Here is a 57671-nt window from a genome sequence, read left to right as displayed (position 1 = left end):
TCATCCCGCTCGCCGAGAGCACCGGGCAGATCGTGCCGCTCGGGCGCTGGGTGCTGGAGCAGGCCGTCCGGCAGGCCCAGGAGTGGCGGCAGGACCTGCACTGCCCGGGGCCGCCGCCCCGGATCAACGTCAACCTCTCGCCCGTGCAGCTCGGCCACCGCGGCCTGGTCTCCGACGTCGCCGCGGTCCTCGGCGAGAGCGGCCTGGAGCCGAGCGCGCTGTGCCTCGAAGTGACCGAGAGCGCCCTGATCGGCGCCGACAAGGACGCCCTCGAACCGCTGCGGCGGATCGCCGACCTCGGGGTCGCCATAGCGCTGGACGACTTCGGCACCGGCTACTCCAACCTCGCCTCGCTGCGCTGGCTCCCGGTCAGCGTGCTCAAGCTCGACCGCGCCTTCACCCGCGGCATGCGGTGCAAGCCGGCCGACCCGATGGAGTTCAAGATCGTCGAGTGTGTCGTCACCCTCGCGCACGCCCTCGGCCTCACCGTCACCGTCGAGGGCGTCGAGACCCGCGTCCAGGCCGACCACCTGCGCGCGCTGGGCTGCGACACCGCCCAGGGCTGGTACTACGGCAAGGCCGGACCCGCCGACCGGCTGCACAAGCTCACCCTCGCCGACGCCGGCTGACGCGCCTGACGCGGCACCGGCTCGCGGCACGGCGGCGCTGTCCGGGCACCGCCCCCGGCTGTGATGAAATCCCCTGGTACGCCGTCATCCGCACCAGGGAGTTCCGCTGAGCACCGCAGCCGCAGAGACGCTGTCCGTGGCCGCGCTGCTGCTCGTCCTGGGCTTCGCCGTGCTGCGCCCGCACGGCTGGCCGGAAGCCGCCGCCGCGGTGCCCGCCGCGGTGCTGCTGACCGCCGTCGGGGCCGTGCCGCTCTCCGCAGCCTGGCACCAGATCCGCGAACTGGCACCCGTCGTCGGCTTCCTCGCCGCGGTGCTCGTGCTCGCCGAGCTGTGCGCCGACGACGGGCTCTTCACCGCCGCGGGCGACGCCATCTCGCAGGCCTGCCACGGGCGCCCGCAGCGGCTGCTCGCGGGCGTCTTCGCCGTCGCCGCCGTGGTGACCGCGGTGCTCAGCCTGGACGCCACGGTCGTGCTCCTCACCCCCGTCGTCATCGCGACCGCCGCACGGGCCGGGGCGCGCGCCCGCCCGCACGTCTACGCGTGCGCGCACCTGGCCAACTCCGGCTCCCTGCTGCTGCCGGTGTCCAACCTGACCAACCTGCTGGCCTTCACCGCCGCGGGCATCACCTTCACCCGCTTCGCGCTGCTCATGGCGGTGCCCTGGCTGCTGGCCGTCGGCATCGAGTACGCCGTCTTCCGCCGTTTCTTCGCCGCCGACCTCGCGGTCGTCGAGCACCCGCCGGAGCGCGGCGAGCCGCCCGCCGTCCCCGTCGTCACCCTCGTGGTGCTCGGCCTGACGCTGGCAGGCTTCGCCGTCACCTCGCTCGCCGGGATCAACCCGGCCTGGGCCGCGCTGGGCGGCGCGCTGGTGCTGGGGGTGCGCGCCCTGTACCGCGGGCGGGCCACCGTGCCCGGCCTGGTCAAGGCGGCCGGGCCGCTGTTCTGCCTGTTCGTGCTGGCGCTCGGCGTCGTCGTCGAGGCGGTCGTGCGCAATGGGCTGTCCGACGCGGCCGACGCGGTGCTGCCGAACGGCGACAGCCTGCCCGCGCTGCTCGGGGTCGCCGCGTTCTCCGCCGTGCTGGCCAACCTGATCAACAACCTGCCGGCCACCCTCGCGCTGCTGCCGCTCGCCGAGTCCGGCGGCGCGGGGCCGGTGCTCGCCGTGCTCATCGGCGTCAACCTCGGGCCCAACCTCAGCTACGCCGGGTCGCTCGCCACCCTGCTGTGGCGCCGCGTGCTGCACGACCACGGGGCGGACGCGAAGCTCGGCACCTTCACCCGGCTGGGGCTGCTCACCGTGCCGCCCACCCTGGTCGCCGCGACCGCCGCGCTGTGGGCGGGACTGCGGCTCACCGGCACCTGACAGGCGCCCCGCTCAGCTCGTCCTCCGCAGGACGGTCGGCGACCCGGGGGCCGTGGAGCCGGGCGCCAGCTGCAGGTGCGTGGCATCGGTCATGGACAGCGTGTAGACGCGGCCGTCGGCGCAGTGCAGATCGGAATCGCGGTCGGTGGGCACGCTGGTGACCGCCTCGAAGGTCATCATGTCGCCCTGCACACCGGTGAGCCGCAGGTCCTCGGTGCAGCCGTTGTCCACACCGGAGTCGGGTACGGGGATGTTGCTGACCTGCTTGCCGACGGTGCTGCCGCGGCTGCCGCCCCGCAGGGTGAGCGTGACCTTGACCGAGCTGCTGCCCTGCGAGTAGCTCCCCGGACCCTCGCCGTACCAGGTGCCGACCCACGCCGCCGGCAGCCGGTCACCGGAGGTGGCCGCGGACGCCCCGGACGACGTGCTGCCCGTGCCCTTGCCGCCCGTGTCGCCGCCCGAGCCACCGTCGCCGCCCGATCCGGTGCCCAGGTTCTGGCTGAGCACCACGGCCAGCACCGCCACGACCGCCACCGCGCCGCCGGCCGCCGCGAGCAGCGGGCCGTTCGCGCGCAGCCGCCCCGGCGTGGCGGGGGAGGCGGGCGCGCCGCCGTAGGGGTGCCCCGCCGTCGGGGCCGCGACCGTGGGCCGGACCGGCTGCGGGTGCGGGGCAGTGTGCGGGGCGGGCCCGGTCGGGTACGCCGTGGTGCCCGGACCGTACGGCGAGGGGCCGAGGTCCGCGGCGGGCGCCGCGCCCAGCGCCGCCCGGGTCTGCGCCTCCCGGGCCGCCAGGTCCGCCGCCAGCTCCGAAGCGGCCGCGGACCACCCGCCGGTGGCACCGCCGCCGGGCAGCAGCTCGGCGGCGGTCCGGGCGTCGGGGCGCTCCGCCGGGCTCTTGGCCAGGCACGCGCGGAGCATCGGCAGCAGCTCGGCGGGCACACCGTCCAGGTCCGGGTCCTCGTGCACCACCCGGTAGAGCAGCGCCGGCGCGGAGACCTCCTCGCCGGGGTGCTGGAAGGGCCCGTGCCCGGTGGCCGCGTACACCAGCACCGCGGCCAGCGCGAAGAGGTCGCCCGGCTCGGCCGCCGAGCCCGCCGTGGCCTGCTCGGGCGCCATGTAGCCGGGGGAGCCGATCATCCCGCCGGTGCTGGTGTGCCGGGTGTCCTCCGCCGCGCGGGCGATGCCGAAGTCGATGAGCAGCGGGCGCCGCCCGGCCAGCAGCACGTTGGACGGCTTGACGTCGCGGTGCGCGAGCCCCGCCTCGTGGACGGTCCGCAGCGCCCCGCACAGCTCGGCGGCCAGCGCGGTCACCGCCCGCGCGGGCAGCGGGCCGTGGGCGGCGACCCGGTCGGAGAGCGACGGCGCCGGGACGTACTCGGTCGCCAGCCACTGCGGGCCGCTGCCGGGCGGGCTGAAGTCGACCACCGCGACCGTCCACGGCGAGCGCACCCGGTCGGCGTTGCGGATCTCCTGGGCGAACCGGGCGCCGAAGCCGGGGTCGAGCGCGAACTCCGGCCGAACGGTCTTCAGCGCCAGAGCCCGGCCCGCCGGGGTCCGGGCGAGGAACACCTGCCCCATCCCGCCCGCCCCGAGCCGCGCGAACAAGGGATATCCGCCGATCGACCGCGGGTCTCCGGCTTGCAGCCTCTCCATGGGCCGAGCGTACGACGGCGCGCCCCGCCCGGCCCCGCCGTTCCGGAAACCCGCGGATCTTCACCCGGGCCCGCGTCCGGCGTCGGCGCACCGGTGACGTGCGCCGCCGCGTCCGGCATACTCCAACGCGCCGGTCTCGTCGATCAGCCCGTGCCGTGATCCGGTACGGGAGGGCGGCAGCCGGGTATGCCCATCGGACGGAACCGCCCACCCACGGCGGCCCGCCCCGTAGCCCCCGACCGGGAGGAGTGCGCCGCCATGCAGAAGTACGGCCCGCAGCCGGTGTCCCGCCAACTGCCCACCGAGGAGGCGCGCGACCTGCTCGCGCTCACCCGGGAACTGGCCCAGCGCGAGATCGCCCCCGCCGCGGCGGCGCAGGAGGAGGCGGGCCGCTTCCCGCGCGAGGTCTTCACCCTGATCGGCGAGTCCGGACTGCTCGGCCTGCCCTACCCGGAGGAGTACGGCGGCGGGGGCCAGCCCTACGAGGTCTACCTCCAGGTGCTGGAGGAGCTCGCGGCCGCGCGGCTGACCGTCGGCATGGGCGTCAGCGTCCACACCCTGTCCTGCCACGCCCTCGCGCACTACGGCACCAAGGAGCAGCGCGCCGAGCACCTGCCCGCGATGCTCGGCGGCGGCCTGCTGGGCGCCTACTGCCTGTCCGAGCCCACCTCCGGCTCCGACGCCGCGGCCCTGCGCACCCGCGCGGCCCGGGACGGCGACGACTGGGTCCTCGACGGCACCAAGGCCTGGATCACCCACGGCGGGGTCGCCGACTTCTACACCGTGCTGGCCCGCAGCGGCGGCGAGGGCGCGCACGGCATCTCGGCGTACCTCGTACCCGCCGACACCGCGGGGCTGTCCGCGGCCCCGCCCGAGCGGAAGATGGGCCTGAAGGGCTCGCCGACCGCGCAGCTGCACCTCGACGGGGTACGCGTCCCCGACGCCCGCCGGATCGGCGACCTCGGCCAGGGCTTCGCCATCGCCCTCGGCGCCCTGGACTCCGGACGGCTCGGCATCGCCGCGTGCGCGATCGGCGTCGCCCAGGCCGCGCTGGACGCGGCACTCGGCTACGTCCTGGAGCGGCAGCAGTTCGGCAGGCCGGTCGCCGACTTCCAGGGACTGCGCTTCATGCTCGCCGACATGGCGACCGGAGTGGAGGCCGGCCGCGCCCTCTACCTGTCGGCCGCGCGGCTGCGGGACGCCGGGGAGCCCTTCTCCGCGCAGGCCGCGATGGCCAAGCTCTTCTGCACCGACACCGCGATGCGGGTGACCACCGACGCCGTCCAGCTGCTCGGCGGATACGGCTACACCGCCGACTTCCCGCTGGAGCGCTACCTGCGGGAGGCGAAGGTGCTGCAGATCCTGGAGGGCACCAACCAGATCCAGCGGATGGTCGTCGCCCGCCACCTGGCGGGACCGGAATCCCGCCGCTGAGCCGCGGCGCGGCGATGGGAGCGGGGGCCGGCGTCGGAGGCGCCGGCCCGACCGCGGGCCTTAGGCCGCGAGCCCCTGCGGGGGCAGGTGGACGGGGCGCGACTCGGGGCCGCCGACGTGCGAGAAGGGCTGGGTGCGCCAGTCCAGCCCGGCGGGCAGGGTGAGCAGCACGGCCAGGTCCGGCCGGCGGTCCGCGGCGCCGACGGCGACCGGGCCGGCCTCGGCGACCGCGCGGCCGGAACCGTCGCACACCGTCAGGCCGAACGGATTCCACGGCGTCGGGCACAGCGCGTGCTGCGGGAGGCGGTCCTCGTCCGCGAGGACCGCGATGGGCCGCCCGCAGCCGGGGCAGGACAGCCGGACGACGTCCGCGGTGTCCTCGTCGAGGACGTCCTCGACGCCGGCTTCAGCCTCGGCGGCGAAGATGTCCATCAGGTCGTCGGACGCGTCGGCGTCCGTAAGGCCGGCGGCCGGGGTCGGGCCGCGTTCGTGGCCCTCCTCGAACGCGGGAGCGGTCCGCTCGCTGCGACTGCGGCGCACGTGATGACGCATGGTGCGTGTCCCCCTCGGGTGAGTGCCCCTCCAACGGGTCGGCCGGGCGTCACGCCTCAGGCCATAGCGAGCACTTCCCGCCGCGCTACGCGGGTAACCACGCCATAGCGGGCGGACCGGTCCATCCGGTGTGTGCTTCGTCACATTCCCGCGGTTGGCCGGTTCATGCGCCCCCGGCGTGCGCCCGCGCACCCCCGTGAGCCCCCGCGCGGCGCCTTGCCAACCGGCCGGATACAGTGCCAACAGGCGAGGCCAGGACGGGTCCCGCGGGATCGGAAGCGTGACGTGATGCGAACCAACTGGGCGGGGAACCTGACCTTCTCGGCGGCCGAAGTACGACGCCCGGCCACCGTGGCGGAACTGCGGTCCGCCGTCGCCGGCAGCCGCCGGGCCAAGGCGCTCGGCAGCGCCCACTCCTTCAGCGACATCGCGGACACCGACGGCACCCTCATCGACACCTCCGCGCTGCCGCCCGAGATCGACATCGACACCGCCGCCCGCACCGTGCGGGTCGCCGCCGGTGTGCGCTACGCCGACCTCGCCGCGCACCTGCACGCCCACGGCTGGGCGCTGCCCAACATGGCCTCGCTGCCGCACATCTCCGTCGCCGGCTCCGTCGCGACCGGCACCCACGGCTCCGGCGACCGCAACGGCTCGCTGGCCACCGCGGTCTCCGGCCTCGACCTCGTCACCTCCGACGGCACCATCCACACCATGAGCCGCGCCGCCGACCCCGACACCTTCGACGGCGCCGTCGTCGCCCTCGGCGCGCTCGGCGTCGTCACCCACCTCACCCTCGACCTGCGGCCCGACTTCGCCGTACGGCAGCAGGTCCGCACCGGCCTCGACCTCGCCGACGCCGTCGAGCACTTCGACGCGATCACCTCGGCCGCGTACAGCGTCAGCCTCTTCACCGACTGGCGCGGCCCGCGCTTCACCCAGGTCTGGCTCAAGCAGCTCGCCGACGCCCCCGACGCCGACTTCCCGTGGGCCGAGCCCGCGCCGACCAAGCTGCACCCGGTGCCCGGCGTCGACCCGGTGCACTGCACCGAGCAGTTCGACGTCCCCGGGCCCTGGCACGAGCGGCTGCCGCACTTCCGGCCCGGCTTCACGCCCAGCAACGGCGAGGAGATCCAGTCCGAGTACCTCGTGCCGCGCGCGCACGCCACCGCCGCGCTCGCCGCGCTCGACGCGATGCGCGACACCATCGCGCCCGCGCTGCAGATCTGCGAGATCCGCACCATCGCCGCCGACCGGCTGTGGCTCAGCCCCGCGTACGGCCGCGACACCGTCGGACTGCACTTCACCTGGGTCAAGGACACCGCCGCCGTCCTGGCCGTGCTCGCCCCGCTGGAGGCCGCGCTCGCGCCCTACGCGGCCCGGCCGCACTGGGGCAAGCTCTTCACCACCGACCCCGCCGAGGTCCGCGCCCGCTACCCGAGGATGGACGACTTCGCCGCGCGCGTCGCCGCGACCGACCCCGCGGGCACCTTCTCCAACGCCTTCCTCGACCGTATGCTCCGCGGATGACCGAAATCCCCGGCGGAACGGTAAGGTCGTCGGCTGTGGAAGAGCTGGACCGGCAGATCGTGGAACTGCTCATGGCCGACGGGCGCATGAGCTACACCGACCTCGGCAAGGCGACCGGTCTGTCCACGTCGGCGGTCCACCAGCGGGTCCGCCGGCTGGAGCAGCGCGGGGTGATCCGCGGGTACGCCGCGATCGTCGACGCGGAGGCCGTCGGGCTGCCGCTGACCGCCTTCATCTCCGTCAAGCCGTTCGACCCCAGCGCGCCGGACGACATCCCCGAACGGCTCGCCGACGTCGCGGAGATCGAGGCGTGCCACTCCGTGGCGGGTGACGAGAACTACATACTCAAGGTGCGGGTGGGCACGCCGAGCGAGCTCGAACACCTCCTCGCGCGGATCCGCACCCTCGCGGGCGTCTCGACCCGCACGACGGTCGTCCTCTCCACCCCGTACGAGTCGCGCCCTCCGCGGATGTAGGGGGGCGCCCCGGGGTGCCTCTTGCGGTGGCCCGCGCGACCGTCTGCCGGTGGGGGAGAACTGCGCGCTCAGCCCACCACCGGCAGAGGATCGCGAACGCCACCGCAAGGGGCAGCCCGGGGCGTACCCCGCGGCCGGGGCGGACGCCGGGACGGGGGAGACTGGGGGGATGCGCCCCAGCTCCACCACCCAGCCCCAGCCCCAGCCCCAGACCCAGGACCAGCCCAGCGGCATGCGGACCCTCATGCTGCGCGGCGGCTTCGTCTACAGCCCCGCGGACCCGTTCGCGACCGCGATGGTCGTCGAGGGCGACACCGTCGCCTGGGTCGGCGGCGAATGCGCGGCCGACTCCTTCGCCGACGGCGTGGACGAGATCGTCCACCTCGACGGCGCCCTCGTCACCCCCGCGTTCACCGACGCGCACGTGCACGTCACGTCCACCGGCCTGGCCCTGACGGGGCTGGACCTCACGGGCTGCGGCAGCCTGCGGGAGGCGCTGGAGCGGGTCGCCGCGCACGCCGCCGCGCACCCGGCGGACCGGGTGCTGCTCGGGCACGGCTGGGACGAGACGGCGTGGCCGGAGCGCCGGCCGCCGACCCGCGCGGAGCTGGACGCGGCGGCGGGCGGCCGCCCCCTGTACCTGTCCCGCACGGACGTGCACTCCGCGGCCGTCACGAGCGCGCTCGCCGCCCTCGTACCGGACCTCGCGGGACGCGCGGGCCACGACCCGCAGGCGCCGCTGACGCGCGACGCGCACCACGCCGTGCGCGGGGCCGCGTACGCCGCCGTGACGCCCGCGCAGCGCGACGCGGCGCAGCGGGCGGCGCTGCGGCACGCGGCGGCGCAGGGCATCGGCGCCGTCCACGAGTGCGCGGGCCCGGAGATCTCCTCGCAGGACGACCTGACGGCCCTGCTCGCGCTCGCCGCGCGGGGCGGGGGCCCGCGGGTGCTCGGCTACTGGGCCGAGCCGGTGAGCGGCCCCGCGGACCTGGAGCGGCTGCGCGACCTCGGTGCGGCCGGCGCCGCGGGCGACCTGTTCGTCGACGGCTCCTTCGGCTCGCACACCGCGCATCTGCACGCCCCGTACGCGGACGCGCCGGGCAGCACGGGCGTGGCGTACCTGGACGCCGAGACCGTCGCCCGGCACCTGCTGCTGTGCACCCGGGCGGGGGTGCAGGCGGGCTTCCACGCGATCGGCGACGCCGCCGTGGACACCGTCGTGGCGGGCGTACGGGCCGCCGCGGCGGACGCGGGCCTGGACCGGGTGCGGGCGCTGCGGCACCGCGTGGAGCACGCCGAGCTGCTCTCGCCGGACGCGATCGCCGGCTTCGCCGAGTTCGGCCTCGTCGCGTCCGTGCAGCCCGCCTTCGACGCCACCTGGGGCGGCCCGGACGGCATGTACGCGCAGCGCCTGGGCGCCGAGCGCGCCGCGGCCCTCAACCCGCTGGCCGCGCTGAGCCGCGCGGGCGTACCGCTCGCGCTGGGCTCGGACAGCCCCGTCACCCCGCTGGACCCGTGGGGCGCGGTGCGGGCCGCGGCCTTCCACCGCACCGCCGCGCACCGCATCTCCGCCCGCGGCGCCTTCACCGCCCACACCCGCGGCGGCTGGCGTGCGGCGGGGCGGGACGACGCGGGCGTGCTGGTGCCGGGCGCGCCCGCCGACTACGCCGTGTGGAGCGTCGGCGACCTGGTCGTCCAGGCGCCCGACGAGCGGGTCGCCAACTGGTCCACGGACCCGCGCTCGGGCGTGCCCGGTCTGCCGGACCTGACCCCGGGCGGCGCGCTGCCGGTGGCGCTGCGCACGGTCGTCGGCGGCCGTACGGTCCACGAGCGGCCGAACGGGTGACCGCGGGCGCCGCCGGATGCGGCCGAACGGTGTGCCCTGGCCGGTCAGCGGCGTGTCGCAGCGCCCCGGGCCGGTCCGCACTGACCTGCTGATTTGGTGAAACTCCGCAGGTCAAAGGGCTGTTGACAGTTGCCCGTCGAGGGCGAGTAGGTTCGGCGAAGTCCACCACAGGACGCCGGACCGGGGGTACTCGCGAGGGCGTCGACCGCCGCTGGGCCGTGGGGCGTCGCGCCGCACGTGCACGCCGCCACTGGCAGCCAGGTCCAGCGCGCTCGACGCGGAACGCGGCTCGCCAGTGGCCCTCTCCGCCCGTGAGGGTACGGAGGGTGAGCACCGCCCGATCGGCAGGTGGGACCCGGGAAGGGCCCGGACGCCCAGTAGACAACGGCCTCGGCGGACGCGCAGCCAGCGCGCCCCGGGTCGGCCCGAAGGGTGTCCGGGCCCGTTCCGCAGCGGCGCGCTCCGCGCGGGCGCGGCTTTGGGCCTGACAGGTTGAGGTGGGAAGCTTTGCCCACGTGCGGCCCACCCGGGTGCCATCCCGGGGTACGGTCGCCTTCACCCCGTCTCCACCTGCAGGAAGGCCGCGATCGTGCGCCTGCGCCCCGAAGCCGCGAGCGCGGCGCCCCCGGCGGAGTCCGGCGTGCCGGAACCCTCCGACTCCGCCGCCGCGCCGGCGCGCCCCCCGGCTTCCGCCGTGGACGGCGGGCCCGTCGCGGATCCGGGCCCGGCCCCGGCCTCGCGCCCCACCCGCCGGCAGCGGTTCGCCGCGCTCGTCCGCCGGATGTGGCGCGACAGTGCCGTCGCCGCTGCGGCGGGTCTCGCGCTGGCCGCCGCCTTCCCGCCGTACGACGTGTGGCCGCTGTCGCTCGTCGCCGTCGCCGCCTTCACGCTGCTGATGCGCGGCCGGACGGTGCGTCAGGGGGCGTGGCTGGGCTTCGCCTTCGGGCTGCCGTTCTTCATCTGGCTGCTCCAGTGGCTGCACACCGTCGGCTGGGACGCCGTGGTCGGGCTCGCGGTCATCGAGGCGTGCTTCCTCGCCGCGCTGGGCGCGTTCACGGTGCCCGTGACGCGGCTGCCGGGCTGGCCGGTGTGGGCGGCGTGCCTGTGGGTGACCGAGGAGCTGGCCCGCGACCGGCTGCCCTTCGGCGGCTTCCCCTGGGGGCGGCTGGCGTTCGCCAACACCGGCTCGCCCTTCACCCCGCTGGCCGCGCTCGGCGGCGCCCCGCTGGTGTCCTTCGCGGTGGCCCTGAGCGGCACGCTGCTGGCCGCGACGGCCCTCGCGCTGGTCCGGCTGCGTCCGCAGCCGCGCGACGCCCGTACCGCGCTGTCCGCGGCCGGTGCGCTCGCGCTGTCGGCCGCGGTGCTGCTGGCCGGGCTGCTGGTGCCCGTGCCGACCGATGCCCAGGACCACGTCCGGATCGCGGTGGTGCAGGGCAACGTGCAGCAGCCGGGCATGCACTTCCTGGGCCGTCCGATGATGATCCTGGACAACCACGTCAAGGCCACCCTCAAGCTCGCCGCCGACATCAAGGCGGGCAAGGTGCCCAAGCCGGACCTGGTGCTGTGGCCGGAGAACTCCTCCGACCTCGACCCCTTCAGCCACCCGGCCGCGTACGACAAGATCACCGAGGCGGTGCGGGCGGTCGGCGTCCCCGTCCTGGTCGGGGTGCTCGTGGACGGGCCGGACGCCGACCACGTGCAGAACGAGGGCATCGTCTGGGACCCGGTGAAGGGCCCCGGCGCGCACTACACCAAGCAGCACCCGGTGCCGTTCGGCGAGTACGTGCCCTTCCGCAAGGAGCTGACCAAGGTCATCAGCCGGCTCGACGAGATCCCGCGCGACTTCTACCCCGGCAGGACGACGGGTGTGCTGCAGATCGGCCCGGCCCGGCTCGGCGACGTGATCTGCTTCGAGGTCGCCTACGACAGCATCGTGCGCGACACCGTGAACGCCGGCGCCCGCGCCATCGTCGTCCAGACCAACAACGCCACCTACGGCGAGACCGGGCAGCCCGAGCAGCAGCTCGCGATGTCCCGGCTGCGCGCGATCGAGCACGGCCGGGCCATCGTCACCGCCGCGACCAGCGGAATCAGCGCGATCGTCGCTCCTGATGGCAAGATCGAGCAGCGCAGCAAGGAATTCACGCAGACGGTGCTCGACGCCGACATCCCGCTGCGCGACGGCACGACGACGGCCGATCGCGTCGGTGCGGCACCCGAGTGGACTCTCGCTATGGTGGGGCTCCTGTCCTGTGCGGCTGCCGTCGCGCTCGGCAGGCGCGAGCGCACCCGCACGGCGAAAGGGCAAGAGCAGCAGTGAACGACGGCGAGCAGCGGACCTTCGGCCCGCTGGGCAAGGTCCTGGTCATCATCCCGACCTACAACGAGGCCGAGAACGTCGTGCCGATCGTGCGGCGGGTGCGGGCCGCGGTGCCGGAGGCCGAGATCCTCGTCGCCGACGACAACAGCCCCGACGGCACCGGCAAGCTCGCCGACGAGCTGTCGGCGGCCGACCCCGCGGTGCACGTCATGCACCGCAAGGGCAAGGAGGGCCTGGGCGCCGCCTACCTCGCGGGCTTCCGCTGGGGCATCGACCACGGCTACGACGTGCTGGTCGAGATGGACGCCGACGGCTCCCACCAGCCCGAGGAGCTGCCGCGCCTGCTCACCGCGCTGAAGAGCGCCGACCTGGTGCTCGGCTCGCGCTGGATTCCCGGCGGCCGGGTCGTGAACTGGCCCAAGAGCCGTGAGTTCATCTCCCGCGGCGGCAGCACGTACTCCCGGCTGATGCTCGGTGTGACGCTGCGGGACGTGACGGGCGGCTACCGCGCCTTCCGCAAGGAGACCCTGCTGGGCCTCGGCATGGACGACGTGGCCTCCGCCGGGTACTGCTTCCAGGTCGACCTCGCCTGGCGCGCGGTCAAGGCGGGCTTCCACGTCATCGAGGTGCCGATCACCTTCGTCGAGCGGGAGCGCGGCGACAGCAAGATGAGCCGCAACATCGTCGCCGAAGCGTTCCTGCGGGTCACCGCTTGGGGCGTCAGCTCGCGCGCCGGGCAGCTCACCGGCCGCAGGCCCGACGCGGCCGCTCCGGACGCCCCCGCCGCCGCGCGGCCCGCGGAGGGCGCGGTCTCCGTGCCCGAGCAGGCCGGCCCCGCCGCCGCCGACGCCTCGCCCGAGCGGGAGTCGCAGACGCCCTGACGGCCGCCCGGCGGCTACTGCAGGATGTTCACCGCCCGCGCGACCACCAGCACCACGGTCAGCAGCGACACCGCGGACTGCGCCAGCATCAGCGCCTTCGCCCACCGCGTCAGCGGCATGACGTCGGTCGGGCTGAAGGCGGTGGAGTTGGTGTACGACAGGTAGAAGTAGTCGAAGAAAGCCGGCTCCCAGTGGGCCGGCGCCATCTCCGGCACCTGCATCTGGACGAAGAGGAAGTCGGGGACGTCCCGCTCGCCCTGCGCACGGGCGGCGGGGCCGCCGCGGTCCAGCTCCCAGTACAGCAGCCCGAAGATCACGATGTTGATCAGCCAGATCGCCCCGCCGGTCAGCAGCAGCGGGCCCGCGGAGCCGCCCTCGGTGCCGCGTACGAGGCCCGCGACCAGCCGTACGGCCCCGTAGGCGTTCGCGCCGCCGATCGCGAGCGTGAGGGCCAGCTCCAGCATCCGGTAGGTCCGGGAGGAGCGCTCGATGCGGTGCGGGTTGCCCGCGACCAGCGCGACCAGCAGCGCCAGCTCCACCACCGGCATCAGCCACCGCGGGTGCACCGAGAGCCGCGCGGGCAGCGCGAACTGGATCACCACCACGGCCAGCACCGTCGAGGTGGAGGCCCACCGCGGCTCCCCGCGGGTGACCCGGCGCCAGGCCGGTACAAGCGCCGCCGCGGGCCCCTCGGCGGCCTCCGCGGGCCGTGCGGGCGGCGGTGCGGGGGCGGGTGCCGGCTGCCGCTCGGGCTGCGCGCCGGGCGCGGAGTTCGTCACGCCGCACATCGTGGCCGCGCCGCGGTCCCGCCGTCCATCGCGGGCGGGGCCACCGACCCGGGCTTTACCTGCTCTTTGGCACACTTGAGCTATGACGACGAGTTCCTCGCGCCCCGTCCGACCGCAGCCCGGGCAGCAGCCGCCACGGCAGCCGCAGCGGCGCTCCCGCGCCCGTACCGTGGTGCCCCTGGTGGTGGCGGCGTGGGCCGTGCTGGAGATCTGGCTCATGACGGTGGTGGCGTCGGCCACCAGCGGCCTCGTCGTGCTGCTGTGCGTCATCGCGGGCTTCGTGCTGGGCGCCGCGGCCGTCAAGCGTGCCGGGCGCAGCGCCTGGCGGAATCTGACGGCCGCCGTGCAGGTGCCCGGCGGCGGTCCGGGGGAGGGGGCGCCGGTGCCGCCTCCCGCGGGCGGCGGGCGCACGGGCCTGCACATGCTCGGCGGGCTGCTGCTGATGATCCCCGGATTCCTGTCCGACGCCGTGGGCCTGGTGCTGCTCTTCCCGCCGACCCGCAGGCTCGCCGGATCGCTCGCCGAACGGCTGGCCCGTCGCTCGCTGCGGCGCCACCCGGACGCCGGGCCCGGTTCGATCGGCGACCTCTTCCAGCAGGCGCAGCAGGCCGGTGAGCAGGCCCGTATGCACCGCCCGGACGGCAAGGTCATCCAGGGCGAGGTCGTCGACCACCAGCACGACCGCTGAGCCCCCCGGCACGACCGCTGAGCCCCCGGCTCATGAGGGCGCCCCCGTCGCGCGAGCGCGAGGCGGGGGCGCGGATGTGAGCAGACTCACTCCCGGACTCACCCGTACGCGGACACACGACCGCCCGGCCGGGGGACGCGGCGTCGCGTCCCGCGCCGGGCGGGGAGTCCGGGGACCCCGGGTGGTTCCCCGGGGCGTCGGGTCGGGTCAGGCGGTCTTGCGGTTGTCCCGCGGGTGCACCGCGATGTTCATGGCGCCGGAACGCAGCACGGCCAGCCGTTCGGCCAGCACTTCCTCCAGCTCCTCGAGCGTGCGCCGCTCCATGAGCATGTCCCAGTGCGTGCGCGCGGGCTTGGTCGTCTTTTCTTCCGGGCCTTCGCCGTCCACCAGCAGTGCGGTCTGGCCGCAGGCGCGGCACTCCCACTCCGGCGGAATCTCGGCCTCGACCGAGAACGGCATCTCGAATCGATGGCCGTTCCGGCATGCGTACTCAACGGTCTGGCGCGGGGCCAGATCGATGCCGCGGTCGGTCTCGTAGCTGGTGGCCCCGAGTCGCGTGCCGCGGAGAGCTCGCTCACTCATGAATCGTGCCTCCCGGGCTTGGTCGCCCACAGGACAGGTGTCGCTGTCGTCGTCATCCGGTCAACGTCCGGTCGGCGGTGAAGATTCCCGAAGTGGGAGATGCGTCGCCCGTCGTGTCGCCCCTGTTTGTACCCGCCGATGCCCGTTTTGTCACATCCGGGACAAGATGTCACCCGGTCTTGTCATATCTTTTGTGTGCAGTAACGGTCAAGCCGGAGGGCCAACCGCGTACACTACCCGTCCGCGTGCCCGGGGGCTAAATCGTGTCCGCCATCACGTGCTCCCGCGCGGCGGACCCGGCCGCTGCGGCGGAGGGTTCCGTACCCGGCTCCAGGCCGCCGAAAACGCGCAGGAAGAACTGCGCCAGCGGTCCTATCGCCAGCGCGTAGAGCACCGTCCCCACCCCCACGCCGCCGCCCAGCACGAAGCCGACCGCCAGCACCGTCAGCTCGATCGCGGTCCTGATCAGCCGCAGCGAGCGGCCCGTCCTGCGGTGCAGCCCGGTCATCAGGCCGTCGCGCGGGCCGGGCCCGAAGCGGGCGGCGATGTACAGGCCCGTCGCGACGCCGTTGCCCACCACCGCCGCCACCAGCAGCGGTATCCGCCCGCCCAGTGCCTCGACGTGCGGCACCAGCGCGAGCGTCACGTCGATCGCGCCGCCGACCAGGAAGACGTTGGACACCGTGCCGAGGCCGGGCCGCTGCCGGATCGGCCACCACAGCAGCAGCACCACCGCGCCGACGATGATCGAGACGTTCCCGATGGCGATCCCGGTGTGCCGGGACAGGCCCTGGTGGAAGACATCCCAGGGGTCCAGTCCCAGATCCGCGCGGATCATCAGCCCGTCGGTCGCGCCGTACAGCAGCAGCCCGGCGTACAGCATGACGAGGCGGGCCACCGGCAGCGGGCCGCGGCCCGCCACGAGCCGCCCGAGCCGGGACGGAGGAAACAGGCGTACTGGTGACAAAGGAGCCCCCCGGATGGTGGTCATACGGATACGCATGACACTCTGTGGCTCGTAAGCAGAGCTTCTCCAGGGCCAATTCGCGGAAGGTGGACTGAATTTCATGTCGCAGTGGACCGCGTCGGTGAGTGCCGCGCATCTGGCCAGACTGCTGTCGCCCGGACCGCAGGCGGCCGCGGGCGGCCGCAGGCTCCCCGCCTACCGCGGGCTCGCCGACGGGGTGCGGCTGCTCGTCCTGGAGGGCCGCGTCCAGGTCGCCGCCCGGCTGCCCGCCGAACGCGAACTGGCCCTCGCGCTGGGGGTGAGCCGCACCACGGTCGCGGCCGCGTACGAGGCGCTGCGCGCCGAGGGCTTCGCCCGCTCGCGGCGCGGCGCCGGCAGCTGGACCGCGATCCCCGACGGGCACGTGCTCCCCACCCGCGGCCTCGAACCCCTCCCGCCGGACGCCGCCGGCTCCGTCATCGACCTCGGCTGCGCCGCCCTGCCCGCGCCCGAGCCGTGGCTCACCCAGGCCATGGAGGGCGCCCTCGCCGAGCTGCCCGCCTACGCCGCCACCCACGGCGACTTCCCGGCCGGGCTGCCCGTGCTGCGCGAGGCCATCGCCGACCGCTACACCGCACGCGGGGTGCCGACCATGCCCGAGCAGATCATGGTCACCACCGGGGCGATGGGCGCGATCGGCGCCACCGCCCGCCGCGTCGCCGGGCACGGCGAGCGCGTCGCCGTCGAGTCGCCCAGCTACGCCAACGTCCTGGAGCTCTTCCGCGAGACCGGCGCCCGACTGGTCCCCGTCGCTCTGCGCGAGGGCCTCGGTGGCTGGGACATGGGCGCGTGGCGCCGCGTCCTGCGGGACGCCGCCCCGCGCATGGCGTACGTCATGCCCGACTACCACAACCCCACCGGCACGCTCGTCGGCGACGACGAGCGGCGCGAACTGGTCGAGGCCGCCCGCGCCGCCGGGACGGTCGTCGTCGCCGACGAGACCATGGCCGAACTCACGCTCGACGGGGACGAGCCCGGTGTGCGCCCGATGGCCGCCTTCGACCGCGGCGGCACCGTCATGACCGTCGGCTCCGCCAGCAAGGCGGTGTGGGCGGGCCTGCGCATCGGCTGGGTCCGCTCCACGCCCGACGTCGTCCGGCAGCTGGTGTCCGCGCGCGCCTACCTCGACCTCGGCTCGCCGGTCGTCGACCAGCTCGCCGTCGCCTGGCTGCTGCGCGGCGGGGGTTGGGACCAGGCCCTCGCCACGCGGCGGCTGCGCGCCCGCGAATGCCGCGACGACCTCGCGGCGGCGCTGCGCGAGCACACGCCGGACTGGGACTTCACGCTGCCGCGCGGCGGGATGACGATGTGGGTGCGTACGGGTGACGTGTCCGGGTCGCGGGTCGCCGTGGCCGGTGAGCGCCTCGGGGTCCGCGTGCCGTCGGGGCCGCGCTTCGGGGTGGACGGCGCGTTCGAGTCCTACGTCCGCATCCCCTTCACGGTGAGCGGCCCCACCGCGCAGGAGGCTGCCGCGAGGCTCGCCGCCGCGGCCACGGTGGTCCGCTCGGGGGGCGCGCCGGACGCGGACCCTACGGGGTTGTTCGTGGCTTGAGCGATCCGCTGCGCGGGGCGGTGAGCGTTATAGGTGCCCCCCAGCCCCCGCCGGGGCGCGGGTAGTCACCGGCCGAAAGGGGCAGTTGCTGTCGTTTCCGGACCACCGGCCGTGGAGGGCTGAGCGCGCGGTTCTCCCCCAGGCTCCGCGGGGGAGGTGCCCCCACGCGCCCCTGGCGGCTCGCGCCCCGCGCGGTCAGGTCAGGTCCGCGACCGTGCGGATGACGTCCTTGCGGAGGGACGGGGCCGCGGGTTCCGGGGCGGGCTCCGGGTCGGGGGCGGGGGCGGACGCGCCCGGGAGGAGGGCGAGGACGGCCTCGCGGTGAGCGGCGCAGCTCTCCACGTCGTACGGGTCGGGTGCGGCCGGCACCTGGAGGCGGAGGACGGGCCCGGTCCCGAGCCGGGCGTACCCCCGTCCGGGCGGGACGTCCGCGGCGGGCGTGCTGTCCGGTGCGGCCCCGAGCACCGCCTCGACGTGCTCGGGGGCGAGCCGCCCGAGCACGACCCGGGCGCGGGTGTGGGCGACGACGACGGGCGCGAGCCCCTCCGTCGCGTCGAGCTGGTCGGCGACGGCGACCGCGACGTTGGCGGCGCGTCCGTGCCGCAGCGGAACGTCTAGCAGCAGCTGCGGGTCGGGGCGGCCCTCGGCTAGGGCGAGTTGGGTGAGCGCGGTGGGCCGGTCGACGAGGATCCACAGCGGGCGGCGCGCGTCCTCCTCGACCGGGCGGCCCTCCTGCCGGGCGCGGTTGACGGCGACGAGCCGCCGCTCCGTCTCGTGCGCGGCCCATTCGAGCGTGGCGGCGGCGCCGAGCACGCAGTCCTCGACGGCGAGGACGCCGGGCCGCCCGGTGAGGAACGCGTACTCACCGGTGCCGCTGCCGTCCACGACGACGACGTCGCCGCCCGCGAGGGCCTGGAGGGCGACGCAGCGCAGCAGGCCGGTGGTGCCGGTGCCGGGCTGGCCGAGGGCGAGCAGGTGCGGTTCGGTGGAGCGGGCGCCGGTGCGCCACAGGACCGGGGGCGCGTCGCGCGGCTCGGGGACGCCGTCGCCGGTGACCGGGAGCGTGCGGGCGACGGCGTCCGGGTCGGTGAAGCCGAGCACCGTCTCGCCGGGGGCGGTGACGAAGCGCTGGACCGCGATGTCGGTGGCCAGCGGTGGCAGCGCGGTGAGGACGAGGCGGTTGTCCTCCTCGTTCCAGTCGAAGCGGTACTCGCGGCCCCGCCCGGCCTTGGCGTGCAGCAGCTGCTCGACGCGGGCCCTGGCGTCGGCCTCGCCGTCGGTGAAGTAGGCGGGGTAGCGCAGTTCGAGCCGGACGAGCCGGCCGTCCTCGAAGGTGTAGGAGCCGAAGGCCTTCTCCCAGCCGCCGTCGTACGTGTAGAGAGGCGCGGGGTCGGCGGGGTCGGACAGGTACGGCACCAGGGCGTCGTACAGCGCGCGCAGCCGGGCGGTCTCGGCCTCGCCGGGGCCCGCGGGGGTGCGGGCGGCGCGGTCGCGGCCCATCCAGGCGGCGGAGGCGAGGACGGCGGCGAGGGCGAGCAGCGGCCCGTACGGCATCATCACCAGGACCACGACCCCGGCGGCGGCGAGCAGCAGCGCGGGCCCGCGGCGGTCCTTGGGGGTGCGGCCCCACCAGCCGCCGGCCCAGGCCGCCTGGCGGCGCATGCCGCGGCCGATGGTGATGACCGGGTGCAGGACGTCCGAGGCGCCGTCGGCGGCGGTACGCGCCAGGTCGCGGCCGCGGGCGAGCGCGGGACGGCTGGTCAGGATGCTGGGCAGGGGGCGCCTGGACACGGCTTGCTCCATGGGTGGCGGGGATGTGCTGGGGTGCGGCGGGGGAGGGGACCGCGAGCGACCCGGGAGCGGCGCGCTCCCGGGTCCTGGATGACGTGTGCCGTCGGCCCTAGATCTTGATCCCGCCCAGCAGGCTGGCCAGGCTCGCGCCACCCGCCGTGATGCTCGGGGCGATGGCGGTGCTCGCGAGGTAGAAGCCGAAGAGGGCGCTGACGATGCCGTGGGACATCTTCAGACCGTCCTTGCGGAAGAACAGGAAGACGATGATGCCGAGCAGGACGACACCGGACATGGACAGGATCATGGGCTTTCTCCTGGGTGATGGGGACGGTCACCATGAGTGCCTCCAGGGTCACAAAAAGTCAGGAATCGCGCGCGGCGGCACATGGGTGATTTATAGAGAATTTCGCCCATCGGAGTGGGCCGGTGCCCCGGGATCACGCGGGTGGCGCCGGTGCGGGTGCGCGGGCGTCCCGCCCGATCGGGTGACCCGGGCCCGCCCGCCCGCGCCGCGGCCCGCTCCGGCAGGATGAGCCCGTGCAGTTCACGCCGATCAGCCGGGCCCGGCTCGCCGAGGCCCTCGCCGGGAAGATCGCCGGGCAGGACCCGCCCGAGGGACCGTGGTGGCGGGTCGCCGTGGACGGGGCGCCCGCCGCCCGCCCCGCGGACCTCGCCGACGACCTGGCCGCCGCGCTCCCGCCGCTCGGCCACCCGGTGCTGCGGGTGCGCGCGGCGGACTTCTGGCGGCCCGCGTCGCTGCGGCTGGAGTACGGGCACGAGGACGTCGACGCGTACTACCAGCTGTGGCTGGACACCGGTGCGCTGCGCCGCGAGGTCCTCGACCCGCTCGGCCCCGACGGCAGCGGGCGCGCCCTGCCGTCGCTGCGCGACCCGGGCACCGACCGCGCCACCCGCGCGGACTACGTCGAGCTGCCGCCCGGCGGCGTCCTGGTCCTGGACGGGGCGCTGCTGCTGGGCCAGGGCCTGCCGCTGGATCTGACGGTGCACCTGCGGCTGTCGCCCGCCGCGCTCGCCCGCCGTACGCAGGAGGAGGAGCGCTGGACGCTGCCGGCCTTCGCGCGCTACGCCGACGAGGTGCTGCCGGAGGAGACCGCCGACGTCACCGTCCGCGCGGACGACCCGCGGCACCCCGCGTGGACGGGCGGGCAGCCCGGGTGAGCGTCGTGACCAGGCTGCGCCTTGCCCTCGAAGGCCGCGCCCCGCTAGCGTCCTCGACCACCATGACTGTCGCCACCGCGCCGCTGACTCCCGAGCACATACCCCTGGCCGTCCAGCGCTACGACCGCTGGTTCGCCCGCGCGCGGCGCCCGCCCTCGCAGCGGTCCTGGCTCGCCGACGGGCCGGTGCGCGGCGAGGACCTGGTGGGCCCGCTGCACGCGGTGCCCGGCCTGGAGGCCTGCCGCGCGCTCGACGGTGACGGCAACATGATCGGCTACCTCGCCGCCCAGCCCGTCACGCTCGCCCCCGACGACCCCGCGGGCCTGCGCACCCACCCGCGCTCCGCGCTCGTCCCGTACGGCGGCCACGCGCTGCCCGGCGGGCGGGAGACCGAGGTGCTGCGCTCGCTCTACGCCCGGATCGCCGAGCGGCTGGTCGCCGACCGGCGGCTGGTGCACTACGTGCAGGTGCCCGCGGGCGAGGTGGCCACCGCGCCCTGGGCGGATCTGGGCTTCGGCCGCGAGCTGGTGCACGGGCTGATGGCGGTCAAGGCGCGCGGCCGGCAGCCGCGCGGGGTCGAGGGCCTGGCCATCCGGCGCGCCGGGCCCGGCGACCTGCCGCAGATAGGGCGGATGGCCGCCGAGTCGTCGCGGCGGCAGCGCGGCACCGCGGTCTTCCAGCCGCAGCCCGAGGCGGCGCTCGCCGCGCTCCGGCTGCGCTACACCGACGCGCTCGCCGACCCCCGGTGCGGTGCCTGGATCGCCTCCCGCCGCGGTGAGGAGATCGCCATGGTCGTGGTCGTCCCGGCCGTCGCCGACCCGGTGATACCGGAGTCGTGCGTGGAACTGGCCGAGGCGTACGTGGAACCGGCCGCGCGCGGCGAGGGCATCAGCCGGGTGCTGCTGGCCACCGCGCTGGCCTGGGCGTACGACAACGGGCACCGCTACATGTCGGCCCGCTGGCACTCCTCCTCGCCGCTGGCGGCGGGCCACTGGCCCGGGGTCGGCTTCCGGCCGGTCGGCTACCGGCTCAGCCGCACTCTCGACGCGCGGATCGGCGGGGCACCGGGGACGTTCTGACCGGGGCATTGCCAACAAGTCGCCCAGAAGTGAAATAGGCCTGCATATCGGACATTTCACGGTGATGCGGGTCACCTCGGGCGAACTGTGTGTCCGGTGTCACCCGCCGAACACGGTACCCGCCCCGGTCGCGCACCCGCTGTTCGCGCCGGGGGCCGAATGTCGCGGCGGGTGCTGCGCCGGTCGGCGGACGGTCACCGTCACGGGTACGCAGCGGATCGCGCGGGTGGCGCCCTGTGACCGCCGGTAAGGGCGGAATGGGGCGGCATGCCGGGTTTGCTTGCCCGCCGCTCGCGGGGTCGTCTAGCTTCGCCGTTACCGCGGGCCGGACGTCCGCGACAGCCGCCGGGCGGAACGCCGAATCCTGCCGCCGCCCGGGCGCAGCACCATCCGAGCTGCAAAGGGCAGGAGCGGGGGACCCAAGGTAAGCCGCCGTCCGGGACGACTCCCGGCCGGCTCGGGGTGAAGCCGTGCCGCCGTACCGCCGCGCACCTGACCGGAGCGCGCACCACGGCCGCGGCCGGGCATCTCCAGCCCGAACCCGACAGCTCACCTCGCAGGCGTAGGAGAGGAATCCCCATGCCCGCACAGGGTCAGCACCGCAAGCCCCGCTCGCTCAGCCGCCTCACCCGCGTCTGCGTCGTCGCCGGCACGGGCGCCGCCGCCGTGGCGATCCCGCTCGTCGGCGTCGCCCAGTCCGCGTCCGCCGCCGAGCCCGCCAAGGCCCCGGCCGCGGCGAGCGCCAAGGCGCAGGACTACACCGTGGTCCGCGGCGACACGCTCGCCAAGATCGCCACCACGCACCACGTCAAGGGCGGCTGGAAGGCGCTCTACGACGCCAACAAGAAGGTCATCGGCGCCAACCCGGGCATCATCCACCCCGGCCAGCACCTCACGCTGAACACCGCCCCGGCCGCCGCACCGGCCGCCAAGGCCCCGGTGAAGAAGGCCGCCCCGGCGAAGAAGGCCGCCCCGGCGGCCGCCGTGAAGGCCGACACCGGCTGGACCAAGCCGGTCGGCGACGCCGCCATCGGCACCGGCTACAAGACCGGCGGCAGCATGTGGTCCTCCGGCCACCACACCGGCGTCGACTTCCTGGTCTGGAGCGGCACCCCGGTCCACTCCGTGGCCGCCGGCACCGTCGTCCACGCCGGCGCGGACGGCGCCTACGGCAACGACGTGATCATCAAGCACGCCGACGGCAAGTACACCCTGTACGGCCACCTGACGCGCCCGGTGGTCTCGGTCGGCCAGACCGTCACCGAGGGCCAGGAGATCGGCATCTCCGGCGCCACCGGCAACGTCACCGGCCCGCACCTGCACTTCGAGGTGCGCACCACGCCGGACTACGGCTCCGACATCGACCCGGTCGCCTACCTGGCGTCGCACGGCGTCACCGTCTGACCGCCGCCCCGGCGGTACGGCCCCCAGGGTGCCCGTCCGGTCCTCGCGACCGGGCGGGCACCCGCCGTTGCGTTGCTAGCCGAACAGCCCGGCCAGCTCGCCCCGGGAGGCCACCCCGAGCTTCGGGTACGCCTTGTACAGGTGGTAGCCGACGGTCCGCGGGCTCAGGAACAGCCGGGCCGCGATGTCCTTGTTCGACAGGCCCTCCGCCGCCAGCCGGACGATCTGCGACTCCTGCGGTGTGAGCCCCGCCTCCGCGTCCACCGGCGCCGTCTCCCGGCCCGCCTCGGGCAGCGTCCCGCCCGCCGCGCCCAGCTCACCGCGTGCCCGCTCCGCCCACGGGGCCGCGCCGAGCCGCTCGAAGACGTCCAGCGCGGTGCGCAGCCTGACCCGGGCCTCGTTCTTGCGGCGCGCCCGGCGCAGCCACTCCCCGTACAGCAGGCTCGTGCGGGCCGACTCCATCGCGCGCCGGTGCGGGTCGTGCGTGTCGAGCGCGGCGAGGTAGTACGCCTCCGCGTCCGCCTCCGGCGCGCGCAGCGCACGGCAGCGCGCCACCAGGGCCGCCGCCCAGCCCTGCCCGGAGCGCGCCGCCCACGCCTCGAAGCGGGCGAAGGACGCGTCCGCGCGCTCCGGCACCCCGAGCCGCACCGCCGCCTCCACCAGGTCCGGGATGCTGCGGGTGGCCGATATGTGGTGCCGCACCGACTCCTCGCCGAGCAGCGACAGCCGCTCCAGCGCCGCCTGCGCGCGGCCGAGCCCCAGCTCCAGCAGGCCCTGCGACCAGTACGCCCACGGGGCGCCGGGCGGCATCGCGGTGCCCGAGCCGCCCGCGAGCGCCGCGTCCACCCTTCGGCGGCACTCCTCCTGGTCGCCGCGCACCGCGGCGACGTACGCGAGCGCGCTGCTGAGCTGGCTCACCCACTGCCGCTGGCCGGTGTCCGCCGCGATCCGCAGCGCCTCGCGGGCGGTCGCCGCCGCGTCCTCGAAGCGCGCCTCGAAGATCTCCGCCTCGGCGCGGAAGAACAGCACCGTCGTGAGCCGTCCGACCCCGCCGCTCTCCCGGCCCTCGGCCGCGAGCACCGTGGTCAGCTCGTGCGCCTGCACGTCCTGGCCGAGCGTCAGACCGACCCCGCACAGCATCACCAGATGCCCCGGCTCGACCCGTCCGCCGTGCGCCGCCCGCGCCGCGGCCGCCGCCGCCCCGAGGTCCGGCGGTACGTGCCCGGCCGCGCTCCGGCCCAGCGCGTCCACCAGGAAGCGGGCGACCGGCGTCACGGGCGCGTCCGGCGGCAGCCGCAGCGCGTCCAGGCGCGCCACGGTGTCAAAGACCGCGTCGCCGCCCAGGTACCACGCGGTGTGCGAGGCCTGCACCAGCATGCGCGCCGCGCGCGTCGGATCGCCCTCGGCGGCCAGCGCCGCCCCCTCGATGAGCAGCCGGTGGGCCGCGGGGAAGTCGCCCTCCAGGAAGTCCGCGAGCCCGCGCACGTGCAACGTCCGTGCGACGGCGAGCTGTTCGGCCCCGCCATCCTGGGGCGCCGTCGCGGACAGCCGGGCCGCCAGCCGGGCGGCCTCGTCGGCGAAGGTGCGGGCGCGGGGGATCTCACCGGCCTCCGAGGCGGATTCCGCGGCGAGCAGCAGGCGGCGCAGGCGGGCCGCCGGATCGGTGCTGAGCCGGGCCGCGCGGTCGTACGCCGCGGCGGCCGCGGTGTGGCCGCTGCGCTCACGGGCGCGGCCCGCGGTGCGCTCCAGGGCCGCGGCCGCCGCCTCGTCGGGGCCGGTCGCGGCGGCGGCGAGGTGCCAGGCCCGGTGGTCGGCGTCCCGTTCGGGGTCGGCGGCGTCGGCCAGCGCACGGTGCGCGGCGAGCCGTTCGGGCAGCGACGCGCGCTGGTGGATCGCGGCCCGCACCAGCGGATGCCGGAAACGCAGCAGCGTGCCGTCCACCGTGACGAGCCCGGCCTCCTGCGCGGGCGGCAGATCGGGGACGCCCGCGCCCAGCTCACCGGCCGCCCGCAGCACCGTGCCCAGCTCGCCGGTGTGGTCCGCGGCCGCCACCAGCAGCAGCGTCTGGGTGGCCCGCGGCAGATGGCTGACCCTGCCGTGGAAGGCCAGTTGCAGCCGGCTGGTCAGCGGCAGCGCGCCCGGCCCGGCCACGGCGCCGCCCGCGTCCCGCAGCCCCGCCGGGAGTTCCAGCAGCGCCAGCGGATTGCCCTGCGCCTCGGCCAGCACCCGGCGGCGCAGCACGTCCGCCATCGGCTCGTCCCGCCCGGCGCGCTCGGCGAGCAGTGCCAGCGCCGCCGTCTCGTCCAGCGGCGCGGGGCGCAGCTCCGGCAGGCCCGGCGCGGGGAAGGCCCCCTCGCCGTCGCGCGCGGCGAAGACCATCGCGACGCCCTCCGCGTCCAGCCGCCGGGCCGCGAAGAGCAGCGCGTCGGCGGACGCCCGGTCCAGCCACTGGGCGTCGTCCACGACGCACAGCAGCGGGCCGTCGGCCGCGTGCTCCGACAGCAGCGACAGCACCGCGAGGCCGACGAACATCGGCTCGACCGGACCCCCTTCCGCGCCGCCGAGCCCGAACGCCGACCGCAGCGCCCGCCGTTGCGGTTCCGGCAGCGCGCCGTCCGCGCCCATCGCCGTTCGCAGCAGCAACTGCAGACCGGCGAAGGGCAGTTCGGCCTCGAACTCGACGCCCGAACCGCGTACCACCGTCATGTCGGCGGCCTCGCCGACCGCGTGCTCCAGCAGCGCGGTCTTGCCGATGCCCGCCTCGCCGCGCAGCACCAGCACCCCGCTGCGCCCGTCCCGTGCCCCGTCCAGCAGGCCGCGCAGCGCGGCGGCCTCCCCGTCCCGTCCGTACAGCATGATCAGACGCTAGCCGACGTCCGTGGTGCCGAGCCCGCGACGTATCGCCAGCTCCACCGGCGAGTACGCCCCGTCGGCCCGCTCCAGCTCCAGCGGCACCGCAGGATGCAGCGGCGGCTGGGCGAGGAAGCGCGGCGCGGTGCCGTGGTGCGGCTGCGCGGCGTGCACGAGGAAGGGGTGGCACAAGAACACGTCGCCCGCCCGCCCGGTGGCGAGCACCACCGGGCGGTGGTCCGACGCGGCGACCGTCGCCGGGGCGCAGCGCAGCGTCGAGACGCCCGCCTCGCCATACGGGGCGAGCACCCGCGGGACGTCGAGATGGGAGCCGACGCGGATCCGGGTGGGCGCGTCGTCCTCGGCGACGTCGGTGAAGAGGAAGAGCATGAGCAGCGCGCGGTCGCGTGAGCGGACGTTCGCGAAGTACCAGCTCTCGCCGTCGGGCAGGTAGCTGCCGTCGATGTGCCAGCCCGCGTCGTCCGGCTCGTCCCGGTGCGGGAAGCGCAGCGGGAAGGAGCCGAGGCCCTGCCGGGGAACCCACCGCCCCGGACCCACCAGCAGGTCGAACGCGGCACGCAGAGCGGGCGTGTCGGCCGCTGCGGTGAAAGGCGGCTGCGCCATCCAGCCGACCCGGTGCACCGGCTTCGTCCATGTCTCCGGACGCTCGGGGTCGCACCCGGTCTCCTGCCACAGCAGGTCGGCGCACGCGCGGGCGGTAGCCGCGTCGAAGGCCCCTGCGATCTTCACGAAGCCGTCCTGTAGGAAGGCTTCGACCAGCGTCGTTCCCCCGGACGCCGGGCCGGTCGTCTCCATGACGGCGATCATGACGGCGGCCGCGCGCACGGTCCAGCGGATATTTCCCACCCGGCCGGGCGCGGCCTCAGACCTGGCGTGGGACCGTGCCCTGCACCTGGCGCAGGAAGGACGCGTTGTCGGGCGTGTGCCGCATCCGCTCCAGCAGCACGTCCAGGGCGGAGTGCGCGTCCCGCCCGTGCAGCGCCTGCCGCAGCCCGTGCACCACCGGCAACTCCCGCGGCGGCAGCAGCAGTTCCTCGCGCCGGGTGCCGGAGGCCAGGACGTCCACCGCGGGGAAGACCCGCCGCTCGGCGAGGTTGCGGTCCAGGTGCAGCTCCATGTTGCCGGTGCCCTTCAACTCCTCGTAGAAGAAGGTGTCGGCGCGGGAACCGGTGTCCACCAGCGCTGTGGCCAGGATCGTCAGCGACCCGGCCTCCTCGGTCCGGCGCGCCGCGCCGAAGAGCCGCTTCGGCCCGTGCAGCGCCGCCGCGTCCACCCCGCCGGAGAGCGTACGGCCGCCGTGCGCGGCGGCGTTGTTGTGCGCCCGGCACAGCCGGGTCAGCGAGTCCAGCAGGATCACCACGTCCTGCCCCAGCTCCACCAGCCGCTTGGCCCGTTCCACCGCCAGCTCGGCGAGCGCGATGTGCTCCTTCGGCGGCCGGTCGAACGTCGAGGACAGCACTTCGCCGCGCACCCCGCGCCGCATGTCGGTGACCTCCTCGGGCCGCTCGTCCAGCAGCACCACCATCAGCACGCACTCCGGGTGGTTGGCGGCGATCGCGGCCGCGACGTTCTGCAGCAGCACGGTCTTGCCCGCCCTGGGCTGCGCCACGACCAGCCCGCGCTGGCCCTTGCCGACCGGTGCGAACAGGTCCATGAGCCGCCCGGACAGCGCGCCCGAGCCGCGCAGCGACGGGCTCTCCAGGCGTAGCCGTTCACCCGGGTGCAGCGGCGTCAGATCGGCGAAGTGCGGCCGCGGCGCGCCCACGGGCCGGCCGTTGACGAGCTGGACCTCGCCGAGCGCGCCGGGCTTTCCGGTCAGCCCGGTCACCAGGTCGCCGCGGCGCAGCCCGGCCGCGCGGATCCGGTCGGCGGGCACGAGCAGGTCGCCGGGCGCAGGGTGCAGCCCGGGGGAGCGGAGGCGGCCCTGGCCGCCCTGGATGTCGAGGACGCCGGTCACGGGGGCGGCCGCCCTGGGCCGGACGTCCGGCCGTTCGAGAGTGCTGGTCATGTACGTCGTCCTTTCGCGGACGGAAGAGGGACGGAGCAGGAGGGGGATGCGGCGCGAGCGGGGTCGTCACGCTCCGCGGACCGCGGAGATCACCCGGCGGCCCGTGCCGAGGCCTGTCACCTGGGCGTCGGGGGCGAACCGGCGCGGACGCGTCCTGCGCGACCGCGGAAGGGAACCACCGGACCGGACGGACGGACCGCCGGACGGGAAGGAAGGAGAGAACGGCACCGGCGCCGCGACGAAGGCGGCACAGACAAGTGCTGCTCGCACTGTAGCACGCGGCGCCGTCGGCACGGCACCGCGGACGGGCCCCCGGCGGACGGGGGCCCGTCCGGTCGTCAGCGGCCGCGGCCCGCCCTGCGGCGCAGCAGCAGGACGGAGCCGGCCGCGAGCACCGCCAGGCCGCCGCCGATGGACCAGGCCGCCGTGGAGGTGTTGTCGTGCGGGGAGGAGGAGTGCTCGGTCGGCGCGGGGCGCGTCGCCCGCCGGGCCGGCACCGGGATCTGCGCGGCCACGCTCTTGAGGTGGTAGGCGGTCGGCGCGGAGTTGAGGGTGCCGACCGACGCGGCGTGCCCCGCGGCGGCGAAGCCCCAGTCCAGCAGCTTGCCCGCCTCGGTGTACACGGCCTGCGGCAGACCCGACTGCGGGTTCATGACGGTCACGATGAGCGTGCGGCCGTCCCGCCTGGCGGCGGCGACCAGGGTGTTGCCCGCGTTGGTGGTGTAACCGTTCTTCACACCGATCAGCCCCGGGTAGGGGTGCACGCCCTGAGCACCGGTCAGCAGCCGGTTGGTGTTCTGGATCCCGAACGACTTCACGAACTCGCCCTGCGCGTCGTAACCGCCGGGGAACTGCGCGGACGCCGTCGAGGCGTACGAGGCGAAGTCGTGGTCGGCCAGCCCCGCGCGGGCGAAGACCGCCAGGTCGTACGCGGACGAGACCTGGCCCGGATTGTCGTAGCCGTCCGGCGAGACCACGTGCGTGTCGTCGGCGCCCAGCATCCGTGCCTTGGCCTGCATCTGCGCCACCGTCTGCGCCACCGAGCCGTTCATGTGTGCCAGGACGTGCACGGCGTCGTTGCCCGACGCGAGGAAGACCCCGCGCCACAGATCCGCCACCGTGTACGTCTGCCCCGGCTGCACCCCCACCAGGCTGCTGCCCTCGCCGATGCCCAGCAGATCCTCGTCGGTGACCTTGTGCGTCTCGGCCGCCGGGAAGCGGGGCAGCACCGTCAGCGCGAAGAGCGTCTTGAGCGTCGAGGCCGGGGGCAGCTCGCGGTGCGCGCTCTTGGCGGCGAGCACCTGGCCGGTGCGGGCGTCGGAGACCGTCCAGGACAGCGCGGAGATGCCGTCCGGCAGGTCGGGGGCGCCGTCCTGGAGGTCCACGTGCACGCCGGGCTCGCCCAGCAGCGCCCCGCCGATCACCTCGTTCGGGCTGCCGTCGCCCGTCCCGCCGGTCGCGGCACCCGCGGGGGCGGCGGGGGCCGCGAACAGGGCGAGGCAGCAGCCCGCGCCGAGCGCGGCGGCGACGCGGTGGGGGATACGGGGGGTGGGGCGGCGGTTGCTCATACGTTCACCGTATGAACGCCAATGCCTTTGCGGCGCGGTGACCAGGCCCGTACCCCACCCCGAGGGGTGGCCCCTCTACGCCACCCGGCCCACGTCCCCGTCCGCGCTGCCGCGCGGGGCGCCCCTTTTCAGCCCGCGGGGCCTGCGCCTGCCGCGCGGGGCAGCCCGTTTTTTAGGGGCGCGGGGAACTGTGCGCTCAGCCCCCACCCACGCGCGGGTCGTCACCGGCCCGAAGGGGCAGTTCGGTTCGTGCCGGACCACCGGCCGGTGGGGGCGGGCCGCGCAGTTCCCCGCGCCCCTAAAAACGGGTGCCCGGCGGCGCAGACGCAGCCCGGAAAAACGGGTGCCCGGCGGCGGCGCCGCAGCCCTGAAAAAGGGGTGCCCCGCGGCGCAGGCGCGAGGTGGTGGCGGGCTAGGCGGCGAGGAGCGTGGCGAGGGCGCGGTGGGACTCAAGGAGCCGACGGCGGTCGTACGTGCTGGTCGTCACGAGGTATTCGTCGGCCGCCGAGCGGGTGAGGAGGGCGGTGAGGGCGGCGGCCACCTCGTCCGGGGGGCCGGCGACGTGGCCGGTGAGGGCGGCGTCGAAGTGCTCCCGCTGCGCGGGGCTCATCGCGCGGGACTCCACCGCTTCCGGCGGGGGCAGCGGGGGGAAGGCGCCGTGCGTGCGGGAGTACGCGGTGGACCAGGCCTCGGGCAGGAGGAGGCGCCGGGCCTCCTCCGGGGTGTCGGCGACCGCGACCGTGCCGGAGAGGGTGACGTGCGGGGCGGCGGCCCAGCGCGACGGCCGGAAGCCGGCGCGGTAGCGCTCGACCGCCCGCAGCATCGCGTCCTCGCCGCGCACCGCGCCGAGGACGAGCGGCAGCCCGAGCCGCGCGGCCAGGTCCGCGCCGCTGCCGGTGGCCAGCAGGAAGGGCGCGGGCCGCAGGCCCTCCGCGGGCCACGCGTGCACCCCGGGGTAGGCGGCCTGCGCGCCGGTGAACCATCCGAGCAGTTCGGCGACCTGCGCGTCGAAGTCCTCGGCCGCGTCCTTGCCGTGGCCGAGGGCCCGCCGTACGCCGCCGGTGAAGCCCACGGAGCGGCCGAGGCCCATGTCGATCCGCCCCGGGTGGAGCGCTTCGAGCACGCCGAACTGCTCGGCGACAACCAGCGGCCGGTGGTTGGGGAGCATCACCCCGCCGGTGCCCACCCGGATCCGGGAGGTCGCCGCGGCGACGGCGGCGGCCAGCACGGTGGGCGCGGAGCCCGCGACGCCGGGCACGGAGTGGTGCTCGGAGACCCAGAAGCGGTGGTAGCCCAGCGCTTCCGCCTCCCGGGCCAGCGCCACCGTGTCCCGCAGTGCCTGCGGGCCGTCCGCGCCCTCCCGGACCCGGGAGCGGTCCAGTATCGAGAAGGGCGTGTCGCGCAGTACGGAACTCACTCTCCTTCCAACGCTCACCCCGGCCGGGCATTCCCGGGGCGAGGGGAGCGCGGCGGCGGTGCCGGATGCGCCCTTGTGGCGCGCCCGGGGCGGGCCTACTCTGTGCCCGCCCGGCAATTCGGGCGTATGGCAGCCCGGTGTCACGGTGCCGGGCCGGTCCGGAGAGGACGCCTTCCATGGCCTTACGCGGACGCCACCGCCGCTACCGCCCGAGCCGGGTCTCGCAGGCCTCGCTGACCGTCACCGCGGGCGGTGCCGGCCTGGCGCTGCCGCTCATCGGCATGAGCACGGCCCACGCCGAGTCCACCGGGGTGTGGGACAAGGTCGCCAACTGCGAATCCTCCGGGAACTGGCACGTCAACACCGGGAACGGCTACTACGGCGGGCTCCAGTTCACCTCCTCCACCTGGAAGTCCTTCGGCGGCGGCGCGTACGCCCCACGTGCCGACCTGGCCACCAGGAACGAGCAGATAGCCGTGGCCGAGCGGGTGCTGCGCAGCCAGGGCCCCGGTGCCTGGCCGGTGTGCTCCCGGCGTGCCGGGCTCACCCGCGAGGTGGCCACCGCCTCGCACACCGTGCACGTACCCGCGTCGAAGACGCGTCCCGTGACGGCGCACACCACGGCGCACACCACCGCGCACACCCCGAAGGCGCCCGCGAAGGCGCAGCCGAAGAAGACGGTGAAGAAACCCGCCGCGGCGCCGGGGAAGTCCACCGGGCAGGAGCACTACACGGTCGTGCACGGCGACACCCTCTCCGGGATCGCCGCCGACCAGCACGTCAAGGGCGGCTGGCCGCGCCTGTACGCCGACAACCGTGGCGTCGTCGGCGACAACCCCGATCTCATCCTCCCCGGCCAGCGGCTCGCCCTGGACGCCCCGCCCGCGAAGCCGCGGCCCGCGGCGAAACCGGCCGCGAGGCCCACCGTGAAACCCGCGGCCAAACCGGCAGCCAAGCCCGCCGCGAAGCCCGCGGCCAAGCCTGCCGCCAAACCGGCCGCGAAGCCCGCGCAGAAGAAGACCGTCGAGACCGCCGCCGTCCGGCACACCACCGGCTGGGCGCTGCCGGTGCACGCCGCGCTCGGCACCAGCTACCAGGCCTCCGGCAGCCACTGGGCCAGCGGCCACCACACCGGCCAGGACTTCCTGGTCCCGACCGGCACCGCCGTGCACGCGGTGGCCTCCGGCAAGGTCGTCAGCGCCGGGTGGGGCGGCTCGTACGGCTACCAGGTGGTCATCCGGCACCCGGACGGGCACTACAGCCAGTACGGCCACCTGTCGCAGATCTCGGTCAAGGTCGGCCAGCAGGTCACCGAGGGCCAGCGCATCGCCCGTTCCGGCTCCACCGGCAACGCCACCGGCCCGCACCTGCACTTCGAGATCCGCACCGGCCCGGTCTACGGAGACGACATCGACCCGCTGCACTTCCTGCGCGCCCACGGCGTGAAGGTCTGACCGGCGCCCCGGGCCGCCGCGCGGGCGGACCGGGACGCCGTACCGAGCCGACCCCCCGGGGTCAGGGGCGCTTGGTGGGGACGTTCTCGTAGACCTTCAGCGGGTCGGTCTCCGCGACCGGGGCGAGGACCGACTCGATGCGCTCCATCACCTCGGCGTCCAGCTTCACGCCTGCCGCCTTCGCGTTCTCGCCCACCTGCTCGGGACGCGAGGCGCCCACGATCGCGGCCGAGACGTTCTTGTTCTGGAGCACCCACGCGACCGCGAGCTGTGCCAGGCTCAGGCCCGCCTCCGCCGCGACGGGCTTCAGCTCCTGCACCCGGGCGAGCACGTCGTCGCGCATCCAGCGGCCGATCATGTTGGCGCCGCCCTTGTCGTCGGTGGCGCGCGAACCGGCCGGGGGCTGCTCGCCCGGCACGTACTTGCCGGTGAGGACGCCCTGGGCGATCGGGGAGAAGACGACCTGGCCGATGCCCAGCTCCTCCGACGTCGGCACGACCTCGCCCTCGATGACCCGCCACAGCGCCGAGTACTGCGGCTGGTTGGACACCAGCGGGATCCGCAGCTCGCGCGCCAGCGCGTGGGCGCGGCGGATCTGGTCGGCGGTCCACTCCGACACGCCGATGTAGTGCGCCTTGCCGGAGTGCACGACGTCGGCGAAGGCCTCCATCGTCTCCTCCAGCGGGGTGAAGCGGTCGTACCGGTGCGCCTGGTAGAGGTCGACGTAGTCGGTCTGCAGACGGCTCAGGGAGTTGTCGATGGACTCCATGATGTGCTTGCGGGACAGGCCGCGGTCGTTGTGGCCGGGACCGGTGGGCCAGAAGACCTTGGTGAAGATCTCCAGGCCCTCGCGCCGCTCGCCCTTCAGCGCGCGGCCGAGGACGGACTCCGCGCGGGTGCCCGCGTAGACGTCGGCGGTGTCGAAGGTGGTGATCCCGACGTCCAGGGCCGCGCGCACGCACGCGGTGGCGGCGTCCTCCTCCACCTGGGAGCCGTGGGTGAGCCAGTTGCCGTAAGCGATCTCGCTGATGATCAGGCCGCTGCGGCCGAGGTGACGGTATTCCATGGTCAACGACCTTAATCCGCCTCCCCGCCGCCGGTGAAGGCGGCCGCACGGGACCTTCCGCGCTCAGCGGGCGCGGGTGGGGGAGGCCAGCAGGAAGGGCTCGCCCTCGCGCGTGCGGTGCTCGGTGCACTGCCAGCCGTACCGGCCGAGCAGTCCGGCGCAGCGGGCGAGCGCCCGTATCGCCGCCGTCCCGTCCGCGGCGCCGCGCCAGGCGACCCGCGGCTCGCCGTCCCGCTCCCCGGCGGCCGTCACGGCGTAACCCGGGGAGCCGGGCCGGGCGGGAGGGCAGCCGGCGGCCTCCAGGGCGAGGGCGACGGCGTGCACCGGGCGCTCCCGCTCCCAGGGCGCGGGAGCGCCGGTCGCCCCGTCGAGCAGCAGCGACCTGATCCGCAGCAGGCCCTCCCACGCGGTCGCCACCTCGGCGGCGCGGCGCGGGCCGCCGGGCGGGCCCGTCCCCGTACCGTCGTCGGCCGCGAAGGTGTCGGCGGCGGGTGCGGGGCGGCCGGGCGGCGGGACGTCGGGCCGGGGCGCCGTCAGGTCGGCGCGCAGCCGCAGGCCCTCCGGCGTGAGGTAGTAGCCGTGGTGGCCGCTGCGTCCGTGGCGGACGGCGAGCCCGTGGGCGGCGAGCGCGGCGCACACGTCGGCGCGCGCGGCCAGCCGCCCGGTCACCGGGTCGGATCCGGTGAGCGCGCGGCGCTGCGCCGCGGTCAGCGTGCCCTTCATGCGCCTTTCCTCCCGTCCCGTCGCATCCTTTCCCGCACCGTACCGCGGGCCACCGACAGCGCCCCCGGCAGCGGCGGCGGTCCCCCGCCCGCGGCAAGGGTCACGCCCGCGCTGCCAGTTGGTGCGCGGGGCGTAACAAACGCGCGGTCGCCGGGAGCCGGGCGGGCGCCGAGGTCACAATTGCCGGGTCGGTTGCAGACGTACCGGTCCTCGGGGGCCGGTCTCGGGGGAACGGGATCACCACATGAACACGAAGACGGCCAGAACCGGTCCGGCGCGCCGGGGCCTGCGCGGCGCCCTCCTGGGGGCCGCGGCGGTCGCCGCGCTGCTGACGCTCACCGCCTGCCAGGGCGACGACGACGCCGCGGGCCCGTCGAGCCCGGCGCCGACCGGCACGGGCACACCGCGGGCCACGGCGACCACCGCCGACTCCGGCACCGGCACCGGGACCGGGACCGCCAGAGCCACGCCCAGCGAGCAGGTCGGGGACACCGGCGAGACCAGCGGCGGCAACGGCACGAAGTACAAGGACTGCCAGGTCACCGAGCTGAACACCGCGGTCGAGCTCAAGGACCCGTCGGGGGACACCCCGCGGCACTTCCTGCTGACCGTCACCAACGGCACCAGGACGCCGTGCGTCCTCAACGAGTCCCCGCAGGTGCGGCTCGGGGCCGGCAACGACGCCGACATCGTCCGGACGCTGGGCGAGCAGAACACCGAGCCGCTGGTCGTCCCGGGCGGCGGCAAGGCGTACGCCGGGCTGTACGTCTTCGGCGCCGACGAGGGCGGCGAGGCGGAGTACGACCGGTCCGACCGCTTCACCGCCACCCTGGTCTCCGGCGACGGCACCGAGCTCAACGGCACCCTCATCTTCGACCTGCCCGACGGCCTCGACTCCGTCTCCTACGACGACGCGGCGCGCCTGTACGGCTGGGCCCTCACCGAGGGCATGGCGATGCGCCCGGTCACCCAGATCTGACCCCGCGTGCGGCGCCCGGCCCGTCCCGGCCGGGCGCCGCACGTTGTGAAAAGCCGGGGAATCGCGGGGAACGCCCCGCCCCGTCCACGGCCCGCGCATTCCGCCCGCCTAGGATCGTGGGATGGATCTCCGATGGCCGCGGCGCAGGCGGTGGTTGGCCGGCGCGGGGGCGCTCGCGGTGCTCGTGGCGGGCGGTGCGGCGGTCGGTACCGCCGCGGCGGACGGCGGCGGGCCCGCGGTGCACCGCTCGGACGCGATGCTCACCGGCGCGGGCGGCGTACGCCTGGACACCTCCTACTTCACCGCGGGCGGCGGCGGCCGCAGACCCGCGGTGCTGCTCGGCCACGGCTTCGGCGGCAGCAAGGACGAGGTGCGCGGCCAGGCCGAGTCGCTGGCCCGGCACGGCTACGCGGTCCTGACGTGGTCGGCGCGCGGCTTCGGCGCGTCCGGCGGGCAGATCGGCCTCAATGCGCCGGACGGCGAGGTCGCCGACGTCAGCCGGCTCGTCGACTGGCTCGCCGCCCGTCCCGAGGTCCGGCTCGACGCGCCCGGCGACCCCCGGGTCGGCGTCACGGGCGTGTCGTACGGCGGCGCGGTGTCGCTGCTGGCCGCCGGGTACGACCACCGGATCGACGCGATCGCACCCCGCGAGACGTACTGGAACCTCGCCGACGCGCTCTTCCCGGACGGCGTCTACAAGAAGCTCTGGGCCGGCATCTTCTTCTCCTCCGGTGCCACCCAGCTGCCCGGCGCCGGCACGGGCGGGCAGCAGGGGAAGGCCCCGACGGCGGCCGAGGCCCGGGCCCTGGCGACCGCGGCCGCCGCGAGCGACCCGGTGTGCGGCCGCTTCACACCGCAGATCTGCGCCCTCTACCAGCGTGTCGCGCAGGCCGGCCGCCCCGACGCGGCGGCCACCGCGCAGCTCACGGCGCTCAGCCCCGCCGCGGTCGCGTCCCGGATCAAGGTGCCCGCGCTCATCGTGCAGGGCCAGACCGACTCGCTCTTCACGCTCGCGCAGTCCGACGCGGCGGCCGCCGCGCTGCGGGCGGGCGGCGCGCCCGTGGCCGTCGACTGGATCGCGGGCGGGCACGACGGCGGCGACACCGAGGACGCCCGGATCGACCGCCGGGTCACCGCGTGGTTCGACCGCTACCTCAAGGGCGACAAGGGCGCGGACACCGGCCCGGCCTTCCGTGTCACCCGCACCGGCGGCCTGAACTCCACCGACGGCAGCGTGGTGCTGCGCGGCGCCACGGCCGGCTCCTACCCGGGTCTGGAGGGCACCTCGGCCCGCCGGTTCACCCTGACCGGCGGCCCGCAGCGCGTCCTCAGCCCCGCGGGCGGCTCGCCGCCGGCGATCTCCGCGGTGCCCGGCGCCGGTGCGCTCAGCTCCCTGTCGTCGCTGGGCGCGAGCCTGTCCACCGACATGCCGGGGCAGTTCGCGAGCTTCGACTCCGCGCGGCTGCCCGCCCACACCCATCTGACGGGCGCGCCCACCGTGACCCTGCGGGTGACCACGAAGGCCCCCGACGTGGTGCTCTTCGGCAAGCTCTACGACGTCACGCCGGGCGGCAAGCAGACGCTGCCCGCCGGGCTCGCCGCGCCCGTACGGGTCGCCGGGTCGCCGGGCGGCAGCCTGGTGACGCTGCAACTGCCCGCCGTGGACCACGACTTCGCCGCCGGTCACCGGCTGCGGCTGGTGGTGGCCACGACCGACCTGGGGTACGCCTCGCCCGCGGCCGCAGCGTCGGTGACGGTGGCGCTGGCCGGGCCGCAGCTGACCGTGCCGGTCGACACCGAGCTGTCCGACGCCGCCGGGCCGCTGCCCTGGTGGACGTGGGCGCTGCCGCCGGCCGCGCTGCTCGCGGCCGCGGCCCTGCTGGTGACCGGGCGGCGCCGGGTGCGGCCGCGCCCCGCCGATCCCGCGCTCGCGGCGGTCCCGCTCCAGATCACCGGGCTGAGCAAGCGCTACGCCAAGTCCGCCGACCGCTACGCGGTGCGCGACCTGTCCTTCCGGGTCGAGCCGGGACAGGTGCTCGGGCTGCTCGGGCCGAACGGCGCGGGCAAGACCACCACGCTGCGCATGCTGATGGGCCTGATCCACCCGGACGAGGGCGAGATCCGGGTCTTCGGCGAGGCGGTGCGGCCGGGCGCGCCGGTGCTGTCGCGGCTCGGCGCCTTCGTCGAGGGGGCCGGCTTCCTGCCGCACCTGACCGGCCGCGCCAACCTGGATCTGTACTGGCAGGCCACCGGCCGCCCGCCGGCCGACGCGCACATGGCCGAGGCGCTGCGGATCGCGGGCCTCGGCGACGCGCTGGAGCGCGCGGTGCGCACCTATTCGCAGGGCATGCGGCAGCGGCTCGCCATCGCCCAGGCCATGCTGGGCCTGCCGGATCTGCTGATCCTCGACGAGCCGACCAACGGCCTGGACCCGCCGCAGATCCGCGAGATGCGCGAGGTGATGATCCGCTACGCGGCCGGCGGGCGCACCGTCATCGTCTCCAGCCACCTGCTGGCCGAGGTCGAGCAGAGCTGTACGCACCTGGTGGTGATGGACCGCGGCAGGCTGGTGACGTCGGGGCCCGTCGCCGAGATCGTCGGCTCGGCGGACACCGTGCTGGTCGGCGTGGACGGCGAGATGCCGCAGGACGTCGTCGACAAGGTCGCGGGACTGCCCGGGGTGGCCACCGCGGTACGCGCCGAGGACGGCGTGCTCGCGGTGCTGGACGGGCTGACGTCGGCGCAGTTCGTGGCCGAACTCGTCCGGCTGGACGTGCCGGTGGCCCGGGTCGGGCCGCACCGCCGGCTGGAGGACGCCTTCCTGACCCTGATCGGAGGCTCGGCATGAGCGCCGCCCCGCCCGCACCCGTACCCGCTCCCGCGCCGCCGCCCGCCGCGGTGCCGCGGCGGGACACCGCCGAGGGCTACCGGCCCGGCCGTACGCTGCGGCTGCGCGTCGAGGCCCGGCGGCAACTGCGCCGGCGCCGCACGATGGTGGTGTTCGGGCTGCTGGCCGCGCTGCCCTTCGTCCTGATCATCGCCTTCGCGATCGGCGGCACCCCCAAGGAGGGCCGCAACGGGCCGACGCTGATCGACACCGCGACGGCCTCGGGCGGCAACTTCGCGGCGACGTGCCTGTTCGTGTCGGCCGGTTTCGTGCTGGTGGTGCCGGTCGCGCTGTTCTGCGGCGACACCGTCGCCTCGGAGGCGGGCTGGTCGAGCCTGCGCTACCTGCTGGCCGCGCCCGTGCCGCGGACCCGGCTGCTGGGCGTGAAGTTCACCGTCGCGCTGGGCTTCAGCGCGGCGGCCGTCGTGCTGCTGCCCGCGGTGGCGCTCGCCGCGGGCACGGTCGCGTACGGCTGGGGCGATCTGGAGCTGCCCACCGGCGGGGCGCTCGCGGCGGGTGACGCGCTGCCGCGGGCGGCGATCGCGGTGGCGTACATCTTCGTGAGCGAACTGGTCACCGCGGCACTGGCGTTCTGGCTGTCGACGAGGACCGACGCGCCGCTCGGCGCGGTGGGCGGCGCGGTCGGGCTGACGATCGTCGGCAACGTGCTGGACGCGGTGACCGCGCTGGGCTCGTGGCGGGACGTGCTGCCCGCGCACTGGCAGTTCTCCTGGGCCGACGCGCTCCAGCCGGACCTGGAGTGGGGTTCCATGCTGCAGGGCATGTCGGTGTCGGTCTCGTACGCCGTGGTGCTGACCGCGCTGGCGTTTCGGGGCTTTCGCACCAAGGACATCGTGTCCTGACGGCACGTCCGGCGCCCGTCCGCCCGACATACCGTCATGCCCTGGTCAAGGCCCGGCAAAAGGAGGGCCATCCGGGTAAAGCGAGCTGCGGGGATCCGGGAGGCACTCTTGTCCTGGGCATGATCTCTCCGATGTGATCAGTCATCCGTCTCGTGCGGTCGTCCTCCACCCAGGGAGAGTCCATGCGCAGATTCCGCCCGCGCTCCGCAGCGGTCGCCGCGGCCGGGGCCACCGCCCTCACCGCCGCCGTGCTGACCGCCGCTCCGGCCGGCGGTGCCACCGCCTCCGCGCCCGCCGCCCACGGGCCCGCCGCCAGGGCGGTGCCCGCGGTCACCGGTCACCGGCTGGTGCACGGCGTCAGCAGCCCGCTGACGCTGGCGCAGTGCCAGGCGCAGTGGGGCATCAACTGCTACACCCCGCTGCAGTACCGCCAGGCGTACGACCTCAACCCGCTCTACCGGGCGGGTGTCACGGGCAAGGGCCGCACGATCGTGATCGTCGACTCGTTCGGCTCGCCGACGATCCAGCACGACCTGGACGTCTACAGCGCCCAGTTCGGCATCAAGAGCAGCAAGGTGCAGGTCGTCAAGTGGGGCGACGTGCCGCCGTTCGACCCGACCAACCCCGACCACACCGGCTGGGCCGGCGAGTCCACGCTGGACGTCGAGATGGCGCACGCCGTCGCGCCCGACGCGAAGATCGTGCTGGTCGAGACGGGTGTCGCCGAGACCGAGGGCGTCGTCGGCCTGCCGGAGATGATGGACGCCGAGAAGTACCTGATCGACCACAACGTGGGCGACGTCATCACCCAGAGCTTCGGGGCGACCGAGAACACCTTCCCCGGCTTCGACAAGGGTGACTTCTCCAGCATCCAGGGCCTGCGCTACGCCTTCCAGGACGCGGCCCGGCACGGTGTGACGGTGCTCGCCTCCTCCGGTGACGACGGCGCGACCGACGCGGTCGAGGACGGCTCGGGCGACTACCCGTACCAGGTCAACTCCTGGCCCTCGGCCGACCCGCTGGTCACCTCCGTCGGCGGCACCCAGCTGCACCTGGACGCGACGGGCGACCGCACCGCGCCGGACAGCGTGTACAACGACTACGGGGCGGGCGGCGGCGGGCAGTCGCACGTCTTCGCCCGGCCGTCGTACCAGAACGGCGTCAAGAACACGGTCGGGGCGCGGCGCGGCACCCCGGACATCTCGATGGCCGCGGCCGTGGACGGCGGCGCCTGGGTCTACTCCAGCTACGACCCGACGGCGACCGGCTGGGACGTCTACGGCGGCACGAGCGAGGCGAGCCCGCTGTTCTCCGGCATCGTGGCGCTGGCCGACCAGTACGGCGGTCACCGGGTGGGCGACATCCACCAGGCGCTGTACGCGCTCGCCAAGGGCAACCCGAAGTTCACCGGCATCGTGGACGTCGCGGACGGGACGAACAACACCTACGGCGGGGTTCCCGGCTACACCGCGGTGAAGGGCTACGACATGGCCACCGGTGTCGGCTCGGTCGACGCCCTGCGGTTCGTGCCCGCGCTGGCGCTCACCAGCTGGGGCCGCTGACCCGCGGCCCGCACGATCAGCCGAGGTCACCGCCGCGTCCGGGAGTCCGGGCGCGGCGGTGACCGCTGTCCGGGGGCTGCCGGAAAGGCCGCGAACGCCGGAATTCCGCACCCGGGTGGTCCAACTCCATTATCTGTTAGGACTCTTGACAGTCGAGTGGTCTGGACCAACAGTATTGGTCCAGACCAGCAGGCCGCCGTCTGCTGATCCCCCCACCTGGAAGGAGCGCGGTCCATGACCGGACCCGTCCGCAGAGGGCGAGCACGCGCACTGCTCACCGGACTCGCCACCGCAGCCGCCACCGCAGGGCTGGCCCTGACCGGCGGCGGCGCCGCCCACGCGGCCACCCCGCTGCCCCAGCACCTCTCGGCGCCGTACTTCGAGGCCTGGAACGGCGACAGCCTCTCCGGCCTGGCCGCCGCGTCGGGCAACAAGTACCTGACGATGGCCTTCATCCAGACCGCGTCGGTCGGCTCCTGCACGCCGTACTGGAACGGCGACAGCTCGATGCCGATCAGCCAGGCCAACTTCGGTGCCGACATCGACACCATCCAGGCCGGCGGCGGCGACGTCATCCCGTCCTTCGGCGGCTACACGGCCGACAACACCGGCACCGAGATCGCCGACAGCTGCACCGACGTCGCCTCGATCGCCGCGGCCTACGAGAAGGTCGTCAGCACCTACGACATCAGCCGGCTGGACATGGACATCGAGGACAACTCGCTGACCAAGGCCGCCGGTATCGACCGCCGCAACAAGGCGCTCAAGATGACGCAGGACTGGGCCGCCGCCAACGGGCGCACCCTGCAGGTCTCCTACACCCTGCCGACCACCACCCACGGCCTGACGACCGGCACCGCCGGCGACGGCTCGGGCCTGTCGGTCATCAAGAACGCCATCTCCAACGGCGTGAACGTCGACGTCGTCAACCTCATGACGTTCGACTACTACGACAACGCCACCCACGAGATGGCGAACGACACCCAGACCGCCACCCAGGGCCTGCACGACCAGCTGGCCAAGCTCTACACGTCGAAGACCGACGCGCAGATCTGGAACATGGTCGGCATCATCGAGATGCCCGGCATCGACGACTTCGGCGCCGCCGAGACGTTCACCACCGCCGACGCCACCCAGGTCTACAACTGGGCGGTCAGCAAGGGCGTCAACACGCTGTCCTTCTGGGCGCTCCAGCGCGACAACGGCGGCTGCCCCGGCCAGGGCGGCTCCGACACCTGCTCCGGCATCGCGCAGAGCACCTGGCAGTTCAGCCACACCTTCGCGGCGTTCAACAGCGGCGGCACCACCACGCCGCCGACCAACGACTTCTCGGTGTCGCTGTCCCCGGCCTCCGCGACCGTCGCGGCGGGCGGCTCCACCACCTCCAGCGTGCACACCGCCGTCACCGCGGGCGCCGCGCAGTCGGTGAACCTGAGCGTGAGCGGCGCGCCGGCCGGCGTCACCGCCTCGGTCAGCCCCGGCTCGGTCACCGCGGGCGGCAACGCGACGCTGAACGTGTCCACGACCGCCGCCGCCGTCTCCGGCACCTACACCCTCACCGTCACGGGCACCGCCTCCGGCGCCGCGCACAACGCGACGTTCACGCTGACCGTCACCGGCGGCACGACCGCCTGCACCGCGGCCCCGTGGACCAGCTCGGCGGTCTACGTCGGCGGCAACACCGTCTCCCACAACGGCCACACCTGGAAGGCCAAGTGGTGGACGACGGGCGAGGAGCCCGGCACCACCGGCGAGTGGGGCGTGTGGCAGGACCTCGGGGCCTGCTGACGTAGCGGACCGTGACGTAGCGGACTGGCCTGTCCCGCAGCACGGCGGCCGGACCTCCCCGGATTCGGGGTCCGGCCGCCGATCCTCTAGAGTCGCCACCGGACGTCTACGCATGTGTAGTCGTCACCAGCGGGCCGGCTGATCACCGGCGGACCAGGGGACAGGACCACCACCCACATGAGTGCCATCGGCGTCGGCCAGGCCGTCATTCTCGGAGTCGTGGAAGGAGTGACCGAGTTCCTGCCGGTCTCCTCCACCGGGCATCTGAAGATGGCCGAGGGTCTGATGAACATCAAGGTCGACGACAAGTCCGTCGTCGCCTTCACCGCGGTGATCCAGGTCGGCGCCATCGCCGCGGTGTTCGTGTACTTCTTCAAGGACATCATGCGGTTCGTCTCCGCGTGGCTGCGCGGGCTGACGAACCGCAACGAGCGGGACAACCACGACTACAAGTTCACCTGGTGGGTGATCTACTCCACGATCCCGATCGTGATCGTCGGGCTGGCGGCCAAGTCGCTCATCGACGGCCCGCTGGGATCGCTGTGGGTCGTCGCCCTGTCGCTGATCGTCGGCAGCCTGGTGATGTGGGCGGCCGAGCAGATGGCCCGGTTCAAGCGCGGCGAGGACGAGGTCACCATAAAGGACGCGATGTACGTCGGTACGTCCCAGATCCTGGCGCTGCTCTTCCCCGGCTTCTCCCGCTCGGGCGCGACCATCTCCACCGCGCTGATCCGCGACCTGGACCGGATGGCGGCCACCCGGCTGTCGTTCTTCCTCGGCCTGCCCGCGCTCACCGGCGCCGGTCTGTACGAGCTGAAGGACGCCACCGGCGGCGGGGTGAGCACGAGCGCGCTCGCGGTCGGCACGCTGGTGTCGTTCGTCGTCGCCTACGCCTCCATCGCGTGGCTGCTGCGGTTCGTGGCGCGGCACTCGTTCAACTCGTTCGTGATCTACCGGATCGTCATCGGCTTCGTCCTCATCGGGCTGCTGGCGACCGGCACCCTCGACAGCTGACGCACGCCGGGCCGCCCGGAAGGGCAGCTCACAGGGCCGGACCGGAAGGTCCGGCCCTCTGTCGTCCCGCATAATTCACGACTTATTTTTTGATGTGTATTGACGCGCCGACAGGTGCGCCCCTAGCGTCCACTCCGCATCGCGACCCCACAACGCGACCGAGGAGAGACGTGTGACCCAGGTTTCCACCGGGCCCGGCACGCACATCCGCCCCCGCCCCCACCGCAGACGAACCGCCGCCCTCGTGGCAGCCCTGCTCCTCCCGGCCGGCGCCGGGCTCGCCCTGGCCGCCGCGCCCGGCGCGGCAGCCGCGACCATCCCCGCCGCACCGGCCTCGGTGACCAACGTCGGCAGCGGCAAGTGCGTGGACGCCCGCGCCGCCGCCACCGCCGACGGCACCGCCGTCCAGCAGTACACCTGCAACGGCAGCGGCGCCCAGCAGTGGCAGTTCACCGCCACCGACAGCGGCTACTACCGCGTCGGCGCCGGCTCCGCCGCGAACCAGGTGTGGGACGTCACCGACGTGTCCACCGCCGACAGCGCGAAGACCCAGCTGTGGCTGTACGGCGGCGGCGCCAACCAGCAGTGGCTGCCGGTCGCCGAGGGCGGCGGCTCCTTCCACTTCGTCAACCGCAACAGCGGCAAGTGCCTGGACGTGCCCGGCGCGTCCACCGCCGACAGCGTGCAGCTCCAGCAGTACACGTGCAACGGCAGCGCCGCGCAGTCCTTCACCGTCTCCGGCTCGGACGGCGGCACCACCACCCCGCCCACCGGCGGCGACCCGGACCTCGGGCCGAACGTCGTGGTCTTCGACCCGTCGATGTCCGCGTCCTCGATCCAGTCCCGGCTCACCTCGATCTTCAACCAGCAGCAGAGCAACCAGTTCGGCAGCCAGCGCTACGCGGTGCTCTTCAAGCCCGGCACCTACAGCGCGGACGTCAACGTCGGCTTCTACACCCAGGTCGCGGGCCTGGGCCTGAGCCCCGACGACGTGACGATCAACGGCGCCGTGCACGCCGAGGCCGACTGGTTCGGCGGCAACGCCACGCAGAACTTCTGGCGCGACGCCGAGAACATGTCCGTCAACCCCACCGGCGGCAGCGACCGCTGGGCGGTCTCGCAGGCGGCGCCCTACCGGCGCATGCACGTGCGCGGCAACCTGGCGCTGGACGACGGCGGCTGGTCCAGCGGCGGCTTCATCGCCGACACCAAGGTCGACGGCCAGATCCGCTCCGGCTCCCAGCAGCAGTTCCTGACCCGCGACTCGACGATGGGCAGCTGGTCCGGCTCCAACTGGAACATGGTCTTCGTCGGCGACCAGGGCGCCCCCGCCCAGTCCTTCCCGACCTACACGAACGTCGCCTCCTCGCCCACCATCCGCGAGAAGCCGTTCCTGTACGTCGACGGGTCGGGCAAGTACCAGGTCTTCGTGCCCGCGCTGCAGTCCAACGCCTCCGGCACCACCTGGAGCGGCAAGACCCCGCAGGGCCAGTCGCTGCCGCTGGACCAGTTCTACGTCGCCAAGCCCGGCGCGACCGCCGCCGACATGAACGCGGCCCTCGCGGCGGGCAAGAACCTGCTGATCACCCCGGGCGTCTACCACCTCGACCAGACGCTGAACGTCACCCGTCCGGACACCGTCGTGCTGGGCCTGGGCCTGGCCACCCTGGTGCCGGACAACGGGATCACCGCGGTCAGCACCGCGGACGTCGACGGCATCAAGCTGGCCGGTCTGCTCATCGACGCGGGCACCACCAGCTCGCAGCAGCTGATGCAGATCGGCCCGGCAGGCTCGTCCGCCGCGCACGCGGCCGACCCGGTGAGCCTGTCCGACGTCTTCTTCCGCATCGGCGGCGCGACCGTCGGCAAGGCCGTCAACTCCCTGGTGATCAACAGCAGCAACACGATCATCGACCACACCTGGATCTGGCGCGCCGACCACGGCAACGGCGGCACCGTCGGCTGGGGCACCAACACCGCCGACACCGGACTGATCGTCAACGGCGCGAACGTCACGGCGTACGGCCTGTTCGTCGAGCACTTCCAGAAGACGCAGGTGGTCTGGAACGGCAACGGCGGGCGGACGTACTTCTTCCAGAACGAGATGCCCTACGACCCGCCCAACCAGGCCTCCTGGATGAACGGTTCGTCCCAGGGCTACCCCGCCTACAAGGTCGCCCCGTCGGTCACCAGCCACGAGGCGTGGGGGCTGGGCAGCTACTGCTACTTCAGCGCCAACCCCTCGGTGGTCTCCGCCAACGCCTTCCAGGTGCCCGACACCTCCGGCGTGCGCTTCCACGACATGGTGACCGTCTCGCTGGGCGGCACCGGCACCATCAGCCATGTCATCAACAGCACCGGGGCCGCCGTCAACAGCGGTCACCAGGTGACCGACCTGACCAGCTACCCGTAACACACCCCGCCCCCCGGGGCGAACGGTGACGAAAGGGCCGGCCGGTCCGGGGACGCCTCCCCGGGCCGGCCGGCCCCGCCGTGTCCGCGGCCTGCGCCATCCGCTTCCCGGCCAGGTCGGCGACCGCGGTGCGACCGGAGTGTCAGAGTGTCAACGCCGGTCCCCGGACACGGAGAACCCGGCCGACCCCTCCCCCCACGGAAGGGCCGGCCGGGCGCGACGGTGGCGTGCTGCGTCAGGACAGCGTGGCCGCCACCGGGTCCCAGTCGTCCGGCAGGACGGGCACGGCCGGGGCCGACGACTCCAGCGGGAGGACGGCGTGCTGCTCGGCCGAGGCGGTGATCGTGGCCATCAGCTCCAGCACGTGCTGGGCCAGCTCGCCCGACGCGCGGTGCTGCTCACCGCCGCGGATGGCGCGGGCCATGTCCAGCACGCCCATGCCGCGGCCCGCCGTCGATCCCGCCACCGGCAGCTCGCTCCACTCCTGCGCACCGAACGCCTGCACCCGCAGCGGGCCCTCGAAGGTGTTCGGGTCCGGCAGCGACAACGTGCCCTCGGTGCCGGTGATCTCGATCATCCGGCGCGGCACCGACGAGTCGAAGCTGAAGGTGGCCGACGCGCTCGGGCCGCTCGCGAAGTCCAGCAGCGCGTGCACATGCGTCGGCACCTCCACCGCGAACCGCGTGCCCGCCTTCGGGCCCGAGCCGATGACCCGCTCCGCGCGCGCCTGCCGCGCGGTCGCCGACACCCGGCCGACCGGCCCGAAGAGCGCCACCAGCGCCGTCAGGTAGTACGGGCCTATGTCGAACAGCGGCCCGGCGCCGTACTGGAAGAGGAACTCCGGGCTCGGGTGCCAGCTCTCCGGGCCGGGGCCCTGGGTCACCGCCGTGACGCTCACCGGCTCGCCGATGACGCCCGCGCTCACCGCGCGCGCCGCCGACTGCAGGCCCGCGCCCAGGAAGGTGTCGGGCGCGCTGCCCACCCGCAGCCCGGCGGCCTGCGCCTCGGCGAGGATCTTCGCCCCGTCGGCCGGTGCCAGCGCGAGGGGCTTCTCGCCGTAGACGTGCTTGCCCGCAGCGATCGCCGCGCTCGCCACCTCGGCGTGCGCGGCCGGGATCGTGAGGTTGACGACGATCTCGACCTCGGGAATCGCCAGCACCGAGGCGACGTCCCCGGCGAAGGGCACCCCGTAGGTCTGCGCCGCCGCCCGGGCCCGCTCGACGTCGAGGTCGGCGATGCCCAGCACACGGACGTCCGGGAAGCCGGACAGCGCCGTCAGGTACTGGGTGCTGATGACACCGGCGCCGATCAGCGCCACCCCCACCGGCCCGCGGCTCATGACCGCCCCTCCAGCTCCGTGAGGTAGGAGTGGCTGGCGGCGACGGCCTCGAACACGTCGCCCGCGCACGAGTCCAGCTCCACGATCCGGACCGCGTCCGGGGCCGCCGCGAGGATCGGCGGCACGTCGATCGTGCCCTGGCCTACCGCGGTGTGCGGCTGCTCCTTCACGCCCGGCCCGTCCTTGACGTGCAGCGAGTAGACCCGGTCGCCCAGCGTGCGCAGCAGCTCGGGCACGTCCGCGCCGCCCACCGCCGCCCAGTAGGTGTCGACCTCCAGGAAGACCTCGGGCGCCAGCAGCCCGGCCAGCACCTCCAGGGCGGTACGGCCCTCGAAGCGCGGCTCGATCTCCCACCAGTGGTTGTGGTAGCCGATGAGCGCGCCGTGCTCGGCGGCCTGCGCGGCGAAGCCGTTGAGCCGGTCGGCGACCTGCTGGAGGCCGTCGAGGGTGGTGAAGAGCTCGTGGTCGATCCCGCCGGGGATGATCGCCCGGTCGGTGCCGGTGGTGCGCACGGCGTCGAAGACCTCGCCGGCGTCCTTGCTGAACAGCGCGTACGCGTGGGTGCTCGGCACGGTGAGGCCGAGGTCGTCGGCGAGCTTGCGGAAACCGGCCGGGTCGGCGGTCGGGTCGTAGGGCTCCACCGAGCGGTAGCCGATCTCGGCGAGCCGGGTCAGCGTGCCGTCGCGGTCGGCGGCCATCTGGTCCCGGAGGGTGTAGAGCTGGATGCTCAGCGGCTCGGGCATGGAAACGGATCCTCCTGGAAGTGCGGCACTGATGGCAGTGCGGCAGGGCGAGGCGGTACGGCGTGGTGCGGGTCCTGCGGGTGGTGCGCGGTCGTCCGGCGGTGCGCGGGGTCAGCCCACGATGAGCGGGCGCAGCGTGCGGTGGGCGATCTCCAGGCCCTGGGTGACGCGGGTGGTGTCCCCGCTCCACACCGGGTCCTCGTGCTCGACGGACAGCACACCGGTGAAACCGCCCTCGTAGAGCGTGTCCACGATCCGCCGCCAGTCCACGTCCCCGAGGCCCGGAACGCGGTAGCGCCACCAGCCGCTGTCCCAGCCGTCGGCGCGCTCGACCGTCCGGCCGAAGAAGCCGTGGCGGTCCCTGGCCCGCGGGTCGAGCTGGGCGTCCTTGGCCTGGGCGTGCGGGATGCGGTCGATGTACGGCTTGAGCGCGGCCACCGGGTCGATGCCCAGCCACATCAGGTGCGACGGGTCGTAGTTGAGGTAGAGGCCCAGGCCGAACATCCACTCCCACAGCTCGGGGGAGTAGGCGAGGTTGCCCGGGTAGCCGTCCGGGTGCCAGCCCTCCATGACGCAGTTCTCGATGATGATCTTCACACCGCGCTCGCCCGCGTACTCCACCAGCGGCGGCAGCTCGCGCTCGGCCAGCGCGATGTTCTCCTTGACCGACAGGCCCGGGTGGCGGCCGATGAAGGTGCCGACGTAACGGACGCCGAGCAGGGCGGCCGCGTCCACGTTCGCCCGGACGTGGGCGGCGATCTCCGCCCTGCGCGTCTGATCCGGGTGCAGGTTGTTCTCGTAGTAGGCGAGCGCCGACAGCTCCAGCGCGTGCCGCTCGAACAGCGCGCGCACCTCGTCCGCCTGCCGCTTGCCGAAGCCGGTCACGTCGATGTGGCTGGCCTCGAACTCCCGGGAGCCGGTGGACGGCCAGGTGGCCACCTCCAGCGCCTGGTAGTCGTGCGCGGCCGCCCATGCCGCGATCTCGTCCAGCGGCAGCTGCGGGAGGCAGGCGGTCAGAAAGCCCAGCTTCATCTCAGGAGACCTCTTTCCAGGACCGGTCGGCCGCCGACGCGAGCACGGCCTCGGTGAGGCGCACCATGCGGGCGGCGTCGTCGAAGGTGGGGAAGGGCCCACCGGTGCCGTCGGCGCGGACGGCGGCGTGCACGTCGCGGACGAAGGCCGCGAAGCAGTCGAGATAGCCCATCGGATGGCCGCCGGGCACCACCGACAGCCGGGCCGCGTCCGGCGCGAGCACCGCGGGGTCGCGCTGCACCGCCGCGTTCTCCCCGCGGCTGCCGACGAACAGCGTCTCCGGGTTCTCCTGGTCGAAGGCGAGCGACGTGGTGCTGCCGTCCACCTCGAACCACAGCCGGTTCTTGCGGCCGGGGGATATCTGGGAGACCGTCAGCGTCCCCGTCGCGCCCCGGTCGGTGCGGAAGAGCAGCTGCACCGCGTCCTCCGTCGCGGGCACCCCGCCCGTCCGCGCCAGCGTCTGGCTGGTGGCCGTCAGCTCCGCGATGCGGTGGCCCGTCACCCACTCGACCAGGTCGCACCAGTGCGAGCCGATGTCGGCGAAGGCCCGTGAGGGGCCGCCCGCCGCCGCGTCCACCCGCCAGTTGGTGTCGGTCGGCTGCGACAGCCAGTCCTGCAGGTAGTGCCCGTGCAGCAGGCGTACGTCGCCCGCCCGGCCGTCCCGGACCCGGGCGCGCGCCTCGGCCGCCATCGGGTGGTAGCGGTAGACGAACGGCACCGCGGCGACCCGGCCGGACTCCGCGGCCAGCGCCGCCAGTTCGCCCGCCGTCGCCGCCGACGTCGTCAGCGGCTTCTCGCACACCACGTGCTTGCCCGCCCGCAGCGCCAGCGCGGCCAGTTCGGCGTGCGCGTCGTTGGGCGTGCAGATGTGGACCACGTCCACGTCGTCACTGGTGACCAGCTCCGCCGAACTGTCGAAGGCACGCTCCACGCCGAGCGCGGCTGCGGCCTCCTTCGCGCGCGCCGGGGTCGAGGCGCTGACGCCGACCACCGGCGCGCCCGTACGGCGCACCGCGTCCAGATGCACGCGCCCGATCATCCCCACGCCGGCGATCGCCGTACGCAACGACGAACCGGGCGCGGATGCTGCGTTCCCGCCCACAAAAGCCCTCCCATTCCGCTTGCATACGACGCTAGCCACCAGGGTTTCGGTTGACAATGGCAAGATTTCCGCTAACTTCTGTCATAAATCGCGCCTCGCACAGCCCGCCCGGGACCCGCCCCCGGGAGCCCGCCCGACGAAAGGCAGCGCCTGGTGACCGCAGCAAGCGACCGGCAACTGGCCGCGCTCAGCGAACTCGCCGGGCTGGTCGCCGCCGGGACCACCCGGCGCAGCCAGCTCGCCGCCGCCACCGGGCTGTCCCGGGCGGCCGTCGCCCAGCGCGTCGACCTGCTGATCGCCAAGGGCGTCCTGGTCGAGACCGGCACGGTCGCCACCGACCGCGGCCGCCCGCCGCTCACCCTGCAACTCGCCTCCGCCGGCGCCGTGGTGTGCGCCGTCGACCTCGGTGCCACCCACAGCACCGTCGCCGTCGCCGAACTCGGCGGCACGGTGCTCGTCGAGGCCACCGACGAACTGGACATCAACGACGGGCCCGAAGCCGTCCTCAGCGGCCTGCACCGGCAGCTCGGCCGCCTCCTCGCCGCCGCCGGCCACCCCGCCACCCACGTCCGCGCCATCAGCATCGGCGTGCCCGGACCCGTCGAGGCCAGCACCGGGACGGTCATCCGCCCGCCGATCATGCGCGGCTGGGACGGCACCTGCGTCCCCGGCTTCTTCGCCGACCGCTACCACGCGCCCGTCCTGGTCGACAACGACGTCAACATGATGGCCCTCGGCGAGTACGGCCACCGCCCCGCCGCCGACCACCTGCTCTACGTCAAGGTCGGCACCGGCATCGGCTGCGGCATCGTCTCCGGCGGCGTCGTCCACCGCGGCGCGACCGGCGCGGCGGGCGACATCGGGCACATCAGGGTGCCCGGACAGGACGACGTCCTGTGCCACTGCGGCAACACCGGCTGCGTCGAGGCGGTCGCCTCCGGCGCGGCCATCGCCGCGACGCTGCGCGAGGCGGGGCTGCCCGCCGAGCACGCCGCCGACGTCGTCCGCCTCGTCGCCGAGGGCGACCCGCTGGCCCGCCGCCAGGTCCGGCTCGCCGCGCAGCGGCTCGGCGACGTCATCGCCTCGCTCGTCAGCTTCTACAACCCCGACACGATCGTGCTCGGCGGGAGCATAGCGAGCCTCCACGACGACCTGCTCGCGGACATCCGCGCGGCCGTCTACCGCCGCGCCCTCCCGCTCGCGACCCGCACGGTCGCGATCGAGACGACCCTGCTCGGCCGCCGCGCCGGCATTGAGGGCGCGCGCCGCCTCGCCGTCTCCCACCTGCTCTCTCCCGAGGGGATCGCCCACATGCTCTCCGGCACCCCCGCCTGAGCCGGGCCCCCCGGGGGGTGCCCCTTCCGCTACGGGCTGCCACCCGCGGTGGGCCTCGCGACCTTCCGCCGGTGGGCGGTTGCGCGCGCAGATCTCCCGCAGGCTCCGCCCGGGAGGTGCCCCCACGCGCCCCTGGTGTGCCGCCCTGCACGGCAGGGGCAGCGCCATGCGGCTTGAGGGCACTCGTTGTTGGGGGCGCGGGGAACTGCGCGATCAGCCGGGGGAGGGGGACGGTCCCGGGACGGCGGGATGGGGCGGCCCGGGGGGCAAGCGGCGCGGGGAACTGCGCGATCAGCCGGGGGAGGGGAACGGTCCCCGGACGGCGGGATGGGGCAGCCCGGGGGACAGGGGGCGCGGGGAACTGCGCGATCAGCCGGGGGAGGGGGACGGTCCCCGGACGGCGGGATGGGGCAGCCCGGGGGGACGGGGGCCCGCCGGAGTGGCCGGCGGAGGGTCAGGGGAGCGGCCGCCGCAGGTGGTACGCGTAGGTGCGCCACGGACGCCACCCCGCCGAGCCCGGATCCGTCTCCGGCTCCGGCAGGACATCGGGATCGCCGAGCCCGCGCATGCGGATGAGCGCGGCGCACCCCGCCGACATGCCCGGCAGGGCCAGCAGCGCCCGTTCCGCCTCGTCGCGGTCCGCGCCCGGGTCGAGCCGCAGCGTGCCCGACACCAGCCCGTCCGCGAGGGCGCGGAGCAACGGCCTTACCCCCGCGGGGACTTCCGCGAGTTCCGCCCCGGCGAGGTCCGCGGGGCGCGGGAAGAGCCGGGTGAGCCCGCCGCGCGGCTGCGCGAGCCGTTCCCCGTACGCGGCGACCACCGCCGCCGACGCCTCGCCCAGCACCGCCCGCAGGGCGAACTCCTCCGGATCCGCGCTGCCCGGCGCCCGTACCCCCGGCCGCGCGGCGACCCGCTCGGCCAGCGCCGGATCCGCGCCGAGCCGTTCCGCCACCGCGTAGGGGTCCGCGTCGAGGTCGAAGAGCCGCCGCATCCGCTGGGTCGCCGTCGTGAGGTCGCGCAGGTCGTCGAGGTGCAGCCGGCAGTCCAGCCAGCCGCCGCGGCCCGGTCGTTCACCGACCTCCGCGACGCCCGCGCCGTGCGGCAGCCGCAGCGTACGGCGGTACGTCCGCGTCCCCGGGCGGCCGGTGACCTCCTCGACGCCGGGGACGGCGTGCTCGGCGAGGAAGCCGAAGACGTACCCCGTGTCGTACGGCCCGCGGTACGCGAGCCGCAGCGGCACGCCCGTCGCGGCGGCCCGCGCCTCCCGGGTGGGGGCGGGGCGCGCGGCCCGCAGCTCGGTCGGCGTGGCCGCGTAGATCTCCCGGATCGTCTCGTTGAACTGCCGGACGCTCGCGAAGCCCGCGGCGAAGGCGATGTCCGCGGCCTGCATGGTCGTGGTCTGCAGAAGTACCCGCGCGGTGTGCCCACGCTGCGCGCGGGCCAGGGCGATGGGACCCGCGCCCAGCTCCGCGTTGAGCTGCCGCTGCACCTGGCGGGCGCTGTAGCCCAGCCGGCTGGCGAGGCCCGCGACGCCCTCGCGGTCCACGACGCCGTCGCCGATGAGCCGCACCGCGCGGCCCACGACATCGGCCCGCGCGTTCCAGTCCGCGGAGCCCGGCACCGCGTCGGGGCGGCAGCGCCGGCACGCCCGGAAACCGGCGCCCTGCGCGGCGGCCGCGGTGGCGTAGAAGGAGACGTTCGCCCGCTTGGGCGTGATCGCCGGGCAGCTCGGGCGGCAGTAGATGCCGGTGCTGGACACGCCGAAGAAGAAGACGCCGTCGAAGCGGGCGTCCCGGCTGCGGACCGCCTCGTACCTGCTGTCCTCGGTCATCATGCGTCCCAGTATCGCCGCCCGCCGCGCACCGGGCTAGCGGATTTCGGACGCGGCGGTGCTCTTACGCGGGGCGGACGGCGCGGGGCCCCACGCAGCGCGCCCCCACCGCCTCGACCCGGGCCCGCAGCCCGCGGTCGGCGGTGACGACCAGGCACGGGCGCGGGGCGGCTTCCGCCGCGAGCCGCGCGATGAGGTCGTCCCCGCTGCCCGGGGCCTCGACGACCTCGACACCCGGCACGGACGGCACGCCGCGCGCCTGCCCCTCGGTGACCAGCACGACCTCGACCGCCGCCCCTACGGCCCACTCGGGCGCGCCGCTGCCCGCCCCGAGCCCGTTCGCGGCGACCGCGACCAGCCGGTCCCGCAACCGCTCCGCGGCCCCCCGCCGGTCCCGCCACCATCCGTCCGGCACCGACCCCACGACATTCGCCCCGTCCACGAGGACCACTGCGCCGGCATCACCCATCCCGGCAGTCTGCCCTCCCGGGCAGGTGCTCGACGAAACGCTCACCCGGCGTGCCGGGCCCCCCACCGGGGCGGCGGGTCGTCACCGCCCGAGAGGGGTGCTCCTGTCCGTCCCGGACCACCCCCCGGTGGTGGGTTGCGCGCGCAGTCCCCCGCGCCTCTGAAAACGGTCATCCTGCGTGCAGAGGGCACCCCCCAGGGGCGCGTGGGGGCACCTCCCAGGCGGAGCCTGGGGGAGAACTGCGCGCTCAGCCCCCACGGGCGGGTGGTCCGGCGGCAGCGCGAACCCCCCCACCGGGACGGTGGAACCCCCACCGGCAGGTGGTCCGGCAGCGCGAACCCCCCACCGGGACAGTGGAACCCTCACCCCGGGAAGGGGCTCAGCACGGGTCCCGCCAAGCGTCCAGCGACAAGCGCTTCCGCATGGAGCTGAATCCCCGCTTCCGTGCGTCGGGGCAGAACTGGTCGGTCCGCAGGTCGTACTCCACGTGGAAGACGGGCTTCCCGGCGGCGATGAACGGCGCCAGCCGCTCGCACTCGCCGTACTGCGCGCACTGTTCGTCGACGGAGAAGTCGAAGTCGGGGAGCAGGTCGGGCACTTGGCCGAGGTCGTTCTTGAGGGCGACGGACAGGCCGCGGTCGTGGGCGAGGGAGGAGATCATGCGGTTGTAGGCGAGTTGGTCGGCGGCGGTGAGGGGGAAGCCGGTGGTGTTGGTGTAGCCGTCGAGGAGGTCGGGTTCGACGGCGTCGAAGCCTTTGGTGCGGCACATGTCGAAGCGGGCCGCCATGAGGGGGCGGAGCCGGTCGAGGGCGCGGATGTCGAGCCAGCGTTCGCCGTCCCAGCCGTCGCCGCGGCCGAGCAGGGCGGTGGGGAAGTTCTTGGCGTCGGGCCGGAAGGATTCCCACGCGCCCGCGTTGACGTAGCAGATGACGTGGCGTCCGGCGGTGTGCAGCCGGGTGACGGCGGCGGTGTCGTTCTCGAAGCCGTCGATGTCGTAGACGGGTACGTCGACGCTCGTGTCGAGCGTGCCGCTGAGCTGCCACTGCCAGGCGACCCCGGGCCGCGGCTGCCACCGCCCGGCCGCGGCCCGGTCGCCGGGCCGGTCGGGCCGGTCCGCCCGGTCCGGCCCGCCACCCGTGGTGCATCCGGCGAGGAGCACCAGCGCGGCGGCGAGCCAGGCCAGCGGTCGGCGGGTCATGCGGCTTCCGCGGCGGCGGGGGAGTGCTGCCAGGGGTTGGGCGGGGTGCCGGGCACGGCGCAGTGGACTCCGGCGCCGCGGCGGGCGGCGGTGCGGGCCACGGCGCGGGCGGCGGCGTCGCCGGGGACGTCGTAGACGAGGTGGCAGAAGCGGGCCGGGGGGTGGGCCGCGGTCCAGTGCGGGACGGCCGCGGCGGCGTAGTCCGTCCAACTGCCTTCGTAGGTGACGATCAGGTCGGCGATGCCGGTGTAGGCGGGGTCGGGGTGCACCCCGGGGTTGAGGACGACGGCGGGGGCGCCGCCGAGCCGTGCGGTGTGGGCGAGCCGCCGGTAGTAGGGCAGGCGGTCGCGGCCGGTGGCGGCGCGGTCGAGGAAGACCCCGCCGACGCCGTACCACTCCCGGTGCAGCAGGACGTCGCGCGCGGCGTCCTGCACGGGCCGGGTGGCGTAGTCGGTGTCGACGTAGCCGAACAGCCGCACCCCGGCGGCCCGCAGCCGCCTGGCCGCCGCGGCGAAGGCCCGGTCGGGTGTGCCGCGGCCGGGCCCGTCGGCGATGTTGAGCACCACCCCGTGCAGCCGGTCGGCGGTGTGCTCCAGCGCGCGCCAGGCGCCGGGGTCGACGGCGGGGTGGACGTACAGCGGCACCAGCAGTGTGCCGGTCGGGTGGTCGGGGGTGGGTGTCACGGGCGGGCTCCGGCGGGGGCGGGGGTGGCGGCCCGGCTGAGGGCCGCGAGGGAGTCGTGGAGGGTGCGGGTGGGGCGCCAGCCCAGCGCGGTGGCGGCCAGCGACACGTCCGCCTGTACCCAGGAGACCGCGGCGGAGCGTTCGGAGCCCGTGCCGGACTCGTCGACGCGGCCGGTGAAGCCGCACCGCACGGCCAGTTCGGCGGCCAGGTCGCGCACCGGGGTCGCGACGCCCGAGCCGATGTTGAGCACCGGGGGGAGCGGGCCGGGCGCGGTGGCGGCCAGTGCCACCGCCTCGGCCACGTCCGCCACGTCCACGAAGTCACGGTACGCGCCCAGGTCGCCGGTGCGGACGACGCCGTCCGGCGGCGCGCCGCGGAAGGCCGCGGCGAGCCGTCCGGGCAGGCCGGACACGGGGGCACCGGCCCCGACCGGGTTGAAGACCCGCAGGGCCACGGCGTCCAGGCCCGATCCGGTCACCGCGAGGGTGCCGGCCAGTTTGGTCGCCCCGTAGACCCCGGCGGGGCGGGCCGGTGCGGTCTCGGCGAGCGGTTCGCCGGGCAGGCCGGGCCCGTACTCGCCCGCCGAACCCAGGTGCACCAGGCGGGCGTTCGGCACGGCGGCGGACATCGCCTCGGCGAGCGCGGCCGCGCCCCGCGCGTTGACGGCGGCCAGGGTGCTGGCCGGGCCCGCGGCCAGGCCCGCGCAGTTGACGACGGCGTCGGGGCGCAGCCCGCCGAGCGCGGCGGCGAGCAGATCGACCGGTACGGAGCCGAGGTCCACCCCGAGGTCGGGCGCGGGCCCTTCGGCGGGGGCCGCGCGGCGGCTGCCGTGCAGCACCGTCACGCCGGGTTCCGCCGCGAGGCGGGCGGCGACCGGCCCGCCGAGGAAGCCGCGGGCGCCGAGCACCAGGATCCTGCGCACGGCGCTCACGCCCCCTTCAGCAGCAGCGGGCGCAGGCTGCTGAATTCTGCGTTGGCCCGGTCGTAGTCGTCGGGGCGCCCGATGTCGAGCCAGTAGCCCTCGAACTCGTGGGCGCGCGGCGGCTGTCCGGCGGCCAGCAGGTCGAGGACGACCTCGTCGAAGCCGAGCGGCAGGCCCGCGGTGAAGCGGTCGAGCGTGCTCCGGGAGACCCCGTAGACGCCCATCGACACGCGGTAGTCCATGCTCGGCTTCTCGGTGAAGCCGACGACCTGGCCCTCGTCGGTGGTGAGCACCCCGAAGTCGATGGTGACGCTGCGCGGGTAGGTGGCGATGGTCAGCGGCGCCCCGGAGGCGCGGTGGCCGTGCAGCAGTTGCCCGAAGTCGAGGTCGGTGAGGATGTCGCCGTTCATCACGAGGAAGTGCTCGGGCAGGTGGTCGCGCATCGTCAGCAGCGGGCCCATGGTGCCGAGCGGGCTGTCCTCGGTGGTGTAGCCGACGTCGAGGCCCCACTGCGACCCGTCGCCGACGTAGGCGCGGATGATGTTGCCGAGATGGCCGATGGCGATCGTGCAGCTGCGGAATCCGGCACCGGCCAGCTGCCGGAGCACGATCTCCAGGATCGCGTGGCTGTCGCCGATCGGGACGAGCGGTTTGGGCAGGGCGGTGGTGTACGGGCGCAGCCGTACGCCCTTGCCGCCGGCGAGGATGACAGCGTGCATGGTGGTTCCCCCCAGGGGTGGTGGTTCGTCACGTGAGATGACGGAGCGTCAGACGTTGTAGGCGGCGGTGCGGTAACGGGCCAGGTGCGCGGGGTCGTGGAAGAAGTCGACGGTGCGGGCGAGGCCCTCGTCGAGGCGGTGCGCGGGCGCCCAGCCGGTCGCCGCGCGCAGCCGGGTCGCGTCGCACACCAGCCGCATCACCTCGGAGCCGGACGGGCGCAGCCGCTGCGGGTCCTCCAGCACGGCGAGGTCGGCGTCCATCAGCGTGCCGATGAGCGTGACGAGTTCGCCGACCGAGATCTCACCGCCCGTGCCGGCGTTGAAGGTCCGGCCGACGACGCGTTCGGCCGGTGCGGTGCCGACCGCGAGGAAGGCGGCGGCGGTGTCCTTGACGAAGAGGAAGTCCCGGGTGGGGCGCAGGTCGCCGAGCGTCACCGTCCGCTCCCCGGCGGCCACCTGCCCGATCACGGTCGGGATCACCGCTCGCATCGACTGCCGCGGCCCGTAGGTGTTGAACGGCCGCAGCGTCACCACCGGGGTGCCGAAACTGGCGTGGTAGCTGTCCGCCAGCCGGTCGGCGGCGGCCTTGGACGCGGCGTACGGGGACTGGGTGCGGATCGGGTGGTCCTCGGTGATCGGTACGGTCTGCGCGGTGCCGTACGTCTCGCTCGTGGAGGTGTGCACGAGCCGCGCGACGCCCGACTCCCGTACCGCTTCGAGGACGTTGAGGGTGCCGGTGACATTGGTGTCGACGTAACTGCGGGGCGCGCGGTAGGAGTACGGGATCGCGATGAGCGCGGCCAGGTGGTAGACGGTGTCGCAGCCCGCGACCAGCTCGCGCACCGACCCCGGGTCGCGGACGTCGCCCATCACCACCTCGACGCACGCCCGCACATCGGCCGGCAGTTCGTCCAGCCAGCCGTGCGACGAG

47 protein-coding genes and 1 riboswitch (2 of these 48 cut by a window edge) are annotated in these 57671 nt (G+C 74.8%); of the genes, 22 read left to right on the top strand and 25 right to left on the bottom strand.

Annotated features, from left to right (window positions below):
* Together ACH4PY_RS13120 and ACH4PY_RS13115 are read left to right on the top strand one after the other, a co-directional pair.
* A protein-coding gene (locus ACH4PY_RS13120; protein WP_398180856.1) for a putative bifunctional diguanylate cyclase/phosphodiesterase crosses the window boundary here: on the top strand, positions 1-629 show its 3' portion. Its footprint begins 1552 nt before the window's first position; only the last 629 of its 2181 coding nucleotides appear in the window; the start codon falls outside the window, past its left edge; the stop codon is at positions 627-629.
* Positions 630-735: 106 nt separating this feature from the next.
* Entirely contained in the window at positions 736-1992 is a 1257-nt protein-coding gene (locus tag ACH4PY_RS13115) for an SLC13 family permease (protein WP_398180853.1), read from the top strand.
* A 12-nt stretch (positions 1993-2004) separates the two neighbouring features.
* Here the strand turns inward: ACH4PY_RS13115 and ACH4PY_RS13110 are convergent, their stop codons facing one another.
* Positions 2005-3645 (bottom strand): serine/threonine-protein kinase, encoded by a 1641-nt coding sequence (locus ACH4PY_RS13110; RefSeq protein ID WP_398180144.1) that lies wholly within the window; start codon positions 3643-3645, stop codon positions 2005-2007.
* Positions 3646-3903: 258 nt separating this feature from the next.
* Between ACH4PY_RS13110 and ACH4PY_RS13105 the strand changes: the two genes are divergently transcribed.
* On the top strand, positions 3904-5079 hold the full coding sequence (locus ACH4PY_RS13105; RefSeq protein WP_398180141.1) for an acyl-CoA dehydrogenase family protein: 1176 nt from the start codon (positions 3904-3906) through the stop codon (positions 5077-5079).
* Positions 5080-5139: 60 nt separating this feature from the next.
* Here the strand turns inward: ACH4PY_RS13105 and ACH4PY_RS13100 are convergent, their stop codons facing one another.
* Positions 5140-5511, bottom strand: a complete 372-nt coding sequence (locus ACH4PY_RS13100; protein WP_398180850.1) for a hypothetical protein — start codon at positions 5509-5511, stop codon at positions 5140-5142.
* A 408-nt stretch (positions 5512-5919) separates the two neighbouring features.
* Between ACH4PY_RS13100 and ACH4PY_RS13095 the strand changes: the two genes are divergently transcribed.
* The 5 genes from ACH4PY_RS13095 to ACH4PY_RS13075 all read left to right on the top strand — a co-directional run bounded on the left by ACH4PY_RS13095 (position 5920) and on the right by ACH4PY_RS13075 (position 12684).
* Entirely contained in the window at positions 5920-7161 is a 1242-nt protein-coding gene (locus ACH4PY_RS13095; protein ID WP_398180138.1) for an FAD-binding protein, read from the top strand.
* A 35-nt stretch (positions 7162-7196) separates the two neighbouring features.
* Complete coding sequence (locus ACH4PY_RS13090) at positions 7197-7637, top strand: Lrp/AsnC family transcriptional regulator (protein WP_398180847.1); 441 nt, start codon at positions 7197-7199, stop codon at positions 7635-7637.
* Between the two features lie 169 nt (positions 7638-7806).
* Positions 7807-9483 carry an amidohydrolase gene (locus ACH4PY_RS13085; protein ID WP_398180134.1) on the top strand — a complete coding sequence of 559 codons (1677 nt, stop codon included), beginning with the start codon at positions 7807-7809 and terminating at the stop codon, positions 9481-9483.
* A 640-nt stretch (positions 9484-10123) separates the two neighbouring features.
* Positions 10124-11803, top strand: coding sequence for an apolipoprotein N-acyltransferase (lnt, locus tag ACH4PY_RS13080; protein WP_398180131.1), 1680 nt, complete (start codon positions 10124-10126; stop codon positions 11801-11803).
* The gene (locus ACH4PY_RS13075; RefSeq protein ID WP_398180128.1) at positions 11800-12684 is read left to right on the top strand and encodes a polyprenol monophosphomannose synthase; all 885 of its coding nucleotides are present in this window, start codon (positions 11800-11802) and stop codon (positions 12682-12684) included. The genes lnt and ACH4PY_RS13075 overlap by 4 nt, the downstream gene beginning before the upstream one ends.
* A gap of 14 nt (positions 12685-12698) precedes the next feature.
* On the opposite strand, the gene ACH4PY_RS13070 is transcribed toward ACH4PY_RS13075, so the two are convergent.
* Positions 12699-13463: a hypothetical protein gene (locus tag ACH4PY_RS13070; RefSeq protein WP_398180125.1), complete on the bottom strand. Its 765-nt coding sequence runs from the start codon at positions 13461-13463 to the stop codon at positions 12699-12701.
* 91 nt (positions 13464-13554) lie between these two features.
* On the opposite strand from ACH4PY_RS13070, the gene fxsA reads away from it, so the two are divergent.
* A complete protein-coding gene (gene fxsA / locus ACH4PY_RS13065) occupies positions 13555-14160 on the top strand; it encodes an FxsA family membrane protein (protein ID WP_398180122.1) in 606 nt (201 codons plus the stop codon).
* Positions 14161-14367: 207 nt separating this feature from the next.
* Here fxsA and ACH4PY_RS13060 read toward each other — a convergent pair whose 3' ends face one another.
* Positions 14368-14742: an RNA polymerase-binding protein RbpA gene (locus ACH4PY_RS13060; RefSeq protein ID WP_031517570.1), complete on the bottom strand. Its 375-nt coding sequence runs from the start codon at positions 14740-14742 to the stop codon at positions 14368-14370.
* 256 nt (positions 14743-14998) lie between these two features.
* Complete coding sequence (locus ACH4PY_RS13055) at positions 14999-15625, bottom strand: YitT family protein (RefSeq protein ID WP_398180844.1); 627 nt, start codon at positions 15623-15625, stop codon at positions 14999-15001.
* 184 nt (positions 15626-15809) lie between these two features.
* Here ACH4PY_RS13055 and ACH4PY_RS13050 point away from each other — a divergent pair, with 184 nt between their 5' ends.
* Positions 15810-17300 (top strand): PLP-dependent aminotransferase family protein, encoded by a 1491-nt coding sequence (locus ACH4PY_RS13050; RefSeq protein ID WP_398180117.1) that lies wholly within the window; start codon positions 15810-15812, stop codon positions 17298-17300.
* Positions 17301-17495: 195 nt separating this feature from the next.
* Here ACH4PY_RS13050 and ACH4PY_RS13045 read toward each other — a convergent pair whose 3' ends face one another.
* Positions 17496-19091, bottom strand: a complete 1596-nt coding sequence (locus ACH4PY_RS13045) for a hypothetical protein (protein WP_398180114.1) — start codon at positions 19089-19091, stop codon at positions 17496-17498.
* A 109-nt stretch (positions 19092-19200) separates the two neighbouring features.
* Positions 19201-19395 carry a hypothetical protein gene (locus ACH4PY_RS13040; RefSeq protein WP_031517563.1) on the bottom strand — a complete coding sequence of 65 codons (195 nt, stop codon included), beginning with the start codon at positions 19393-19395 and terminating at the stop codon, positions 19201-19203.
* Between the two features lie 233 nt (positions 19396-19628).
* On the opposite strand from ACH4PY_RS13040, the gene ACH4PY_RS13035 reads away from it, so the two are divergent.
* The 3 genes from ACH4PY_RS13035 to ACH4PY_RS13025 all read left to right on the top strand — a co-directional run bounded on the left by ACH4PY_RS13035 (position 19629) and on the right by ACH4PY_RS13025 (position 22753).
* Entirely contained in the window at positions 19629-20270 is a 642-nt protein-coding gene (locus ACH4PY_RS13035) for a uridine kinase (RefSeq protein ID WP_398180111.1), read from the top strand.
* 62 nt (positions 20271-20332) lie between these two features.
* The gene (locus ACH4PY_RS13030; protein ID WP_398180108.1) at positions 20333-21349 is read left to right on the top strand and encodes a GNAT family N-acetyltransferase; all 1017 of its coding nucleotides are present in this window, start codon (positions 20333-20335) and stop codon (positions 21347-21349) included.
* A 383-nt stretch (positions 21350-21732) separates the two neighbouring features.
* Positions 21733-21925, top strand: a riboswitch (cyclic di-AMP (ydaO/yuaA leader).
* Positions 21926-21928: 3 nt separating this feature from the next.
* The gene (locus ACH4PY_RS13025) at positions 21929-22753 is read left to right on the top strand and encodes a peptidoglycan DD-metalloendopeptidase family protein (RefSeq protein ID WP_398180105.1); all 825 of its coding nucleotides are present in this window, start codon (positions 21929-21931) and stop codon (positions 22751-22753) included.
* A 75-nt stretch (positions 22754-22828) separates the two neighbouring features.
* On the opposite strand, the gene ACH4PY_RS13020 is transcribed toward ACH4PY_RS13025, so the two are convergent.
* From ACH4PY_RS13020 to ACH4PY_RS13000, 5 genes are all read right to left on the bottom strand, one after another.
* Positions 22829-25609, bottom strand: a complete 2781-nt coding sequence (locus ACH4PY_RS13020) for an ATP-binding protein (RefSeq protein WP_398180103.1) — start codon at positions 25607-25609, stop codon at positions 22829-22831.
* A 9-nt stretch (positions 25610-25618) separates the two neighbouring features.
* Positions 25619-26419 (bottom strand): phytanoyl-CoA dioxygenase family protein, encoded by an 801-nt coding sequence (locus ACH4PY_RS13015; RefSeq protein WP_398180841.1) that lies wholly within the window; start codon positions 26417-26419, stop codon positions 25619-25621.
* A gap of 67 nt (positions 26420-26486) precedes the next feature.
* Complete coding sequence (gene rho / locus ACH4PY_RS13010; RefSeq protein ID WP_398180100.1) at positions 26487-27632, bottom strand: transcription termination factor Rho; 1146 nt, start codon at positions 27630-27632, stop codon at positions 26487-26489.
* Between the two features lie 338 nt (positions 27633-27970).
* Complete coding sequence (locus ACH4PY_RS13005; protein WP_398180097.1) at positions 27971-29200, bottom strand: D-alanyl-D-alanine carboxypeptidase family protein; 1230 nt, start codon at positions 29198-29200, stop codon at positions 27971-27973.
* A 412-nt stretch (positions 29201-29612) separates the two neighbouring features.
* Positions 29613-30617 carry an LLM class flavin-dependent oxidoreductase gene (locus ACH4PY_RS13000; RefSeq protein ID WP_398180094.1) on the bottom strand — a complete coding sequence of 335 codons (1005 nt, stop codon included), beginning with the start codon at positions 30615-30617 and terminating at the stop codon, positions 29613-29615.
* Positions 30618-30793: 176 nt separating this feature from the next.
* Between ACH4PY_RS13000 and ACH4PY_RS12995 the strand changes: the two genes are divergently transcribed.
* On the top strand, positions 30794-32071 hold the full coding sequence (locus ACH4PY_RS12995) for a transglycosylase family protein (protein WP_398180091.1): 1278 nt from the start codon (positions 30794-30796) through the stop codon (positions 32069-32071).
* Positions 32072-32132: 61 nt separating this feature from the next.
* On the opposite strand, the gene ACH4PY_RS12990 is transcribed toward ACH4PY_RS12995, so the two are convergent.
* Complete coding sequence (locus ACH4PY_RS12990; RefSeq protein ID WP_398180088.1) at positions 32133-33137, bottom strand: aldo/keto reductase family protein; 1005 nt, start codon at positions 33135-33137, stop codon at positions 32133-32135.
* Positions 33138-33200: 63 nt separating this feature from the next.
* Positions 33201-33860 (bottom strand): hypothetical protein, encoded by a 660-nt coding sequence (locus tag ACH4PY_RS12985; RefSeq protein WP_398180085.1) that lies wholly within the window; start codon positions 33858-33860, stop codon positions 33201-33203.
* A 244-nt stretch (positions 33861-34104) separates the two neighbouring features.
* Here ACH4PY_RS12985 and ACH4PY_RS12980 point away from each other — a divergent pair, with 244 nt between their 5' ends.
* The 7 genes from ACH4PY_RS12980 to ACH4PY_RS12950 all read left to right on the top strand — a co-directional run bounded on the left by ACH4PY_RS12980 (position 34105) and on the right by ACH4PY_RS12950 (position 45366).
* Positions 34105-34839, top strand: a complete 735-nt coding sequence (locus ACH4PY_RS12980; protein ID WP_398180082.1) for a DUF4232 domain-containing protein — start codon at positions 34105-34107, stop codon at positions 34837-34839.
* 121 nt (positions 34840-34960) lie between these two features.
* Entirely contained in the window at positions 34961-37687 is a 2727-nt protein-coding gene (locus ACH4PY_RS12975; RefSeq protein WP_398180079.1) for a CocE/NonD family hydrolase, read from the top strand.
* The gene (locus ACH4PY_RS12970; protein ID WP_398180076.1) at positions 37684-38589 is read left to right on the top strand and encodes an ABC transporter permease; all 906 of its coding nucleotides are present in this window, start codon (positions 37684-37686) and stop codon (positions 38587-38589) included. The genes ACH4PY_RS12975 and ACH4PY_RS12970 overlap by 4 nt, the downstream gene beginning before the upstream one ends.
* A gap of 182 nt (positions 38590-38771) precedes the next feature.
* Complete coding sequence (locus ACH4PY_RS12965) at positions 38772-40151, top strand: S8 family serine peptidase (RefSeq protein ID WP_398180073.1); 1380 nt, start codon at positions 38772-38774, stop codon at positions 40149-40151.
* A gap of 234 nt (positions 40152-40385) precedes the next feature.
* The gene (locus tag ACH4PY_RS12960) at positions 40386-41939 is read left to right on the top strand and encodes a glycosyl hydrolase family 18 protein (RefSeq protein WP_398180070.1); all 1554 of its coding nucleotides are present in this window, start codon (positions 40386-40388) and stop codon (positions 41937-41939) included.
* A gap of 177 nt (positions 41940-42116) precedes the next feature.
* A complete protein-coding gene (locus ACH4PY_RS12955; protein ID WP_398180068.1) occupies positions 42117-42953 on the top strand; it encodes an undecaprenyl-diphosphate phosphatase in 837 nt (278 codons plus the stop codon).
* Positions 42954-43125: 172 nt separating this feature from the next.
* Positions 43126-45366, top strand: a complete 2241-nt coding sequence (locus tag ACH4PY_RS12950) for an RICIN domain-containing protein (RefSeq protein ID WP_398180065.1) — start codon at positions 43126-43128, stop codon at positions 45364-45366.
* Between the two features lie 235 nt (positions 45367-45601).
* Here the strand turns inward: ACH4PY_RS12950 and ACH4PY_RS12945 are convergent, their stop codons facing one another.
* The 4 genes from ACH4PY_RS12945 to ACH4PY_RS12930 form a co-directional block, all read right to left on the bottom strand.
* Complete coding sequence (locus ACH4PY_RS12945) at positions 45602-46705, bottom strand: Gfo/Idh/MocA family protein (protein WP_398180061.1); 1104 nt, start codon at positions 46703-46705, stop codon at positions 45602-45604.
* Positions 46702-47448, bottom strand: coding sequence for a sugar phosphate isomerase/epimerase family protein (locus ACH4PY_RS12940; protein ID WP_398180058.1), 747 nt, complete (start codon positions 47446-47448; stop codon positions 46702-46704). Before ACH4PY_RS12940 ends, ACH4PY_RS12945 begins: the two co-directional genes overlap by 4 nt.
* A gap of 111 nt (positions 47449-47559) precedes the next feature.
* Positions 47560-48480: a sugar phosphate isomerase/epimerase family protein gene (locus tag ACH4PY_RS12935; RefSeq protein WP_398180055.1), complete on the bottom strand. Its 921-nt coding sequence runs from the start codon at positions 48478-48480 to the stop codon at positions 47560-47562.
* A 1-nt stretch (position 48481) separates the two neighbouring features.
* On the bottom strand, positions 48482-49582 hold the full coding sequence (locus ACH4PY_RS12930; protein WP_398180052.1) for a Gfo/Idh/MocA family protein: 1101 nt from the start codon (positions 49580-49582) through the stop codon (positions 48482-48484).
* A 153-nt stretch (positions 49583-49735) separates the two neighbouring features.
* Here ACH4PY_RS12930 and ACH4PY_RS12925 point away from each other — a divergent pair, with 153 nt between their 5' ends.
* Positions 49736-50917, top strand: coding sequence for an ROK family protein (locus ACH4PY_RS12925; RefSeq protein WP_398180049.1), 1182 nt, complete (start codon positions 49736-49738; stop codon positions 50915-50917).
* Between the two features lie 454 nt (positions 50918-51371).
* On the opposite strand, the gene ACH4PY_RS12920 is transcribed toward ACH4PY_RS12925, so the two are convergent.
* The 7 genes from ACH4PY_RS12920 to ACH4PY_RS12890 form a co-directional block, all read right to left on the bottom strand.
* Positions 51372-52748: a bifunctional transcriptional activator/DNA repair enzyme AdaA gene (locus tag ACH4PY_RS12920; protein ID WP_398180838.1), complete on the bottom strand. Its 1377-nt coding sequence runs from the start codon at positions 52746-52748 to the stop codon at positions 51372-51374.
* Between the two features lie 64 nt (positions 52749-52812).
* Complete coding sequence (locus ACH4PY_RS12915; RefSeq protein WP_398180046.1) at positions 52813-53217, bottom strand: NTP pyrophosphohydrolase; 405 nt, start codon at positions 53215-53217, stop codon at positions 52813-52815.
* Between the two features lie 379 nt (positions 53218-53596).
* Entirely contained in the window at positions 53597-54415 is an 819-nt protein-coding gene (locus ACH4PY_RS12910; protein WP_398180043.1) for an endo alpha-1,4 polygalactosaminidase, read from the bottom strand.
* A complete protein-coding gene (locus tag ACH4PY_RS12905; protein WP_398180040.1) occupies positions 54412-55098 on the bottom strand; it encodes a spherulation-specific family 4 protein in 687 nt (228 codons plus the stop codon). The genes ACH4PY_RS12910 and ACH4PY_RS12905 overlap by 4 nt, the downstream gene beginning before the upstream one ends.
* A complete protein-coding gene (locus tag ACH4PY_RS12900; protein ID WP_398180037.1) occupies positions 55095-56030 on the bottom strand; it encodes an NAD-dependent epimerase/dehydratase family protein in 936 nt (311 codons plus the stop codon). The genes ACH4PY_RS12905 and ACH4PY_RS12900 overlap by 4 nt, the downstream gene beginning before the upstream one ends.
* Positions 56027-56740, bottom strand: coding sequence for a nucleotidyltransferase family protein (locus ACH4PY_RS12895; RefSeq protein ID WP_398180034.1), 714 nt, complete (start codon positions 56738-56740; stop codon positions 56027-56029). Before ACH4PY_RS12895 ends, ACH4PY_RS12900 begins: the two co-directional genes overlap by 4 nt.
* Positions 56741-56788: 48 nt before the next feature.
* Positions 56789-57671, bottom strand: partial view of an SDR family NAD(P)-dependent oxidoreductase gene (locus tag ACH4PY_RS12890; protein ID WP_398180031.1) — the 3' portion only. It continues 119 nt past the right edge of the window; only the last 883 of its 1002 coding nucleotides appear in the window; the start codon falls outside the window, past its right edge; its stop codon occupies positions 56789-56791.

The organism is Streptomyces sp. NPDC021224, assembly GCF_044332905.1.
Taxonomy (GTDB): Bacteria; Actinomycetota; Actinomycetes; order Streptomycetales; family Streptomycetaceae; genus Actinacidiphila.
Note: the sequence above shows the minus strand (reverse complement) of the source record. Positions and strands in the feature narration are given on the sequence as shown.

Bases quoted from the DNA above. Each gene is read 5' to 3' on its own strand.
- ACH4PY_RS12910 (WP_398180043.1), bottom strand. From the start codon at position 54,415: ATGACCCGCCGACCGCTGGCCTGGCTCGCCGCCGCGCTGGTGCTCCTC.
- ACH4PY_RS13005 (WP_398180097.1), bottom strand. From the start codon at position 29,200: ATGAGCAACCGCCGCCCCACCCCCCGTATCCCCCACCGCGTCGCCGCC.
- fxsA (WP_398180122.1), top strand. From the start codon at position 13,555: ATGACGACGAGTTCCTCGCGCCCCGTCCGACCGCAGCCCGGGCAGCAG.
- ACH4PY_RS13105 (WP_398180141.1), top strand. From the start codon at position 3,904: ATGCAGAAGTACGGCCCGCAGCCGGTGTCCCGCCAACTGCCCACCGAG.
- ACH4PY_RS12980 (WP_398180082.1), top strand. From the start codon at position 34,105: ATGAACACGAAGACGGCCAGAACCGGTCCGGCGCGCCGGGGCCTGCGC.
- ACH4PY_RS12970 (WP_398180076.1), top strand. From the start codon at position 37,684: ATGAGCGCCGCCCCGCCCGCACCCGTACCCGCTCCCGCGCCGCCGCCC.
- ACH4PY_RS13085 (WP_398180134.1), top strand. From the start codon at position 7,807: ATGCGCCCCAGCTCCACCACCCAGCCCCAGCCCCAGCCCCAGACCCAG.
- ACH4PY_RS13060 (WP_031517570.1), bottom strand. From the start codon at position 14,742: ATGAGTGAGCGAGCTCTCCGCGGCACGCGACTCGGGGCCACCAGCTAC.
- ACH4PY_RS12985 (WP_398180085.1), bottom strand. From the start codon at position 33,860: ATGAAGGGCACGCTGACCGCGGCGCAGCGCCGCGCGCTCACCGGATCC.
- ACH4PY_RS13110 (WP_398180144.1), bottom strand. From the start codon at position 3,645: ATGGAGAGGCTGCAAGCCGGAGACCCGCGGTCGATCGGCGGATATCCC.
- ACH4PY_RS12960 (WP_398180070.1), top strand. From the start codon at position 40,386: ATGACCGGACCCGTCCGCAGAGGGCGAGCACGCGCACTGCTCACCGGA.
- ACH4PY_RS12940 (WP_398180058.1), bottom strand. From the start codon at position 47,448: ATGCCCGAGCCGCTGAGCATCCAGCTCTACACCCTCCGGGACCAGATG.
- rho (WP_398180100.1), bottom strand. From the start codon at position 27,632: ATGACCAGCACTCTCGAACGGCCGGACGTCCGGCCCAGGGCGGCCGCC.
- ACH4PY_RS12955 (WP_398180068.1), top strand. From the start codon at position 42,117: ATGAGTGCCATCGGCGTCGGCCAGGCCGTCATTCTCGGAGTCGTGGAA.
- ACH4PY_RS13095 (WP_398180138.1), top strand. From the start codon at position 5,920: ATGCGAACCAACTGGGCGGGGAACCTGACCTTCTCGGCGGCCGAAGTA.
- ACH4PY_RS12965 (WP_398180073.1), top strand. From the start codon at position 38,772: ATGCGCAGATTCCGCCCGCGCTCCGCAGCGGTCGCCGCGGCCGGGGCC.
- ACH4PY_RS12995 (WP_398180091.1), top strand. From the start codon at position 30,794: ATGGCCTTACGCGGACGCCACCGCCGCTACCGCCCGAGCCGGGTCTCG.
- ACH4PY_RS13030 (WP_398180108.1), top strand. From the start codon at position 20,333: ATGACTGTCGCCACCGCGCCGCTGACTCCCGAGCACATACCCCTGGCC.
- ACH4PY_RS12935 (WP_398180055.1), bottom strand. From the start codon at position 48,480: ATGAAGCTGGGCTTTCTGACCGCCTGCCTCCCGCAGCTGCCGCTGGAC.
- ACH4PY_RS12920 (WP_398180838.1), bottom strand. From the start codon at position 52,748: ATGACCGAGGACAGCAGGTACGAGGCGGTCCGCAGCCGGGACGCCCGC.
- ACH4PY_RS12975 (WP_398180079.1), top strand. From the start codon at position 34,961: ATGGATCTCCGATGGCCGCGGCGCAGGCGGTGGTTGGCCGGCGCGGGG.
- ACH4PY_RS12945 (WP_398180061.1), bottom strand. From the start codon at position 46,705: ATGAGCCGCGGGCCGGTGGGGGTGGCGCTGATCGGCGCCGGTGTCATC.
- ACH4PY_RS12895 (WP_398180034.1), bottom strand. From the start codon at position 56,740: ATGCACGCTGTCATCCTCGCCGGCGGCAAGGGCGTACGGCTGCGCCCG.
- ACH4PY_RS13055 (WP_398180844.1), bottom strand. From the start codon at position 15,625: ATGCTGTACGCCGGGCTGCTGCTGTACGGCGCGACCGACGGGCTGATG.
- ACH4PY_RS13050 (WP_398180117.1), top strand. From the start codon at position 15,810: ATGTCGCAGTGGACCGCGTCGGTGAGTGCCGCGCATCTGGCCAGACTG.
- ACH4PY_RS13020 (WP_398180103.1), bottom strand. From the start codon at position 25,609: ATGCTGTACGGACGGGACGGGGAGGCCGCCGCGCTGCGCGGCCTGCTG.
- ACH4PY_RS13040 (WP_031517563.1), bottom strand. From the start codon at position 19,395: ATGATCCTGTCCATGTCCGGTGTCGTCCTGCTCGGCATCATCGTCTTC.
- ACH4PY_RS12990 (WP_398180088.1), bottom strand. From the start codon at position 33,137: ATGGAATACCGTCACCTCGGCCGCAGCGGCCTGATCATCAGCGAGATC.
- ACH4PY_RS13015 (WP_398180841.1), bottom strand. From the start codon at position 26,419: ATGGAGACGACCGGCCCGGCGTCCGGGGGAACGACGCTGGTCGAAGCC.
- ACH4PY_RS12915 (WP_398180046.1), bottom strand. From the start codon at position 53,217: ATGGGTGATGCCGGCGCAGTGGTCCTCGTGGACGGGGCGAATGTCGTG.
- ACH4PY_RS13100 (WP_398180850.1), bottom strand. From the start codon at position 5,511: ATGGACATCTTCGCCGCCGAGGCTGAAGCCGGCGTCGAGGACGTCCTC.
- ACH4PY_RS13025 (WP_398180105.1), top strand. From the start codon at position 21,929: ATGCCCGCACAGGGTCAGCACCGCAAGCCCCGCTCGCTCAGCCGCCTC.